Source organism: Streptomyces sp. NPDC058741, from assembly GCF_042746715.1.
Classification (GTDB): Bacteria; Actinomycetota; Actinomycetes; order Streptomycetales; family Streptomycetaceae; genus Streptomyces.
Genome location: NZ_JBHYQH010000048.1, coordinates 1 through 48,040 on the forward strand (window position 1 = coordinate 1; position 48,040 = coordinate 48,040).

Genomic DNA, 48,040 nt, shown 5'->3' on the forward strand with positions numbered 1-48,040 from the left:
GGTGCCGGGGGGTGGGTTGCCCCCCCGCCCCCCGCCGGGTGGGGGGGCGGGGGCGGAGCGGGCGCCGCGGGGGCGCGGCGCCGCCCCCCGCGGGGGGCTGCGCGCGCCCGCACGCCAACCGCCCACGGACGGCGTCGCTACACCTCGGCGGGGCCCCTACCACTTCCCGGGCGCGTAGTCCTTCAGGAACACCCCGTACAGGTCCTCCCCCGCCTCGCCCCGCACGACGGGGTCGTACACCCGGGCCGCGCCGTCGATCAGGTCGAGCGGCGCGTGGAAGCCCTCCTCGGCCAGGCGCAGCTTGTCGTAGTGCGGGCGCTCGTCCGTGATCCAGCCCGTGTCGACCGAGGTCATCAGGATGCCGTCGGTCTGGAACATCTCCTGGGCACTGGTGCGCGTCACCATGTTCATCGCGGCCTTGGCCGCGTTGGTGTTGGGGTGCCCGGCGCCCTTGTAGCCGCGCCCGAACACCCCCTCCATCGCGGAGACGTTCACGACGTAGGCCCGGCCGCTCGCGGCCTTCTTCGCGGCCCCGGCCATCGCGGGCCGCAGCTTGCTGATGAGGATGAAGGGCGCCGTGTAGTTGCACAGCTGAGTCTCCAGCAGCTCCACCGGGGAGATCTGCTCGATGGTCTGCACCCAGGTGTTGGTGTCGACGACGTCGGGGACGAGCCCGCCCGCGTCGATGGCCGTGCCGTCGAGGTGCCGCTCGACACTGGCGTTGCCCGCGACCAGGGCGAGGTCGGCGACCTGCTGTGCGTCCAGGCCGCTGATGCCGGCGGGCAGTGCGGCGAGGCCGTCGACCGCGCCGGAGTTGAAGGCGCCGATGACGCGGTGGGCGGGCAGCTCGCCCGCGGGCAGCGGGGTGCTCTCGCCCTCGACCAGGGCGGCGTACGCGGAAGGCAGCCGGCGCACCGTCTGCGTCGCGTTGTTGACGAGGATGTCGAGCGGGCCCGCCTCGGCGACCTGGTCGGCGAGGGCCACGGCCTGCGCCGGGTCGCGCAGGTCGATGCCGACGACCTCCAGGCGGTGCATCCAGTCAGCGGAGTCGTCCATGGCCTTGAAGCGGCGGATGGCGTCCTTGGGGAAGCGCGTGGTGATGGTGGTGTGCGCGCCGTCGCGCAGGAGCCGCAGCGCGATGTACATGCCGATCTTGGCGCGGCCGCCCGTGAGCAGGGCGCGCTTGCCGGTGAGGTCGGCGCGGGCGTCGCGCTTGGCGCGGTTCACGCGTGCGCAGTCGGGACAGAGCTGGTGGTAGAAGTAGTCGACTTCCACGTAGCGGTTCTTGCAGGTGTAGCAGGAGCGCGGGCGCTGGAGTATCCCCGCGATCGTGCCCTCCTCGGTGCGCGAGGACGGCAGCAGGCCCTCGGTCTCGTCGTCGATGCGCTGGGCGGAACCGGTCGCCGTGGCCTCCGTGACCGCCTTGTCGTGGGCGGTCTTGGCGGCCCGGCGCTCCTGGCGGCGGCGCTGCTTGACCGTGCGGTAGACGCCCGCGGTGGCCCTGCGCACGGCGATCGCGTCCGGGTGGTCGATGTCCAGCCGGTCGAGTTCCTCGAGCACGCCGAGGCAGACGGCCAGCCGCTCGGGGTCGATGCCGGGTCCGTACGAGAGCCCGCTCGCCTCGTCCATGGCCCGCGGGCCGTCCTCTGTCACCGTCATCGCCGCTGTCGTTCCCTGCTCTGCCGTGCGGCGCGCCGGTCGCGCCCGCTGTCGAACGGCGGATTTTACTTCAGCGGCGGGCCGGACCGCCAAACCCGCGTCGATCACGACCGGCAGGCCTTGATCAGCGTCGCCACCTCCCTCGCGAGGGCCGTCGTGAACAGGTCGAGGTCGGGGACCGCCTCACCGTCGGCGACGAGGCCGTAGTGGACGCTCCCCCGGTACGTCGACACGGCCACCGCGAGCGCGTGCCCGGGGGCGAGCGGGGCGAAGGGGAACACGGCGGTGAGCGGACGGCCGCCGAGCTTCAGGCCCAGGCTGGGCAGGGGCACGCTGGTCACGAGGATGTCGAACCAGAGCCGGGCCGCCTGTCCGACCAGCGGGCCGCCGAGCCGGGTGGCGAGGGCGGGAACGTGGTCGGCGAGCAGGGCGACGGCGCCGGCGCCCCGGTTGGGGCCGGCGTCCTTGTTGCGGTCCATGGCGTTGCGGACGGAGGCCAGCCGGGTCAGCGGGTCCGGATCGTCCACCGGAAGCCGTATCAAGTACCCGGAGAGCCGGTTGCCCTGCGGGTACGCGGTGCGCGGGCGGCGCTTGGAGACGGGGATGAGGGCGCGGGGCGCGACGTCCCGGCTGCCGTCGCCGCGCTCGTCGAGCCAGCGGCGCAGGGCTCCCGCGACGACGGCGATGAGGACGTCGTTGACGGTGCCGCCGACGGTCTTGCGCACGCGGTGCACGTCGTCGAGGTCCAGGACCACTCCGGCGGTGCGGCGGGTGCCGCTCGGCTCGCAGGCGAGGGCGGGGGTGGAGCGCACCTCCAGGGAGGAGAGGGCCACGGAGGCGCCGATGTCCAGGGCACGACCCATGTCGGACAGGGCGCCGCGCATGCGTGCGGGCAGGTCGCGCACGTCGGGCATCAGGCCGCGCGGGGGTGCGGCCGGGCGGGGCCTCGGCGCCGGCATGTCCATGGGGTCCATGACGCCCGCGGCCAGGGTCAGGGCCCTCAGTCCGTCGGCCAGGGCGTGGTGGAACTTGAACAGCACCGCGAAGCAGACACCGTCCTGGCCCGGCAGGACGTGGGCCTCCCAGGGCGGCCTGCCGCGTTCCAGCGGGCGCCCCATGAGCCGGCCCGCCTCGGCCTGGAAGTCGGCGGTCGGGGCGTGCAGCCGGACGTGGTGCAGGGGGTCGAAGTCCGGGTCGGGCTCACGGGCGGCACCCCCGAAGGCGAGCGGCCGGCGCAGGGCGTCGGGCAGCGGCTGCCAGACGTCGCGGATCCGCATGCGCAGCCCGGGGACACCCGCGGCGCGGGCGGCGAGGAGGTCCGCCGCGTGGGCGCCCGCGGCGGGCGAGTCCGCGGAGAAGACCCCGAGCGCGCCGAGGTGCATCGGGTGGTCGGCGGACTCGATGTTCCAGAACGCCAGGTCGAGAGGAGCGAGCAGGTCAGCAGTCAAGGGCTTGCCTCGCGTCGACGACGGGTGGGTCAGCAGTCAACCGCCCCCAGCCGATTACGGTCAAGTACGATCAGGCTACGTACAGTTAACACCAGATCAAGCGTCACGCCCCGCGATACGGGGCGGGACTCATGGTGCATGTCCGGTCAGTCCAGCACAGGTTGCGCCGCCGGGCACCCCGTGGGAGTCACCCGGGAGGCGTCACGGAGCAGTTCCTGGTGCGCCGTCTTCAGCCGGGCCGCGTCCGGCCTCAGTACGGCGCGATCCTAGGCGGGGAAGCCGTTCGGCTCACCTTCGACGTCCGCGATCCGGGTGTACACGGCGCCGTGGCACGCCCTTGCGGTCCAGCGCCCGGTCCATGTGCTCGTCGATCATCGTCCCGGCCGCAGCCCGTCAGGTGACCATCTGGCCCTTCCCGAGCGCGATGACCCCGCCCTTGGAGACCGTGTACAGCTCCGCGTCCCTCTCGGGGTTGACGCCGATCGTCGCGCCCGGCGGCACCTCGACGTTCTTGTCGAGGACCGCGCCGCGCACCACCGCGCCCCGCCCCACGTGCACGTTGTCGTGCAGGACCGAGCCCTGCACCACGGCTCCCGGGTCGACCACCACGCCCGGCGACAGCACCGACCGCGTGACCTGCCCGCGGACCAGGCAGCCCGCGCTGATGATGGACTCGCTGGCGATGCCGCCCGCGTTGAAGCGGGCCGGCGAGAGCTGGTACGAGTGCGTGTAGATCGGCCAGCTGCGGTTGTACAGGTTGAAGACGGGGCGTTCGGCGATCAGGTCCATGTGGGCCTCGTAGTAGGCGTCCAGCGTCCCGACGTCCCGCCAGTAGCCCTGGTCGCGGGTGGTCTCGCCGGGCACGTGGTTTTCGCTGAAGTCGTACAGCGCGGCCTCCCCCCGGTCGGTGAGCTGGGGCAGGATCGAGCCGCCCATGTCGTGCACGGAGGACTCGTCCTCGGCGTCCCGCCGGAGCGCCTCGATGAGGGCCTTGGTGGTGAAGAGGTAGTTGCCCATGGAAGCGAAGACGCGGTTGGGGTCGTCCGGCAGGCCGGGCGGAGCCGCCGGCTTCTCCAGGAAGCGCTCCACCGTCCGGCCGTCCGAGCCCGGCGTGATCACGCCGAAGGACGAGGACTCGGTGCGCGGCACCCGGATCCCGGCCACCGTCACGCCCGCCCCGCTCTCGATGTGCTGGGCGAGCATCTGGCGCGGATCCATGCGGTAGACGTGGTCGGCGCCGAAGACGGCGACGTACTCGGGGCGCTCGTCGTAGATCAGGTTCAGCGACTGCAGGATCGCGTCGGCGCTGCCCAGGTACCAGCGAGGGCCGAGGCGCTGCTGGGCGGGTACGGGCGTGACGTAGTTGCCGAGCAGGTTGGACATCCGCCAGGTGGTCGTGATGTGCCGGTCCAGCGAGTGCGACTTGTACTGCGTCAGGACGCAGATGCGCAGCACGTCGGCGTTCACGAGGTTGGACAGGACGAAGTCGACCAGGCGGTACGTGCCGCCGAAGGTCACCGCCGGTTTGGCCCGGTCCGCGGTCAGGGGCATCAGCCGCTTGCCCTCGCCGCCCGCCAGAACGATCCCCAGGACCGAAGGACCACCACCACGCATGGCCGCTCCCCTCACGCCGATTTCCCTCTGCCTGCCCCCGAGCAGTACCCGCTAAGCCTGTTTGACGATCTCCTCGTAGAGACGGACCGTCCGGCGGGCCACCGCGTCCCAGCCGAATTCTCCGACCGCGCGCTGCCGCCCGGCCTCGCCCATCCGCCGTGCGGCCCCCGGATCGCCGAGGACGGTGTCCATGGCCCGGGCGAGCCCCGCCTCGAAGCCGTCACCGGCCGGGACGAGCAGACCGGTGCCGCCGTCGTCCACGACCTCGGGGATGCCGCCGACCGCCGAGGCCACCACGGGCGTGCCGCAGGCCATCGCCTCCAGGTTCACGATGCCGAGCGGCTCGTACACCGAGGGGCAGACGAACAGCGCGGCGTGTGTGAGGAGCTGGATGACCTCCGGGCGCGGCAGCATCCTCGGGATCCAGAACACGCCGTCGCGGACCTCGCTGAGCTCCGCGAACAGCTCCCGGAACTCCCGGTCGATCTCCGGTGTGTCCGGCGCGCCCGCGCACAGCACGACCTGCGCGGCCGGGTCGATGTCGCGCACCGCGCGCAGCAGGTGGGGCACGCCCTTCTGGCGGGTGATGCGGCCGACGAACAGCACGTACGGGCGCGAGCGGTCCAGGCCGATCCGGTCCAGGGCGTCCGTGCCGTGGTCGGGCCGGTACAGGCTCGTGTCGATGCCGTTGTGCACGACGTGGACCTTCGCCGGGTCCAGCGCCGGATAGCAGCCGAGGATGTCCTCGCGCATGGCCGAGGAGACGGCGATCACCGCGTCGGCGGCCTCGATCGCCGTGCGTTCGGCCCACCCGGACAGCTCGTAGCCGCCGCCGAGCTGCTCGGCCTTCCAGGGACGCAGCGGCTCCAGGGAGTGCGCGGTCATCACGTGCGGGATGCCGTACAGCAGCTTGGCCAGGTGACCGCCGAGGTTGGCGTACCAGGTGTGGGAGTGGACCAGCTCGCGGCCCTCCAGGGCGGCGGCCATGGCGAGGTCCACGGAGAAGGTGCGCAGCGCGTCGTTGGCCCCGTCGAGGGTGGACCAGGGGCGGTGGCGCCGGACGCCGTCGACGCGGCCCTCGCCCCAGCAGTGCACGTCGAGGTCGACGAGCGGTCTCAGCTCCCTCGCCAGGAACTCCACGTGGACGCCCGCGCCGCCGTACACGTCCGGCGGGTACTCCCGGGTCAGCAGTCCCACTCGCACCCGCAACTCCCTGCTCTCAGCGGCCGTCCCCCTTCATGGTCACCCAGATGGGGCGCGCGGGGAAGAGCAGGGCGCACTCGGGAAACAGCAGTCGCCGCAGACGCCCCCGCCGGGCACCCGGTAGTACAGGCAGCAGCTGCGGCGCCGGAAGGCCGTGCCGGTGAGGGTTCCGGCACCGTCGAGCAGGGGGTGGGCGAGGAGTCCGGCGGTCAGGGAGCTGGCCCGGGCAGCGAGGCCGGCACGGCCGTTCCGCCGGGCCCAGCGGTCGAGCTCGCGGCCGGCGCCTGCCAGCGCGGAGGCCGCGTTGCCGCGCAGGAGACCCGGGGCGACGCGGTGGTGGACCCGCAACGCCTTCTCCAGGGGCAGGAGGTGCCCGTGCAGCACCGCGTCCGCGAGCCGGTCCGGGTCCGCGGGCGAGGGGCGTACGCCGGACAGCCACAGGTCGTCCGGCGCGCTGCCGTCCGGGTCCCAGCGCAGCAGCCGGGCGTCGAGGTCGGGGACGGCGCCGTACAGCGCGGCGCACCCCAGCGCGATCGACCAGAGCCGGGCCGCCAGGCCCTGGTGGGCCACCGACGCCGCGACGCGCGGCTCCGGGACACGCAGGGCCTTCGCGACCTTGCGGACACGGAGAAGCAGGGGATTATGGGCCACATCGGGTGATGCGTGTGCGTAGGCCTGTGCGAGAGTGGGAAGGGAGGCGGCCGGCGTTCCCTCCGTGCGCAGCACGAAGAAGCCGCCGAGCGGGCGGAGCGCGGCAAGGTCGGGGTCGAGGTCCACGACGAGCAGTAGTACCAAGACCCCTAGGGGACGCGTTCGGGCGACCCCCGATCCGCGGCGCCCACCCTGGGGATGACGGGGCTTCCCCCGTACTCCATCGGCAGTAGGACCCAATGAGTGCTCAGGGACGACGACGGGAAGACCTGGACACGGCAGGGTGTTGGTCATGAAAGCCCACCTTTCGCCGCGCCGGGCCGAACGCCCCCGCCTGACGCAGAGGAGCAGCCGATGAGCGCCCTCGCGTTGTCCGTCCTGCTGTCCCTCGTCTCCGCGTTCGCCTACGCGGGCGGGGCGATCGTGCAGGAGCGGGTGGCGGAGTCCTCGCCGGGCGAGCAGTACGCCCCGCTGCGCCGGCCGGGCTGGTGGGCGGCGGTCGCGCTGAACGGCCTCGGCGGGCTGCTGCACGTGGTGGCGCTGGCCTACGGTCCGCTGAGCCTGGTGCAGCCGCTCGGCGCGCTGACCATCGTGGTGGCCCTGCCGATGGCGGCCCTGTTCGTCGGCCGCAGGGCCGGCGGCACGGCCTGGCGGGGGGCGATCATGGCGACGGTGGGACTCGCCGGTCTGCTGTCCCTGGTCGCCGCGGCCGACACGCAGTCGCTGAACACGGCGGAGCGGGCGGCGGTGGCCCTGGTCACCGCGGGCGTGGTCGTGTCGCTGATGATCGCCGCCCGGGCCGCGCACCGGCACCCGGCGGTCCGCAGCATGCTGCTGGCCACGGCCTCGGGCATCGCGTTCGGCATGTCCTCGGTGTTCACCAAGACCGTCGCCGTGGACTGGACGGGCGGGGTGGCGATGACGGACCTGCCCTCCCTCGCCGTGATCGGCGTCCTCGCCACGGCCGGCATGACGCTGTCGCAGGCCTCCTACCGGGGCGCCGGCCTCGCGGCCCCGCTGGCCACGCTGACGGTGGTGAATCCGGTGGTGGCCGCCGCGGTCGGCATCACCATGTTCGGCGAGACGTTCCGCTACGGCACGACCGGCACGGTGCTGGCACTGAGCTGCGGTGTGGTGGCGGCGGGCGGTCTGATCCTGCTGACCACGGAGCGGCTCACCGCGTCCCGGCCGGAGCACGAGACGGCACGACCGAAGGCCGCCGAGAGGCAGCCGGTCGCGGCCCTGGCGGGTCCCGGGGCGGGCGCGGTCGCGGCCCAGACTGGTTGCGGCGCCGGCCCGGTAGCGGCCCAGGCGGGTCACGGGGCCGGCCTGGACGCGGGTCTCGGCTCGGATGCGGAGGTGGGCGTCCTGGGCCCCGGCACGGGCCTCGGGCCGACCGGCCCCGGAGGCGTTGCGGTGGGCGCGGACGGTCTGCGCGCAGAGGTGCCTGCGGCGGCCGGGGCGCTGTGCGCGACGGGTGCGTCATGTGAAGCGGGCGGGCCGCACGGCCCCGGGGACGCCGCGCCGGACATCGCGCCCCTCGACAACGGGCCGCTGCTCGTCGAGGACGTGCTCGTGCCGGGAGCGGCCGCCGTACCGGACGCCGTGCACGGGAGCGCAGTGGCGCCGGTGCCCCCCGACGACCGGCGCCCGCTCTCCTACCTGCCCTTCTACGGCGTCCCGTACGTGCCACTGCCCCCGGTGAACCGGCACCGGGTGCGCGTCAGATCCTGACGCCGCCGGCCCTGAGGTACGCCACCGGGTCGACGTCCGAGCCGAAGCCGGGCCCCGTCCGCACCTCGAAGTGCAGATGCGGGCCCGAACTGTTGCTCGTGGAGCCGGACCGGCCGATGCGCTGCCCTGCGCTCACCGACTGCCCGTCCCGTACGGAGATCGCCGACAGGTGGGCGTACTGGCTGTAGCGGCCGTCGGCGTGCCGGATCACGACCTGGTACCCGAACGAGCCGCCCCAGCCCGCGCTGACGACATGGCCCGAGGCGACCGACTTCACGGACGTGCCGGTGGGCACGGGAAAGTCGATACCGGTGTGGTAGCCCTTGGACCAGGAGGAACCCGCCTTGCGGTAGGGCGTGCCCAGGGAGGCGCCGACCGGGGCGACGAGCCCGTGCCGGGTGGCCGTGGACCGTGACGCGCGTTCCCTGCTCTCGGTCTCGCTCTTGGACGGCTTCTTGACCCGCTCCTTCTCGCGCTCCTTGGAGGGCTTGTGCGGAACGGGCCTGGCCGACTCGGACGGCTTGGGTGCGGGGCGCGTCTTCGTGGCGGCCTCACCGCGCAGTGCGAGCCGCTGCCCGGGCACGATCAGGTCGGGGTCGCTCCCGATGGTCGAGCGGTTGGCCGCGTACAGACCCCACCAGCCGCCCCGGACGTCCTGGTCCGACGCGATGCCGGAGAGCGTGTCGCCGCGGACGACGGTGTACATCTCGGCCCTGCCCGCCCGGGACTGCGGGGTGGAGTGCGGCCGTACGTCCTCGACGGAGGTCCTGGCCGTCCTCCTCGCCTCCCGTTCGGTGCCCCTCTTCGTGCGGTCGGAGGCCGGGCGGACATCGGGCCCGTCATCGTCCCGGGTCAGTCCGGCCCGTGCCGAGCACACCGGCCAGGCGCCCGGGCCCTGCCCGTCCAGCACCTTCTCGGCCACGACGATCTGCTGGCCCTTGGTGGCGAGGTCGGCGCGTGCCGCGTAGGCCCGGCCGCCGTAGGCCTCCCAGGTGGACTGGGTGAACTGCAGCCCGCCGTGGAAGCCGTTCCCGCTGTTGATGTCCCAGTCTTTGCTCGACTCGCAGGCGGCGACCTTGGTCCAGGTGTCCACGTCCGCCGCCTGGGCGGTGCCCGCGCTCATGAACGGGAGCGCCATCCCCGCGCCGCCCGCCGTGACGGTGAGCGAGGCGCGGTTGATCCTGTTCGGCTGATACCGGCGGTGCCGGCCGCGTACGGCCATCGGGTGCCCCCCTAGACATGCGTCAGGAGGGGCAAAAGTAAGCGCGGCGGACCGGCCGGAACAAGGCGGCTATCAGCCGCCCGGGAGTCGCATATGGCCGGAACGAGGCCCCTGTCGCGCGACGTGCGCCACGGCGGTGCACCGCGTACGCCTGGCGGTGCACGGAGGCGGCGCGCGCGGGGACGCGTGCCTCGGCTGAGTGCGACGGCGCTCCCGTGCGTATCGTCGTGCGCCACGCCGTCCCGTCCTGCGCCATGCCGTCCCGTCCTGCGCCACGGGCCCGTCCCGCGCCACGCCGCCCGACCCGCGCGTGCACACGGAGGGGCGACACGACAGGATGGTCGCCGGAGGTCCTGCCGGCGGGCATGTGCCGGCAGCACCGATACCGAGGTCTTTAGGAGCGAACCGAATGAGCAGTACAGCGCAGATCGGCGTCACGGGTCTCGCGGTCATGGGCCGTAACCTCGCCCGCAACTTCGCCCGCAACGGCTACACGGTGGCGGCGCACAACCGGACGCCCTCGCGCACGCACGCCCTGGTCGAGGAGTTCGGCGGAGAGGGCGAGTTCATCGCGTGCGAGAGCGCGAAGGACTTCGTGGCCGCGCTGGAGCGTCCGCGCCGGCTGGTCGTGATGGTGAAGGCCGGTGACCCGACGGACGCGGTGATCCAGGAGTTCGCGCCGCTGCTGGAACCCGGCGACATGATCATCGACGGCGGCAACGCGCACTTCGCCGACACCCGGCGCCGCGAGCGCGAGCTGCGCGAGCAGGGCATCCACTTCGTCGGCATGGGCGTCTCCGGCGGTGAGGAGGGCGCGCTGAACGGGCCGAGCATCATGCCCGGCGGCCCGAAGGAGTCCTACGACTCACTGGGCCCGATGCTGGAGAAGATCTCGGCGAAGGCCGCCGACGGCTCGCCCTGCGTCTCGCACGTCGGCCCGGACGGCGCCGGGCACTTCGTGAAGATGGTGCACAACGGCATCGAGTACGCGGACATGCAGCTCATCGGCGAGGCGTACCAGCTGCTGCGGGACGTCGCCGGGTACTCCCCCGCCGAGATCGCGGAGATCTTCCGGAGCTGGAACCGGGGGCGTCTCGACTCGTACCTGATCGAGATCACGGCCGAGGTGCTGTCACACGTCGACGCGGAGACGGGCAAGCCGTTCGTGGACGTGGTGGTGGACCAGGCCGAGCAGAAGGGTACCGGCCGCTGGACGGTCCAGATCGCCCTCGACCTGGGCGTTCCGGTGTCCGGCATCGCGGAGGCCGTCTTCGCCCGCTCCCTGTCCGGCCACGCGGCGCTGCGGGAGGCCTCGCGCGGCCTGGCCGGTCCGCGGGCGAAGACGCTGGGCGAGGCGGACGCCCGGGTCTTCGCCGAACGGGTGGAGCAGGCACTGTACGCGTCGAAGATCGTGTCGTACACGCAGGGCTTCCACGAGATCGACGCCGCGCGCGGCGAGTACGGCTGGGACATCGACCTGGGCGCGGTGTCGGCGTTGTGGCGCGGCGGCTGCATCATCCGCGCGGCGTTCCTGGACAGGATCCGCGCGGCCTACGACGCCCGGCCGGACCTGCCGAGCCTGCTGTCGGACGCGACGTTCGCGCAGGAGATCGCGGACGCCCAGGACGACTGGCGCGAGGTGCTGGTCGCCGCGACCCGCCAGGGCGTGCCGACGCCCGGCTTCGCGGCGGCCCTCGCCTACTACGACGCCCTGCGCGCGGAGCGTCTGCCGGCGGCGCTGACGCAGGGGCAGCGGGACTACTTCGGTGCGCACACCTACCGGAGGGTGGACCGGGACGGGTCGTTCCACACGCTGTGGGGCGGGGACCGCTCGGAGGTCTCCGCGTAGGCGCTGCTTAGGCCCCGTAGAGGCGCTCCACGCCGGGATGACGGTGAACGGGCCGGGGGACGGCCGTGGATCGGCTGTCCCCCGGCCCGTTCCGTCGGTCGGTGCGGTGGTGCGGTGCCGTCGTTCAGGACAGCGGGGGTCCGGGCTCGGGGTTCGGTACGGGTTCCGGTCCCGGGGGGATCGGGGAGGGGTCGGGGCCCGGCACGGGGCCGGGGCCCGGGGGTGTGGGTCCCGGGGGCGTCGGACCGGGTGGGGGCGGGGTGGGGCCCGGCGGCGGGGTGGGCGACGGCGGGGGCGGCGTCGGCTCGGGCCCCGGCGGGGGCTGCGGGTTCGGCACCGGATCGGGGCCCGGGGGCTCCGGGTGCTGGGGATCCGGCCCCGGTGTCGGTGCCGGCGACACGGGGTCGGGATACGGGTCGTTCATCAGGTCCTCCAGCCAGTGGGTCGACTCCGGCTCTGGACTACTCCCCCGCCTACCCGGCAGCGGCTTCGGCAGTCACCCCGTGGCGGGACGGGGTGGGGCCGGGTGGGGTAGCGGGGGCGGCCGAGGTCGGGGCCGGGGCGGAGACCCGTGGTCAGAACCCGCCCGGATGGGCGGCCAGCCAGGCCTTCGCCGCCGTCAGCAGGCCCTCGCCGGCCGACGGGGCCTCGTCGGGGTGGCGTTCGGCCCACTGGGCGACGTAGGGACAGAGCGGGGCGACCGCGCGGTCCTCCCGGGCGGCGACGCCGTAGAACTCGCGCGCGAGGGAGCCCGCGATGCCCTGGCCCTCGTGGGCCGGCTCGACGATCGTGTGGACGGGGACGAGGGCGCGCTCGGGGCTGTCCAGAACGAAGTACTCGATGCGGCCGACGACTTCACCGTCCGCCACGGCCTCCAGACGGCCGGCCGCCCGGTCGTCGCGGATCTCCTGGTCGCTCATGCGCACGCTCCTCCGTGTCGGTCGGTCAGGCGCTGACGGCCTGCGGGCTGCGCCGCTGGTCCGACCCCGGCACGGGCTCGGACGGGTCGGCGCCCAGGGCCACGATGCGGTTGTCGCGGTCCACGTGCACGACCCGGGGCTCGAGCGCCCGGGCCTCGGCGTCCGTCACCTGGGCGTAGCTGATGATGATGACGAGGTCGCCCGGGTGCACGAGGTGCGCGGCGGCACCGTTGATCCCGATCACGCCGGAGCCGCGCTCGCCCTCGATGACGTACGTCTCCAGCCGGGCGCCGTTGGTGATGTCCACGATGTGCACGAGCTCGCCGGGCAGCAGGTCGGCGGCGTCGAGCAGATCGGCGTCGATGGTCACGGATCCCACGTAGTGCAGGTCGGCCTGGGTGACGGTGGCGCGGTGGATCTTGGACTTGAACATGGTGCGCAGCACTTTGGACTCCTAGAAGACGGCTCCCCGCCTGCTTTCTGCAGGTCAGGGGCTTCGCTCACTGTACATCGACGTGCCTTCGGCTCGAAGACTCTTCACACGATCGAGCATCGCGGCAAGCAGGCTTCCCACCTGCGCGATCTGCGCGGAGAGGCTACCGCGAAGCCGTCAAGGGGGGCACGCCCAGAAGGCCGTCCCGGTCCCGTGCTGATGGGACGCCGACTTACCTGACGAGGCGTCACGAGGTGAACCGTTCGGAGTGAGCAGAGGGCAGCGTCGGCGAGCGGTGGCCCCACATCACTGCCGCTGCACCCCAGGCCACTCTCCGGCGAGTATCTGGCAACCCACTCGCCGATCGAGCGCTCCCCGTCGATCCGAGGCAGCGCCGTGGGGCCGCCCCGAGGGGACGCCAATCGGGGTCGACACAGACGGACGACTGCACCAATCGCAATGAAAGGAGCTCGTGTTCACCGGCACCCACCTGAACCTCGTGTTCACCGGCACCCACCTGAACCTCGTGTTCACCGGCACCCACCTGAACACCGAGTCCCTGGGAGTTTCCCCTGCTGCGCGGCACCCGGGCCGAGGAGATCGTCGCCGCGTCGAGATCTCGAACGTCAGCCACCCCTTCTACACCGGAACCGCCCGCGTCCTGGACACCGCGGGGCGGGTCGAGCGGTTCGAGCGCCGCTACGGCCGGCGCGGAGCGAACTGATGCGGGACGCGCCCCCGCTGCCGGTGCTGATCGTGGGCGGACTCCACTCCGAGGGATCACCTACGTCGACCACAAGGACACGAACCTGCTGCGGAAGTTCGTCGGCCGGTGACGCGGACCGGGCCGGTCCAGGCGAGCGGTGTGCCCCCGCCGGCGCGTCCGGAAGGCCGGGGCGGCGAGGGCACGACGGCGTGGCAGGACACGAGGCGGTCAGTGACCGGCGACGACGCCCGACAGCTCGTTGGTGCTCTTCGGCAGGGTGACTGAGGCGATCTTCTTCCCCGTCTCCAGGTCGATGGCGTGCAGGGCCTTCCTGCCGGGCTCGGACACGAACGCGGTGCGGTCGCGGACGAACAGGGTCGGCCGGGCCTGCTGCCAGTCCAGCGGCTCCTGCCACTCGCCCACGGCGGGGATCTTCTTCTCGACCTTGCCGGTGTTCTGGTCGATGACGTGGAGGGCGCCGTCGGTGCCGAGGACCACGGCCTCCCCGTGCGGTCCACGAGCCAGTGAGCGGAAGGAGTAGCTGGTGCCCAGGTTCACCAGGCGCAGCTTCTTCTTCTCCGTGTCGATGAGGGAGATGCGGGTGGGCCGCTCCAACTCGGCCTCCGGGTCGGTCTTGTAGTCGCCCAGGAGGATCGGCGAGGTGTCGCTGCCGGCCTGGTTGCCGATACGGCCGTAGTCGTCGGGGGCGTCGATCTTCGTGAACTTCCCGTCCTCGTAGATCAGGATGCCGTCCTCGCAGCCGATGCCGATGGCTTCGTTCCTGGCGGCCGCCTCGCCGTGGACACCGGGGCAGTCCTCGTTGCGCGCGATCTCCTTGTTGTCCTTGTCCAGCACCAGCGCGCCGGTGCGCTTCTCCTCGGTGCCCAGGGTGCTGAGGAGTGTGCCGTCGGCCAGTTCGATGGCGACACCGTGGTGCGGCTCGGCGGAGGTGTAGGTGCGTCCTTCCGGCTTCTTGTCGCTGCTCAGGTCTGCGGGGTCGAAGACGTTGACCTCTCCGGTGCCGTCGGTGAAGAGCACGGTCTTCCCGGCGTGACGTACGACGTGGCCGGGCTTGGCACCCTTGTACACGATGTCGGTGAGGGTCTGCCCGGTGGCGTTCAGGATGCGGAAGCCGGTGTCGGTGGAGACGACGACGTGGTCCTCGTCACCCGCCGGGTTGACCCGGTTGAAGCCGGGCAGCTCGATGGTCTTGGCCGTCTTGAGGCTCTCGCCGTCCAGGATGTAGAGGCCGCCGTCGAAGGTGGCGACCAGCGGGTCCTTGACCGCGGTGGCCTTGGCGCCCGGGGCGTTCTTCGCCTTCGTGTCGGAAGAGGAGGAAGAGTCCTCCCCTCCGCAGGCAGTCAGAACCGTGGACACCGCCAGGGCGAGTGCCGTGCCCGTGAGAGCTCTGTTGCGTATCGACTTGTTCATCGGTGTGTTCCTTTCCGCGCCGCTCTGTGGCGGCAGTGAGGTGGAGGGACGGCTCGTCAGCCGGTGGTGCACGTGAGGCCCGTGGGGTCAGCCGCCGGTCAGGCCGTCGACCATGGCGGTGGTGTTGGCCCGCATCATCCGCAGATAGGTGTCGGCGCCCTCGCCCTTGGCGGTCAGCGACTCCGAGTAGAGCTCGACGACCTGGATCCGGCCGCCCGTTTCCGCACGCAGCACCTCGGCGAGCCGTCGGGGCTGGGAGGAGTCGGCGAATACGGTGCCTACGCCCGCCCGTTCCATCGCCTCGGTGAGGGAGCGGAGATCCGAGGAGCTGGGCGAGGCCAGCGTGGTGCCGCTGGGGATGACCGCGCCGATCACCCTCAGGCCGAAGCGGTCGGCGAGGTATCCGAAGACGTGGTGGTTGGTGATCAGGGACCGCTTGCCCTCGGGAACGCGGTCGAAGGACTTCTCCATCCAGGCGGTGAGGCCGGTGAGTTCCTCGGCGTAGCGGTCGGCGTTGGCGCGTGTCGTGCCGGCGTCCACACCGTCGACGTGCTCGATGACCTGGTCGGCGATCAGACCGGTGGCCTTGCGTACCCGGTCGGGGTCGGTCCAGAAGTGCGGATCGGGTTGCCCCTCCTCACTGCGGGGGCCGCCGTCGTCGGCCGTGCGGAAGGTGAGCGGGTCGGCCGCCTCGCCGGCCGCGAAGGTGGCGACACCGGACTCGCGGGCGGCCTCCACATGCCGGAGTACGTTCTCCTCCAGCCCCAGGCCGTTGTAGACGACGAGATCGGCCCGTTCCAGTTCGGCGGCCTGCACCGCCGACAGACCGAAGGAGTGCGGGTCGGCGTTGGGCTTCATCAGAACGGTGACGTCGGCCTGGTCACCGACGATCTCCCGGGTGACGTCACCGAGGATGTTGGTCGTGACGACGACGCGGGGCCGGTCGTCGTCGGTGGTGCACGCCGTCGCGGTCGCGGCGGTGACGAGGGCGAGCAGGCCGACGATCAGACTGCGCAGACGCGCGATGCCCGCCCTCGCGCGCTGCTTCGCCTCGGTCCGGCTCATCGGCCGGTCTCCGCCATGAGGACCGGCTTGACGTCCAGTTCGAAGGAGCGGGCGATGCGCAGACCGTCGTTGTAGTCGATCTCGAACACCTTCTTGCCGTCGGGGTCGTTGACGTAGGCGCGGCTGCGGTCCACCTCGATCACGGGGGCGATGCCGTCGGCGCCTGCTCCCTTCCCTCCGGTCAGCAGAGGCTTGGTCCGCGCGGTCCGCTTTCCGGTGGTGATGTCGTAGCCGTGCAGTGCGCCGTCGGACTGCAGGACGAGCAGGGGAGATCCTTCTCCGGCCGTGTTGGCCGCGACGACCGGACCGGTGTCGACCCGGGTCCAGGTCCGCTCGGTGACGTCGAGGACCCAGACGGCGTCGCTTCCAGCCGGGGCGGTGAGGGTGTCGCTGCCGGGCCGCTGGCGGAAGGAGGTCGCCCGCTCCAGCGCCGGGACGTCCCTTCCGTAGGGGATCTCCTCGGCGGTGAAGGCACCGCCCTCGGTCCGGACGAGCAGGGCGCCACCGGCGCAGCCCAGGATCACGCCCCGTCGGGTGACGGCGTCTCCTCGGGGCTGCTCGCACTCCACGTCCGGGGAGGCGACGCGTTCGCCCTTGCGGTCGAGGACGACGAGCCTGGTGGCTCCGTCCTCGTCCGCGAAGGCGAGCAGGTGCTCCTCGTACGGCACGACGGCGCCGGTGTAGATGCCCGGCAGCGTCCGGAGGGATGTGATCCTTCCTGTTTCCAGCTTGCCGCGGTCGTAGAGGAGGGCGCGCCCGTCCTCGTCGGTCACCGCCGTCACGGCGGCATCGCTGCGTGCCTGCGCCCGGCTTCGCGCGGGGAGTTCCCCCACGTCGCGTACCGCCGCGCTGTAGTAGTGGACGTGGTCACCGTGGTCCACCATCCAGGCGCCACTGTCGACGACATGGGTACCGCCGGGCGCGTGGAGGTAGCCGAACCGCCCGTCCGTTCCGAGCCGGACGGCGCCTTTCACCCGGTCGGTCCGGTGCACCTTGCCGGTGATGAGGTCGAGAGCCCTGCTGCTGCCGCTGCGGGGATCGTTCAGCAGGAGCCGGGACTGCTGCTCGGCGGCTTCCTGCGCCCCCTCGACGTACCCGTGCGGAGTGGCGGAGGGGGAACTCGCCACAGGGCGGGAGTCGTCGCCCTTGTTCGCCGCGCAGCCCGTGGCGAGCAGCGCGGTGAGTGCCAGTGTGGCCGAAGTCCACGAAGTGACGTTTCTGCGGACGGTCATGACGAGCGCCTCAAGCTTCTTTCAGTTGACTTCGAGTACGGCAGCAGCGGCGGGGGCGTGGGGCGCACGGCGGTGCAGCAGACCGGACGCCGCGTGGGAGAGGAAGAACAGGCTCACCGCGAGTGCCGCGACGGTCGCGCCGGCGGCGGTGCTCAGGTGCCAGGACAGCAGCAGGCCGCCGAACGTGGCGGTGGCTCCGAGGACGGCGGCGAGCGCCATGACCCCGCGCACACTGCGCGCCCAGGGCAGCGCGGCCGCAGGCGGCGCGATGAGCAGTCCGAGGACGAGCAGCGTTCCCACGATGTGGAAGGAGGCGACGATCGCCAGGCCGAGCAGGCCGAGCAACACCGCGTGGGCCAGACGCGGCCGCAGCCCCAGAGTCTGGGCCTTGCGCGCGTCGAACGTCAGGGCCAGGAAGGCGCGGTGGCCCAGGACCGACACCGCCAGCGCCGCGAGCAGCGCCGCCGCGAGCACGAGGAGGTCCTGCTCCCGGACGGCGAGCACGTCACCGAAGAGGAAGCCAGTCAGGTCGACCGCGAAGGACTGCGAATGCGAGACGATGATCACGCCGAGCGAGAGCATGCCCACGAACAGCAGTCCGATGCCGGTGTCCTGGGACAGCCTCGGTGTACGGCCCAGCGCGGTGACACCGGCCGTCATGACGGCGGCGCTGACCACCGCGCCCACCATCAGGTTCCCGCCGAGCAGCGCGGCCAGCGCAACACCCGGCAGCAGTCCGTGCGACATGGCGTCCCCCAGGAAGGCCATCCCCCTCAGCACCACCCAGGTGCCCGCCAGTGCACAGATCGCGGACACGAGAATCCCGCCCCACAGGGCCCGCTGCACAAAGGTGACCTCGAAGGGGGCCGTCAACCATTCCATGACCAAGACACTACAATGAAAACCATGTTCAACAAACCCGCCCCCTCATCCGCCCCACTCTTGGAGCGCACGGCCCGCATTCGCTTCCAGGGGCTGTGCGCCGGCTATCCAGGGCGCCCAGTGCTCCATCAAGTCAGCGCGGACATACCCGCGTTGGCCACGACCGCGCTCGTCGGCCCGAACGGCAGCGGCAAGTCGACCCTGCTCGGTGTGCTCGCCGGTGTGATCCGTCCGACATCCGGCGATCTCCACCACAACGGAGACCGGCCGCCCGCCTTCGTGCCGCAGCGCGGAGCCCTCGGCGACACCCTGCCGCTCAGCGTCCGGGAGACCGTGGAGATGGGACGCTGGGGCGAGCGCGGCCCATGGCGCCGGCTGACCCGCCAGGACCACGCGATCGTCGACGCCGCGCTCGACCGGCTCGGCATCCGGGACCTCGCCTCACGCCAACTGGGCGAGCTGTCGGGTGGGCAGCGTCAACGCGCGCTCATCGCCCAGGGGTTGGCGCAGGGATCGGACCTGCTGCTCCTTGACGAACCGACCACGGGCCTGGATCCGGAAGCGCAAGAGCGCATCGGGGCGCTGCTGAAGGGCCTCGTCGCCGACGGGGTGACGGTCGTCCAGGCCACGCACGACCTGGAGGCTGCGCGTACGGCGGACGCATGCCTCCTGCTCCGGGACGGCCGTCTCGTCGGGCACGGACATCCGGACCAGGTCCTCACCATGTCGGCACTGGCCCGCATCTGGCGATCCCTCTGAGGAGCGGCGGCACACACCGCTTCGGGACGACCGGGGGCTTGGGCCGCCGGCCAACCCCCGGGGCCGAGGCGTCGGCCCGGCGTGCCCACACCGACCGTGACTCAGGTCACTGGAGCCTGTCCGACGGATCTTGCCCACGGCAGGTGAGCCTCAGAGCATGACCGCCGGACGCGGTCGGCGTCAGGCCATGCCGCGCGGTAAGCCGGCGCCGCGCCAACCGCTCAGCTGGATGGCGGTGAGTTCCTTCGCCGCCGCGGCAACGTCGTGCGCCACTCTCGACTCCACAGTCCCCTTACCCCTATGAGTGCATGACGGGCGTAAAGATCATTCCGGAGAACGGTGACAAGCGCCTTCGCGGACCGCGATAGTGGATCTGCCCTCGAAGCCGGAGCCGTATCGTCACGACGGTCACGGTCGGTCGCGGAAGAGCTCTTGCTGATCGTTGGGGAATGACGTGCTCGTCGCGTCTTCGGCTTCCGGAACGGTCGTCGCAGGCGACCCGGTCGTCACTCGGCGGCCAGGGTCGTGAGGAGCTCGGCGGGCGCGTCCATGAAGTCGTAGTGGCCGCCCTCTACGACGCGGATCTCGACCGAGTCGGCGTAGCGGCGCCAGCCCTGGAGGTCCGCCAGACCCACGTCGGTGTCCTCGCTCCAGTGCAGGACGGTGATCGGGCAGTCGATACGGGCGGGTTCGGTGCGCCGGTAGGCTCCGGCGGCGGCGTGGTCGCGGAGCAGCACGGACAGGCCCATGTCGATCATGTCGGGGCGGGGTTCGATGCCCCGGGCGCGCAGGAACGCGACCAGTGCGGCGCGCAGTTGGTCCTCGTCCAGGGTGAGCATCCGGTCGCGGACGGCCTCGTGCGGGGCCGGCTGGCCGGACACGAACAGGCGTCGGGGTACGGGCAGGCCGGCGGCGTCCAGCCTCAGCACGCTCTCGTAGGCGGGCAGGGCGCCGGCGCAGTGCCCGAAGAACGCGAACGGTGTCTTCAGCAGCGGGGTGAGGGCTTCGACGAGCTGTTCGGCAAGGTTCTCGTAACTGCCGTAGTGGGGGTGGGCGAGGCGGTTCTCGCGGCCGGGGAACTGTACCGGGCAGATCTCGGCGTCGCCCGCGGCGGCGGGCCAGGCGCTGAACGCGGAGGCCCCGGAGCCGGAGTAGGGGAAGCAGAACAGGCGGGCGGAGGCACCGGCGGTGGGCGGCCGGACGAACCAGGGCGAGGCGAGGACGGGTCCGGACGTCATGGGGTGTGCCGTTTCCGGGCGGTGACGGGCAGGTGGGTCATGCCGGCGATGAAGTAGGAGCGCAGGTGCTCCGGTTCGCCGGCCAGGTCGAGGGAGTCGAACCGGTGGAGGAGTTCCTCGAAGAAGACGCGCAGCGTCAGGCGGGCCAGCGGGGCGCCGATGCAGAAGTGCGGGCCGAATCCGAAGGCGATCTGCCGTTTGGCGTTGGGGCGGGTGATGTCGAAGGTGTGCGGGGCGGTGAAGAGCGCGGCGTCCCGGTTGGCCGAGCCGATCCACGCGACGACCGCCGCACCGGCCGGGATGACGCCGCCCGCGATGGGGACGTCGCTCACGGCGTAGCGCATGAAGTTGCAGGCGGCCGAGGTCCAGCGCAGCCCTTCCTCGACCAGGTTGGGGATCAGGTCCGGGTCGGCCTGGGCCTTTTGGTACTGCTCGGGCCGTTCGATGAGGGCCTGCACGGTACCGGAAACGGTGTGCGGGGTCGTCACGTTGGCGCCCAGCAGGATGCTGTAGCCGTCGAGGGCGATCTCCTGGTCGCTCAGCGGCGCTCCACCGGGGCGCACGCTCATCAGGTGGTGGAGCAGGCTGTCGTCCTCGGTCCCCGAGCTTCGGCGCTCCTTGACCCACTCGGTGACATATCCGACAAGTTCGTGGTGGGAGATCGCCAGGGTGGCGGCTTCGCTGCCGAGCTGGAAGTGCGGATCGGAGGGGGCCGTCACCATCGCGGTGAGCCGGACCAGTTCCTCCCAGTCCTTCTCGGGGATGCCCAGCAGCGGTCCGGTGACGATCGCCGGGAGGAGCAGCGCCTTGTCGGCCAGGTCGAACACCTCCGCGTCCAGGGCCGGTTCCAGGAAGCGGACCACCGACCGGCGGATGGAGTCCTCCCAGGACCTGACCGCGCGGGCGGTGAGCCTGGAGCCCAGCGGCCTGCGGACCTCGGTGTGCCGGGGCGGGTCGGTGGAGGTGAGAAGCACTCCGGCGGCGACGTCGTCCTGGCCGAGGTGGGTGGGCACGGTGCCGCGCTCCGAGGTGAACGCGCGGTGGTCGCCCAGGACGCGGCAGACGTCCTCGTATCGGGTGACCGACCAGAACGCGCGTCCGTCGGGCAGGACCTGGTGGTGCAGGGGCGCCTCGGCGCGCATCGCGTCCCAGACGGGGTGCGGATCGCCCGTGCCGTAGAGGTCGAGGTCGAAGAGGTCGACGGTGTCGAGGTCGATGTCGCGCGCGGGGCCCGGCGTCAGCCTCATGTGCCGGACCGCCCCCGCTCGATCAGCCCGGCGACGCGAGCCGGGGTCTGCGCCAGGTAGAAGTCGCGGACGGAGAGCCGGACTCCGTGGTCGCGCGCCACCCGTTCGATGATCTCGATGCCGGTCAGGGAGTTGCCGCCGAGGGCGAAGAAGTCGTCCTCCGGCCCGACCCCGGGGCGGTTGAGGAGTGCCCCCCACAGCGCGGCGATCTGGTCCGCCAGCGGCTCCGGGCCGGCCGATGGCGCGTCATGGCGTTGCGGGGTCTCGTCCTGTCCACCTCGCGGGTGGATCGCTTGCGGCGCCGGTTCCATGGTCAGCTTCCTTCCTCCGCCGGACGGGGGTGCCCGCACGGTTTCCGTGCACACGGATGTGATGGAGCGTCAATAACGATGTGGCCGTGGGGGGCGGCTTGTGTCCGGCCCGGGCAGCGGAGCGGAGCACGCCTTCGGCGGGGTGTGCGCTCGCCGTACGGCATCCGCCGGGCGGGAGGCCAGCCCGGCGGCGGCGGGGCGGCGCTCGGTACGGGGGCCGCGCGACCGCCTCTTGTCCGCCGGCTACGGCGTCCCGGCCGCGGCCGCCGCGCTGCCGGAGAGGTCCCGGGGGACGCGGGCTCACATACTTCCCTTTTCCCACCACTGGATTTTCGGACAGATTCGCGTGGCTCATTCTTCACGGAGTCGTCCGGCCTTTCCCTGCCCGATTCCCGCATTCCGACGACGGCCGGACCACGGCATGGGCGACGCGACGGGGGCCGAACGGCCCGTTCCCGCCGGCAGGTCATCCCGCGAAACGGCGGCCCCACCCGCTGTCGCCGTCGGACGCACCGAAGGCCGTCACCACGGTGCCGGCGCGGCCGGTCTCGGCGGCAGCGGCGGCGGTACCGCCGACCGCGCCGATCATCAGCGCGAAGAGAACGGCAGCCACGAAGACGCGGGCAGACTTCATCTTTTCTCCCAGAACTCGGAGTGGGCCATCCGGAAAGGGCTCCGGCCGGCATTGCCCGGCCGTTCCCTTTCCGCTGTTCCAGGATGGCGGCCGCGTGTTCCGGATTCCACGGACGGCACCATTCACCAAGTTCCCCGACACCAAAGCGGGGGGTGAACGAAACGGCCACAGGGCACCAAAGATCACCATACGGACGGCCGGAGCCGTCCGGGACCCTGCCGCCGCGGGCGGCGCGGCAGGGCCGGAGACGTACCCGACCGCGTCCGGCAGCCTCGGCGGTCGCGTCTCAGCCCCGGCTCACCGAGGGCTCCCGGAACATCTCCCGGAGTCTCGCCCGGTCGATCTTCCCGTTCCGCGTCGACGGCAGCTCCTCCAGTTCGACGAAGTGCCGGGGGACCATGAACCGGGGCAGACCGGAGGCACACGCGCGGGCCAGGTCGTCCCGGTCGACCTCCGCGCCGGAGGCCCGCGTGTAGTACGCCGCCAACTGCGTGGACGCGGCGACCTTGACCCCGACGACCGCGGCCCGGCGGACACCGGCGACCTGGGCGATCACCGATTCCACCTCCCCCGGCTCGACCCGGTAGCCGTTCACCTTGAGCTGGTCGTCGAGCCGGGAGACGAAGTGGAAGTCCTCGCCGTCGAACGTGACCAGGTCGCCGCTGAGATAGCAGCGCCGCGGGCGGCCGTCCTGATGCTCGAACTCCCTGAACTTCTTCGCGGTGAGCCCGTCGTCACCGGCGTATCCGACTCCGACGCAGTTCCCGGCGATGACCAGCTCCCGGGTCTCGCCGACCGCGAAGGGGCGCAGCCGTCCGTCCACCACGCACAGCAGCTCCGCGTCGACGACGGCGGTGCCGATGGGCGGCCGGTCGGGCCACGCGCCGGGGTCGCCCGTCAGGCGGTACTGAGTGACCACATGCGTCTCGCTCGGCCCGTACTGGTTCACCAGCGTCAGGCCGCCGTCGGCACAGAACCTCCGCACCTCCTCGTTGATCACCAGCTGTTCGCCGGCCACCGAGATCTCCCGCAGGCTCGGGGTCCCCGCGCCGGCGGCGCACGCGGCGGCGGCGAGTCCGTGCAGTCCGACCACCGGCTGGAAGAGCCGGGCCGCGTCGTGCTCGCGGATGGTGTCGATCAACGTGAAGGGGTCCAGCCGGTCCTGGTCGTTCACCACGATCAGGGTCGCACCGGCCAGCCAGGTGGCCACCGTGTCCTCGTACACCATGTCGAAGCCGATGGACGACATGTGCAGGGTGTGCGGCGGCCGGTCGTGGCTCCACCGCCCGACGTGCCAGCTGCCCAGGTCCGCGAGGACGACCGGCGGCACCGCGACGGCCTTGGGTTCGCCTGTCGACCCCGAGGTGGGGATGACGTAGCAGAGCGGCCCGGTCGCGACCTCGTCCCGTCGCGTTCCCCGAATCGACCGGAAGGTGTGCTCCGCGACACCCGCCCCGACCGGTGCGCACTCCTCCGCCCGGAGGACCATGGCGCAGCCGGCGCTGCTCACCAGCCTGCCGGTCCAGGCGGGCGGCATGGCCGGATCGATGGACAGGACGCCGGCTCCGACGCGCCACACGCCCAGCACCGCCGCGCAACGGGACCACGAACGCGTCGCGTGCACGTCGACGACGTCCCCGGGGCCGATGCCGTGTGCGGCGAGGCCGCCGGCGATCTCGGCCGAGACCTCGTCGAGTTCGGCGTAGGTGTAGGCGATGCCGTCGTCGATGACCGCCACCGCGTCCCGGTGCCGGGCGATGGAGTCCATCAGCATCCGGATCAGGGAGACATCGAGGTCGCTCATGCGATCAGGCCCCCGTCGACGAGCTCCAGCGGCCGGTAGTCACGCGACGCGACGAACTCCGGCCGCGGGCACGGCACTTCGTGCAACTCGTTGTCGACACTGTTGTAGCTGACGAATGCCATGGTCCGGTCGGTCGGCGCCATGTTCGCACCCGACCCGTGCGCGATGCAGGGGTGGAAGAACAGCAGGCTTCCGGCGCGTCCGACCACGGACCGGATCTGCGACTCCGCGGTCACCTCGGCCATCTGCCCGGCGTCCAGCGCGAACTTCAGCTTCGCGGAGAGGTCTGCCTCCCAGCGGGAGGTGCCGCCGGGATCGGGGCTCCACGGGGGTATCGCGCCGTTCCGATGCGAACCGGGGACGACCAGCAGCGGGCCGTTGTGCTCGGTCGCGTCATCCAGCAGCAGCGCGACGTTGACCGCCCGCGGCTCCGGCATGCCGTCCTTGGGCCCCCAGACGCTGTAGTCCTGGTGCCATTGCCACACCTCACCGCGCAGCGCCTTCTTGGCGTTGACCTTGCACTGGAACACATGCACCTTGCTGTCCAGCAGCTGCTCCGCCGCGGTCAGCAGCTCGGGCAGCCGCACCAGCCGGGAGAACAGCGCGCCCGTGGTGTGGCAGCCGTGGATGCCCCGCACCGTGGTCCCGTCCTCCTCGAAGATCCGCCCGGGGTGTTCGGTCCCGTAGAGATCGGTCACCTCACGTCGCAGAGCGGCGACGTCGCCGGCGTCGAAGACGTCTTCGAGGAGCAGGAATCCCTCGGACCGGTATTCCGATATCTGGCTTTCGGTGAGCATAACGCGATGACCTTTCTCCTTGGTTCTCCGGGATGATGCGCATCGGGGACGCGGACCGGATCGGGCAGAGGTCCTGTTCGGGCAGAGGTCCTGTTCGGGCAGGGCCTCTGCCCCGTCGTCCGCTGCGGTGTTACGGGGCGAGGGCGGCCCGGGAGTCGATGTAGGCGGCGATCGACCCCACGGTCGGATGGAGGAAGAGCCGGTCCATGGGGACCTCGGCGCCCAGTTCCTCGATGAACGCGCCCTGAATCCTGACCATGATCAGGGAATCGCCGCCCAGCGCGAAGAAATCGTCGTCCCACGTGATGTCGTCGCGCCGGAGTTCACGGCGCCAGATGGCGCGGACGCGGTCGGCGGTCATCGCATTCCTTTCGTTCGTTCTCACGGCCAGGGGCCTGTTCATGCCGCGGAGCCGGTGTCGGCGCTCCGCGCGCGGCAGAGGTCCGCCAGGGCGGCGCGGTCCACTTTTCCGTGCGAGCTCAGCGGAATGCGCAGAATGTTCGTGAACCGGGACGGCAGCATGGTCCGCGGCAGGGTCCACAGCAGACGGGTGCGCAGGTCGTCCTCGGCGAGGTCCTGTCCCGAGGGGACGACGAAGGCGTGCAGCTCGGCCTCGCCCCCCGCGTCGCGGACGGCCACCACGGCCGCCTCGCGGACGCCGGCCAGCCTGCCCAGAGCCCGTTCGACGTCGGTGGGGTCGATCCGCATGCCCCGCACCTTGACCTGGGCGTCCATCCGCCCGGCGACGACGAGTTCACCGCTGCCGTCGATCCGGCCGCGGTCCCCCGTGCGGTACAGGCGCACCGGCGTCCCGTCCAGGTCGACGGTGGTGAACCTGGCGTTCTCGGGGCCGTCCGCCCCGAGGTAGCCGGCGCCGACGCCGGTCCCGGAGATGCAGATCTCGCCGTACTCCCCCGCCCGGACGCCGCGCAGGTCGGCGTCCAGGACGTGGATGGCGGTGTTGTGGGCGGGCCGGCCGACCGGGGCGATGTCGTGCTCGCCGGGCCGGTAGCGGGACAGGTCGTAGGAGGTGGCGACGTCTGTGCACTCGGCGACGCCGTACTGGTGCAGCAAGGTGCAGGTGGTGTCCGGGCGGCGCGTGAAGTGGGCGAGGCGCTCGCTCTTCAGCGCCTCCCCGCCGAACAGGATGCAGTCGAGCCGGGCGAGGGCGTCGCCGCCGCGCGCGCTCTCCCAGTCGACCAGCAGGTACAGGGTGCTGGAGGCGCAGTGCACGACGCGGATGTCGTACTGGGTGAGCATGCGGTGGGCCAGCATGGCGTCGAAGTTGCGGCTGGCCATCAGGTGCTGGGTGGCACCGCAGAACAGCGGTGTCATCAGGGCCCGCTGGGACAGGTCGAAGCCGAAGGCGGAGACGACCAGGTGGTGGGAACCGCGGTGCAGTCCGTACTCCGACTGGAGCCAGTTCATCAGGTTGAACCAGCCCTCGTGGCGTACCGCGGTCAGTTTGGGCGTGCCGGTCGAGCCGGAGGTGAACACCGCGTAGCAGAGATCGTCGCCGGTGACGTGGACCTCGGGGACGGTCGCCGGGAGGGTCGCGAGGTGGTCTGCGAGTTGTTCGAGGTCGATGACCTCGACGCCCCCGGACTCCACCATCGCGGCCGTCGTCGAGGAGGCCGCGATCAGGGCGAGGCCCGGCACCTGCGCGAGCAGCAGCCGCAGGCGGGCCGCGGGATAGGCGGGGTCGAGGGGTACATAGGCCGCGCCGGCCTTCAGCGTGCCGAGGATGGCGACGATCATGTCGATCGAGTAGTCGAGGCAGACGCCGACCTTCGCGCCCCGGCTGTGGCCGCGCGCCATGAGCAGGTGCGCGAACCGGTTGGCGAGCACGTCGAGTTCGGCGTACGTCACCTGTCGGCCGGAGAACACGACGGCGACGGCGTCGGGCGTGTCCCTTACGTGCTCCTCGAAGCGGCGGTGGACGACGGGCGAGGGCGGGAGGGCCACCCGTTTTCCCTGAAGGATCATCAACTGACTCCGATGTAGGAGGTGTTCGGTGAAGCGGAGCTGCACGCGAGGAGGGGCGCTCCCGGGGCGCCGGTGCGGGAACCCGCCTCGCGCGACGGAGCGTCAGGCCGGTTCGTGAGCGGTGTCGTTCGGCCGCCGCAGCCTCGCGCACGCTCCGTCGCCCGGGTCGGTCCGGGTCGGGCTCGACGTGCTCCGGCCGCCAGAGGGCGTCTTGTCGGTCGGGCCGGATCTGGGAGCGGGTTCGGTGCCGTGCATCGCAGGGCGGAGGCAAGGGTCGGATGGGGTCTCCCCTGCTCGAACGGAGTGGAGGGCTTGGGGGAAGGAGCCGGGCAGACCGACGACAACGCGGCGGGGGTGCGGTGCCAGGCCCCGCGAGCCCGGCTTGATCGGCACGACACCCCCTGAGCGGTCTCAGATGTGCTGCCGCATCGGGGTGAAGTCGACCAGGACCACCGCACGCTCGCCCGTCTCCGGGCCGTCCCCGCGCCGGATCGGGGACACGTAGTGGCTGACCTTCTCGTCGGTGACGCCGTAGGACTCCAGCGGCTTGGTCAGCTCGAACGCGGCCAGCGTCTCGCCCTCGGGGACGTCCTCGGGCAGCTTGCCCCGGTACTTCGGCGGGGCGATCACGTTCGAGCCGCCGACCACGTTGGTGCGATAGACCAGGTGCGCGAAGACGAACGGCTCGCCGTCCTGATGGAGCTCGTTCGGCGAGGAGATGGCCTCGCTCACGGAGTCGTCCACCGCCAGCTTGATCAGATGCACCCCGACGTGCAGCGGGAAGGCCGCGTCGCTCCGTGACCAGCGCGTCTGGGCGAAGTCGAAGGACAGGATCTGGTGGATGATCGGGTTGTCCCGGGCCGTCTCGCTCATGGCGGGCAGCTTGCGGAGCACGCCCACGTAGTCGGGGTTGTGGTCGGCCTGCCAGTAGCCGTTCATCCAGCCGCCCTCGCCGAGGTGCGTGTCCGGAATCCAGCTGAACTCCTGCGACCAGGGCAGGAAGATTCCACGGGCGTAGCGGCGGTTGCGCCCTTCCTCCGTCGCGTAGGGGTCCGGTGGCAGGTCGGCGAACTCGGCGCGCAGGCTCCGGTAGGACGCGTCGGTCTCGGTTATCCGGAACTCCTCGGCGAGGTCCCAGCGGGCGTATCCGTGCTCCACGAGGGCGGGTGTCTCGGTCAGTGTCTGCATGGCTGTCCCCAAGAGGTGGTCGTGATGGGCGGGTGGTGGCGGCTGCCGGGTCGGACCGTCAGACCACGGCGGGCCGGAGCGCCGGGCGGCGGACCACCCGGCGGCGGCGTCCGCGCCGGGTGGAGAGCTCCACGCGCGGGTCGTCGTCGAAGAGGTCGAGGCGGAGCAGGCGTTCCTCGCTCCAGCCGAGCAGCCGGAACTCGCCGGCGCCCAGGTGCAGCAGCTCCACGGGCGGGCGTCCTTCGACACGCAGGACCAGCCCGCCGTCCTCGGCGCCCACTTCGGCGGCGAGGTCGCTCTCCTGGTCGTCGACCACGGGCTCCCCCCACTCCATGAAGGAGAACGGGACCGCGAAGCGGCAGCCGAACTCGGCGAGTTCACGCGAGGTGAGCGGGAGTACGGGGCGGTAGTAGGCGATGTCGCTGGTGGGCAGGTCCGCTCGGAAGCTGTCCGGGAACAGGGCGAGCAGCCTGTCGTTGGTGGCGCAGTCCGCGACCAGGTGGATTCGGGTGCGGTCGCCGGCGTTCCGCAGGGCATGCGGCCGCTCGAAGTCGGCGTACCAGAGCGTGCCGGGCTGCCAGCGCTGCTCGACCCCGTCCAGCACCATGACCGCTCCGGGGTTGGTGACCAGCGGGATGTGCAGCCGTACGTAGCCGTAGGGCAGCCCGAGCGGGGTGTCGGAGTGCTCCTGGACGGACGCACCGGGGGCCAGGGCCATCAGGCGGACGCTGCGCAGTTCGGTGCCGAGTTCGGACAGGATCCGGCTGAGGTAGGGCGCCTTCGCCATCAGGGGCGTGTCGGCGAACCCGTCGCGTCCCGGGCCGCCGGGGTCGGTCCGCTGGAGGTCTCCGCCCGGTGCCCGCAACGGGAGGACCTTCCAGTCCACATCGGATTCCTCTCCGACGGCACCGTCCTCGAAGGACCGCTGCAGGGCCCAGAATTCGGATCCGCTGAGCGCCGCGAGATCCGCGTCCAGCCGGTCGATATCGAGGTCGTCCCGTAGCATCACCGTGGCCGGAAGGTTTTTCAAGGAGCTTATCTCTTGCATGGATTCCTCGCTTGGATGAGCTTGGATGAGCTTTTCTTCGCTTTCCCTTGCCAGGGAGATGCTACTTCTCCAACGCGTCGGAAAAAGCGTCTGCGGATGGCCAGGAGCGGCCAGGACGCTTTAGGGCACAGCCTTTTCGGTATAGGCCGCGAGAAGGGGGCGATCCGATTCGGGGAATTCGCGCAGTTTCCGTATCGGGCTGCACAGCAGAACGGCCGTTGCCAGTATGTACAGGCCGGTCATCATCCACATGGTTTGCCGGACACCCGACAACTCGCCGAGTATGCCGCCGAGCAGTCCTCCCACCGCGATGGCGCCGAAGCTGATCACGGCCGCGCTGGCGCTGATGCGCCCGATCAGGTCGGGCGGGCAGTACCGCTGGCGGAAGGTGTCGGTGATGACGTTCGCCGCGACCACTCCCGCGCCGACACCGACACCGCCGACCACGAAGAACGCGAGGCCGGCCCCCGGACCGGTGAGCGGGAAGAGCAGAGTGAAGGGGGCGGCAGCGCCGAGGCAGACCAGCACGGCGCGCGCGCTGCCGTACCTCCGGGACGCCTGGTGGGAAACCAGCACGCCGAGGAAGCCGCCGAGGCCGCACAGGGTCAGCACCGCGCCGACCACGGCCTCGCCGGCCCCGACCGTCCGCACCAGGAACGCCACTTCGATCGAACTCATTCCGGTCAACGCGATATTGGACACCGCGCTGAATACCGCGAGGGTGCGCAGGATGCGGTCCCGGAAAAGGAATGCCAGGCCGTCGCGGACTTCCGTGCGCAAGCGGCGCCGCCGGATCTCCGGGGGCGGCGAAGGCGGCGGCTCGGCGATCCGGACCGCCCGCAGGCTGACCCAGGACACCAGGAAACTCAGTGCGTTGGCCAGCAGTCCGGCGACCGCCCCGAAAGCCTGGACCAGCATTCCGGCCAGGCCGGGGCCGATGACCTCGGCGGTCGACTCGCTGCCCTGCAACCGCGCGTTGCCGGCCAACAGTTCCGCGTCGGAGAGCAGTGTCGGCAGATAGGCGCGTTGCGCGGTGGTGAAGAAGACGCTGGCGCAGCCGCAGACGAAGGCGGCCGCGAGCAGATGCGGAATCGTGAGTACGTCCGCCCAGGCGGCGATCGGAACACTGACGAAGGCCAGGAAGGAGACGGCGTCCGAGACCAGCATCACCGGACGGCGGGGCAGGCGGTCCACCCAGGCCCCCGCGGGCAGTCCGAGCAGCAGCCAGGGCAGATAGGCGACGGATGTCAGCAGTCCGACGACCAAGGTACCCGCGTGCAGGGTGAGGACGGCGACGAACGGCAGCGCCACCACGGCGATCCCGTTGCCGAGCAGGCTCACGGTCTCCCCGAACCAGAACAGCCGGAAATCGCGCCCTCGCACCGTGCCCTGTCCGGCCTTGCCGCTCACCGCTCCACCGCCGCGGGCCGGGGGGCGTCCAGCAGGGCGAGCTTGCGAGCGAGGACCGCGCCGATCCGCGCCATCGGCTCCGCCTGGGCGATCTCGCCGTGGGCGCAGTCGATGGGGTGCACCTCGAGGTTTCCGGTCAGGTGGTCGCGCCAAGATTCCGGTGCGGGGGCGTCCGCCGGCCTCCCCCGGGTGGCGGACACGAACACCATGTCCCCCCGGTACGTCCGGGGCCGGAGCTCCCGGTAGATCCGGTCGTTGTCCACGAACACCCGCGCCAGCGCGGCGGCTTCCGCACGCGTCAGCCATTCGAGCGTGCTGCCGGGCCCGCGGACCGTCCGCTCGTAGGCGTCGAAGCCGAGCGGTTCCACGCCGTGTGCGGGAAGGTCGTGTCCCAGGGATTCGAGGAGTTCGGCGAACGCCTCCGCGCTGCCGTCCTCCAGCGGGCGGTGGCCGGGCACCGAGTCGGGCGGGTAGCCGTCCAGCAGTACGAGCAGGTCGACCTCGTCCCCGTCGGCCTGGAGGCGGGTGGCCACGAGGTGGGCGAGCACCGCGCCGAAGGACCAGCCGATCAGCCGGTAGGGACCCTGGGGCTGGACGGACCGGATCTGCTCCACGTGCTCCTCGACCGTCCCGTGCCAGGTTCCACCGCATGCATCGGCGTCGGTGAGGCCCCTGGACTGGAGGCCGTAGACCGGATAGCCGCCGTCGACGTGGCCGAGCAGGCCCGCGTAGCCCCAGCTGATCCCGGCGGCCGGGTGCAGGCAGAACAGTGCGGGCCGGTCGCCTCCCGTCCGCAGGGGGATCAGGGGTGCCAGCGGGTCGTGCCGCGCGCCCGCGCCCAGCCGGTCCGCCAGGTCGGCGGCGGTGGGCGCCTGGAACAGGTCCACGAGGGTGAGCCGGCCGCCGAGCACCGCCCGTACCCGGGAGAGCAGCCGAACGGCCAGCAGGGAGTGCCCGCCCAGTTCGAAGAAGTTCTCCTCGGCTCCGACCCGGCGGAGCCCGAGGATCTGGGCGAACAGCTCGCAGAGCACCTCCTCGTAGGGTCCGCGCGGGCCGCGCGAGGCAGGACGGTGCGCGAAGTCCGGGGGCGGCAGCGCGTCCCGGTCGAGCTTCCCGTTGGGCGTCATCGGCAGCCGGTCCACCGGCTGGAGGAACGACGGGATCATGTGGTCGGGCAGGACCGAGGCCAGCCGGTTGCGCAGGTCGCGCCGGTCGAACCCGTGGTCCGCGGCCGTCTGTACGTAGCCCACGAGCCGCTTGCCGCCCCCCGCGTCCTCGCGCACGGCCACGGCGGCCTGCACCACCCCGGGGCAGCCGGCCAGCGCGGCCTCCACCTCGCCGGGCTCGATCCGGAAGCCCCTCACCTTGACCTGGTCGTCGACGCGGCCCAGATAGTCCAGCCTGCCCCGGCGGTCCCAGCGGACCAGGTCACCGGTGCGGTACATGCGGCTGCCCGTCTCGCCCTCCGCCGCGAAGGGGCACGCCACGAACCGTTCGGCGGTCGCGGCCGGGCGGTTCAGGTAGCCGCGGGCCACACCGGGGCCGGTCACGTACAGCTCACCCGGCACACCCGGCGCGACGGGTCGCAGCCGCTCGTCGAGCACGAAGACCCGGGTGTTGCCGATCGGCCTGCCGATCAGCGGGTGCGGGCTGTCTGCGACGTCCCACCACAGCGCGTCCAGGGTGCACTCCGTGGGACCGTAGAGGTTGTGGCAGGTCGTACCGGAGGCCTCCCGGACACGCGTCCACAGCGACTGCCCGGCGGCCTCCCCACCGAGCAGCAGCACCAGCGGCGCCCGGGGCCCGGACAGCAGGCCCTCGTCGAGCAGGTGCTCCGCGTAGGTGGGGGTGACGTCGAGGACGTCGACCTGCTCGGCCCTGACGTAGGCGGTCAGCGCGACGGCGTCGCGCCGGACGTCGTCGCGGACGACATGGAGTTCATGCCCCGCCAGCATCCAGAACAGCGCCTCCCAGGAGGTGTCGAACGAGAGCGAGGCGGTGACGGCCGACCTCAGCCGCCGGCCCGCGGCGGCCTCGGTGCTCGCGATCAGGCCCGCGCGGTGGAAGGCGTACAGATTGCTCAGGGCCGAGTGCGGCGTCACCACGCCCTTGGGCCGCCCGGTGGACCCGGAGGTGTAGATGACGTACGCGGCGCTGTCCGGCAGCACCGGGCACCCCAGGTCGGCCACCGGGCCGGACGGGGTCCCGATCCGGTCGGCGAACACCGCGGGCAGCCCGCCGAACCCGTGCGCCGCCGCGGTCGCGGTGTCCGTGACGACGACAACCGGTGCGGCGTCGTGCAGCATGTGCCCGATGCGGTCCCGGGGGTATTCGAGGTCGACGTGGAGGTAGGCCGCACCCGTCTTGAGGACCGCCAGCATCGCGACGACGGACTCGGCCGACCGGGGCAGCGCGAGTGCGACCAGCCGCTCGACCCCGGCCCCCCGATCGCGCAGCCGGAGGGCGAGCGCGTTGGCGCGGTCGTTGAGTTCGGCGAACGTGAGCCTGGTGCTCCCGCACACCACCGCGGTCGCTCGCGGTGTTCGCGCGGCCTGCGCCTCGAACAGTTCCGGCACGGTGGCCCGCGGGACGGTCAGGGTGGTGTCGTTCCACGCGACGAGGGATTGGTGCCGGTGCTCGGCGGAGAGCGGGTCGGCGTCGCCGACGGGGCGTCGCGGGGCCGAGACGAGTTGCCGCATCAGCCGGGGCAGGGCGTCGGCGATGTGGTCGACCGTGGCCCGGTCGAACAGGGCGGTCGCGTACTCGAGGGAACCCTCGATGCCGGCCGCCTCCCCGTCCGGCGTGCGGTGCTCCCTGAAGTCGAAGGACAGGTCGAACTTGGCGACCTCCCAGTCCAACGGCTCCTCGGTGCAGGTCAGACCCGGCAACGAGAGCGTCTCCGCCTCACCCGCGGACAGGGTGAGCATGACCTGGAAGAGTGGATGGCGTGCGAGTGACCGTTCCGGGTTCAGGTCCTCGACCAGCCGCTCGAACGGTACGTCCTGGTGGTCCAGGGCGGTGACATCGGCGTCCCGCACCCGGTGCAGCAGCTCGCCGAAGGTCGGATCACCGGACACGTCGCTGCGCAGGACCAGCGTGTTCACGAAGAAGCCGACCACCCCTTCCAGCGCGTCGTCCAGACGCCCCGCCACCGCGGTGCCGAGGGGAATGTCCGTACCTGCCCCCAGCCGGGAGAGCAGCACCGCGAGCCCGGCCTGGAGCACCATGAAGGTGGTGCACCCGTGGTCGGCGGCGACCGCGAGCAGGCTCCGGTGCAGATCGCCGTCGAGCTTCAGCGGTACGCAGTCGCCGCGGTGGTCGGCGACCGCGGGGCGCGACCGGTCGAACGGCAGGTCCAGCTCGGCGGGCAGCCCGGCCAGCCGCTCCCGCCAGAAGGACAGCTGTGCCGTGAGCAGGCTCTCCGGGTCGTCCTCCTCCCCCAGCAGGTCACGCTGCCATACGGCGTAGTCCCGGTAGTTCACCGCGATCGGCGGCCACGGGGGTGTCCCGCCCGCGGCCCTGGCACGGTACGCCGTGGCCAGGTCGGTGAGCAGGGGTTGCCAGGACCCCTCGTCGCAGGCGATGTGGTGGAGCACCAGCGCCAGCACGTGCTCCCGCGGCGCCGGTGCGAACAGGGTCGCCCGGAGCGGGAGATCGGCCGTGAGGTCGAAGCCGCGGTCGACGGCGGCGGACAGCAGGGCGGTGAGCCCGTCCTCCGGGCACGCGACCACCTCCAGCTCCGGCGGGCGGACGGACAGGCGCTGCTCGGGTTCGCCCTCGACGGCGGGGTACACCGTGCGCAGCACTTCGTGCCGGTCCGCCAGGTCGACGAGTGCCGCCGCCAGGGCGGCGCGGTCCAGGTCGCCTCTCATCCGGACGACGAGCGGGCAGTTGTAGACCCCCGAACCGCCGTTCACGCGGTTCAGGAACCACAGCCTTCGCTGGGCGTAGGACACGGGGGCCACGGAAACTCCTCAGAAAGCGGTGCCGGTTGGGGCGAGAACGGTCGAAGCGATCTTGCTCGGGAGGGACCGCCAGATCTCCGGGGTGTAGAAGTGGCCGCCGCCGAGCACGTCGTACCCGTACGCGCCGGAGGTCAGGGCGCTCCATCGAGCGGCCGCGTCGGTTCTGATCAGCGGATCGTCGGCGCCGAAGAACACCTGAAGCGGCACGCTGACCTCGGCTCCGCCGTAGACGAACGTGTTGCGGACGCCGACATCGGCCCGTACGAGTTCCAGCGCCACCTCGGTCAGGCCCGCGTGCTCCCGCACGTGCCGGGGCAGCAGGCCGTGGGTCTCCAGCCACTCCAGCAGCCGCTCGTCCGGGTCCTGGGGCGTGGGCAGGAGTTCGCCGGCGGTCAGGCCGCGGTCCGGGGCGTTGCAGGAGGACAGTGCCAGCGCCCGGGGCCGCACCGCCTCGTCGCCGTCGAGCCGGGCGGCCACGTCGAAGGCCATCCAGCCGCTCATGCTGTGCCCGAAGAGGACGTACGGGCCGAGATCGGCCTCGCGCAGTGATCGTGTGACGTCGGTGGCCAGTTCGTCCCAGTCGCGGGCGAAATCCTCGGCGAACCGCCCCTCCCGGCCGGGGTAGCAGACCACGACGAGGTCCGTCTCCGGGGGCATGTGGGCGGTCCAGGGCTGGTACGCGGCCGTGCCACCGCCGAAGAAGCTCAGGCCGACCAGGGTCCGCCGGGCGCGCGGCGTCCGGTGCAGGGTCACCAGCCTGGTGTCGTGGGGGGCGCTCACCGCGACGCCCCGGCGGCCGTCGGCGCGCCGCCGGCGGCCTCGTCCGCGGTCGGCTTCCGGCCCTGGTCCATCGCGGCGGCCAGACCGGCCGGCCGCATGTCCGTCCAGTTCTCCTCGACATACGCCAGGCACGCGGTCCGCGTGTCCGGTCCGAAGACGGCGGACCAGCCGGCGGGTACGTCGATGGCCGCGGGCCACAGGGAGTGCTGTCGCTCCGCGTTGGCCAGGACGAGGTAGGAGCCGTCTTCGTCGTCGAACGGGTTGTTCACGGAAGTGTCCTTTCGGGGTGGTCAGGTCAGGGCGGTTCGGGCCGGGCCCCGGGAGATCGGCCGGGCCGGGGTGGAGGGGTGTCGGATACGGGTGCGCAGCGCGCCCGCCGGTGGTCAGATCCAGCCGCGCCGGGCGGCCTTGACTCCGGCCTCGAAGCGGCTGCGGGCGCCGAGGCGCTCCATGAGGAGCGCCATCATGCGTCGCGCGGTCCGTTGCGAGACGTGCAGCTGTCCCGCGGCGGCCGCGTCGGTGCACCCCTCGGCGACCAGCCTGAGCAGCGCCCGCTCCTTGCCGTTCGGGGCGTCGTTTGCCGGCGGCAGCCCGGCGTCCAGCGGGGTGGCCGACGACCAGGTCTGTTCGAACAGGAGGACCAGCGGGGCGACGAGGCCGGGGTCGGTGAGCTGGAGGGCGCCGGCCGCCGTGTCGCGCGGATCGAGGGGCACGAGCGCGACCGATCCGTCGAAGACGATCATCCACGACAGTGGCGTCCCGCAGCCCCGGAACCCGCCGCCGTTGCCGGTCAGCCACCGCACGTGCGCGAGGGTCGCCGCGTCGTAGGCGTCGGTCTCCGTGCCGACGGCCCGGATCGACACAGAGCGGCTCAGCAGCGCCGCGTCGTTGCGACGCGCCGCCGCGAGTTCCGGTGCCGACCGCGCGCCGCCGGGCACGAACGCCAGCACCTCACCGACGGCCTCTCCCGCCAGCCGGTCGACCCGGCGCTGCACCTCGTCCGCCCCCAGGAGCCGCTCGACCTGCTCGGCCCTGCCAGGCCGACCGGAGGCGTCGGACATCAGCAGCCGGACGACCTCGGCGTGGGTCTCGGCGACGCGCCGCTGCCGCCGCATCAGTTCCTCGTGCTGGCCGGCCAGCGACTCCTGCAGGCTCACGAGCGGGTCGACGGCCGCGAATCCGCCGGGTTCCTCGAAGGAGGGCCGGACCAGGCCGAGTTCGAGCAGCCGGTCGAGGCAGCCGCGGACCAGGTCCGGGGCAGCGGCCAGCCGGTCGGCGATCTGCTCGGCGGCCGGCGGCGGCGATGCGCTCAGCTCCCGGTACACCGCTTCCTCCATCAGGTCCAGTCCGAACGTGCTGAGCATCAGGTCCGTCTCCCAGGTGTGTCGGTGAACGCCCCACGGTCAGCGGGAATCGGCGGGCCGCAGCGCCGGCCGGGCGGGCCGGGCCTTCGCCAGGTACGCGGCGACCCCGGCGGCGGTCGGGGCCCGGAAGAGTTCGCGGACCGGCAGCTCCAGCCCGAGGGCCGAACGCACCCGGGAGATCAGCCGGACAGCCAGCAGCGAATGGCCGCCCAGGGCGAAGAAGTTGTCGTCGAGGCCGACCGACTCGCGGCCGAGCACCTGGGCGAACAGCTCGGTGAGCAGCTGCTCGTTCGCCGTGCGCGGGGCAGCGGCGGCCGGGGCCGCGCCGGGCCCCGGAGCCGGGTCCCCGGCGGCGTCGTCGGACCGCAGGTCCCGGACGGGGGGTACGTCGAGGTCGGCGACCGGCCGTTCCGGGTGCCGGGCCGCCTGCGTCAGCACCCGGCGCAGGCCTTCGGCGAGCCTTTCACCCGTCGAGGCGTCGAACAGCGCCGTGGCGTACGTCAGGGCCCCGGTCAGTCCGGCCGGTGCTCCGTCCCGGTCGAGCCGCTCCTCCACATCGAGGACCAGGTCGAACTTCGCGGTGTCCGACGGGACGTGGTGCTCGGCCGCCCGCAGGCCGGGGAACCGCGGTCCGGCGACGGCGTGCTGGAGCTGGACCATGACCTGGAAGAGCGGGTGGCGGCCGAGCGTGCGCGGTGGGTTGACCTCTTCGACGAGCCGCTCGAACGGAAGGTCCTGGTGCTCGTAGGCCGCGAGGTCGGTGGACCGGACGCGACGCAGCAGCTCCGCGAAGGTGGGCTCCGCCGAGACGTCGGTCCGCAGGACCACCGTGTTGACGAAGAATCCGACGACGTCGTCGACCGCGTCGTCCGTCCGGCCGGCGACTGTGGTGCCGATCGGGATGTCCGTGCCCGCGCCCAGCCTGCTGAGCAGGGCGGCGAATCCGGCCTGGAGCACCATGAACAACGTGCAGCCGTGCTCCTTGGCGACCGCGAGCAGGCTCCGGTGGAGTTCGGGACCCCACTCCACGTCCGCCGATCCCCCCGCGTGGTCGCCGTCCGCGGGCCGGGGCCGGTCCGCCGGCAGGGCCAGTTCCACCGGGAGTCCGTCCAGCTGGTGTCGCCAGTGCCGCAACTGACGGGACAGCAGGCTGCCGTCGTCCTCCTCGGAGCCCAGCAGTTCCCGCTGCCACAGCGCGTAGTCGGCGTACTGCACCGGCAGTTCGTCCCACTGCGGGGCGTCGCCCCGTACGCGGGCGGCGTAGGCGGTGGAGAGGTCGCGCAGGAGCGGTCCGAGTGACCAGCCGTCGCAGACGATGTGGTGGAACACCAGCAGCAGGACGTGGTCCTCCCGGCCCGTCGTGAACAGGCGGGCGATCGCGGGAGGCTGTGCGGCCAGGTCGAAGGGATGGTCCGCGGCCGCGCGGATCGCCGCCTCCGCTTCGGCCTCGGGCACATCCCGGTGGACCAGGTCCGGCCGGACCTCTCCCTTCGCCCACACCGACTGCACCGGCCGGCCGTCACGGTCGGCGAAGACCGTCCGCAGGCTCTCGTGCCGGTCCGTGACATCGGACCACGCCCGTTCGAGGGCGTCGGGGTCCAGCGGGCCGGTCAGGCGCAGGGCGAGGGGGAGGTTGTAGCTGGTGCCGGTCTCCTCCCACTGGTTCAGGAACCAGAGCCGCTGCTGGGCGTAGGACAGCGGCAACACGTCCGGGCGCAGCCCCGCGCGGAGCGGCGGTCTGCCGGTAAGCACGTCGCCGAGGCTGTCCGCCAGCCCGGCCACGGTCGGCGTGCTGAACAGCAGTCGGGCGGGCAGTTCCACGCCCAGTACGGAGCGTGCCCTGCTGCTCAGCCGCACGGCCAGCAGGGAGTGGCCGCCGAGATCGAAGAAGCTGTCGTCGATGCCCACGGTGTCACGGCCGAGCACGCTCGCGAACAGCCCGCACAGAAGCTCCTCGCGGAGGTTGCGCGGTGCGCGCCGGGCGTCGGTGGGGTGGACGGGTCGGGGCAGCGCGGCACTGTCGAGTTTTCCGTTGGGCGTCAGCGGCAGTTCGTCGATCACCACGATCGCGGCGGGCACCATGTAGTCCGGCAGGCTCTGCCGGACGGTCTCGCGCAGCCCTCGCACGTCGAGCTCCGTGTTCCGGGCGAGCACGTATCCGACGAGCCGGCTGTCGCCCGGCCGGTCCTCGCGCAGGACCGCCACCGCGTGCGCGACGCCCTCGTGGCGGGCCAGTGCCGCCTCGACCTCGCCGAGTTCGACACGGAAACCCCGGATCTTCACCTGGTCGTCGGCGCGCCCGAGGAACTCCAGCGCGCCGCCGTCGGTCCACCGCACCAGGTCGCCGGTGCGGTACATGCGCTGTCCCGCCCTGAACGGGTTCGCCGTGAACCGCTCCGCGGTCAGGCCGGGGCGGTTCACATAGCCCCGGGCCAACTGGGCTCCCGCGACGTACAGTTCGCCGATCACCTTCGGCGGGACGGGACGCAGGTCCTGGTCGAGGACGAAGACGTCCACTCCGGGGATCGGACGGCCGACGAGGGGGCGGTCGCTGTCCTCGGAGGACCAGAAGAGGGAGTCGACCGTGGTCTCGGTCTGCCCGTAGATGTTGTAGACGGTGATCCCCTCGGTCTCCCGGATCCGCGTCCACAGCTTCTCGCCCACCGTTTCCGCACCGGTCATCAGCACCGCCGGCGGCGTTCCGGCCGGGTCGAGCATGCCCTGCTCGACCAGCTCCTCGGCGTAGCTGGGCATCACGTCGAGGGCGTCGATGCCGCACCGCTCCATGTAGCGGGCCATGGCGGCGGGGTCGCGGCGGGTGTCGTCGCCGATCAGGTGGAGTTCGTGGCCGACGGCCTGCCACAGCAGGCCGACGACCGAGGTGTCGAAGGAGAGGGAGGCGGTCAGCGCCATCCGGCAGCGCCGGCCCCGGGTCCGCTCGGCGGTGGCGATGACCTCACCGCGGTAGAAGGCCAGCAGGTTGGCCAGCCCGCCGTGCGTCACCATCACCCCCTTGGGCACGCCGGTCGACCCCGAGGTGTACACGACGTACGCCGGGTGGTGCGGGGCGAGCGCGACCTCAGGGTCCACCGGCGACGCGTCGTCGGGGGCGGGGTCGACGACGAGAACCGGTTCGCTCACGGGCAGCGACCCGGCGGATTCTCCGTCGGTGACGACGAGGGCGGCGGCGGAGTCCTCCAGCAGGTGGGCGATCCGCCGAGCCGGGTACGCCATGTCGACGAACAGGAACGCGGCGCCCGCCTTCAGCACCGCCAGGAGCGCGACCACCAGGTCCGCGGACCTGGGCAGGGCCACCGCCACCACGCGGTCCGGGCCGGCTCCCCGGCGCACGAGGCGGCGGGCGAGCCGGGTGGCGCGGGCGTCCAGCTCGGCGTAGCTCAGCTCGGTGTCCTCGAAGACCAGCGCCCTCGCGTCGGGTGTGCGGGCGGCCTGCTCCCGGAACGCGTCGGGCAGGAAGACCGGTCGCGGCGCGGGCACGGGTGCCGGACGCGCGTCGAGGAAGCGCCGGCGCTCGCCGTCCGAGAGGACGTCGACGGTGCCGATCGGTCGTTCCGGGTCGGCGAGCACCTGTTCCAGCAGCCGTCGCAGACGCGTCACCAGCTGTTCGGCGGTGGTCCGGTCGAACAGTTCCTCGGCGAACTCCAGATAGCCGGTCAGTCCGGCCGGCGCACCCCGGTCGTCGCGCTCGTCCACCAGTTCAAGACTGAGGTCGAACTTGGCGACGTCCCAGCCGACCGGTGCCCGTTCGGCCTTGAGCCCGGCGAAGTCCGGGGCGGCGGTGTCCGCGGGCTGGATCTGGATCATGACCTGGAACAGGGGGTTCTGGGACAGCGACCGCTCGGGCCGCAGGACTTCGACGATCCGCTCGAAGGGGACGTCCTGGTGGGCGAAGGCGTCCAGGTCGGTGTCCCGGACGCGTCGCAGCAGTTCGGCGAAGCCGGGATCGCCGGCGGTGTCGGTGCGCAGCACCAGCGTGTTCACGAAGAACCCGACCAGGTCGTCGAGCGCGCTGTCCGAGCGGCCGGCCACCGGGGTGCCGAGCGGGATGTCGGTGCCCGCGCCCATCCGGGTCAGCAGCGCCGCGAACCCCGCCTGCAGCACCATGAACAGCGTGCAGCCGGCGGACCTGGCGAGATCGAGCAGCCTGCGGTGCAGCTCCGGCTCCCAGTGGACCGCCACGGTCCCGCCGGACTGGGCCGCCACCGCCGGGCGCGGCCGGTCGGCCGGCAGAGTCAGCTCCGCCGGCAGATCGGCCAACCGTGCCTGCCAGTAGGCCATCTGCCGCGCCATCCGGCTGTCGGCGTCCTCGGCGTCGCCGAGCAGCTCCCGCTGCCACAGGGTGTAGTCGGCGTAGCGCACGGGCTGCGGCGGCCACTCCGGTGCGCTCCCGGCGCGTCGGGCGGTGTACGCCAGGCCGAGGTCCCTCAACAGCGGCCGCAGGGACCAGCCGTCGGCCGCGATGTGCTGGACGACCAGCAGCAGCACGTGCTCCTGTGGGGCGGTGGTGAAGAGGGTGACCCGGACGGGGGCGTCCCCGGTGAGGTCGAACCGGTGGCGCACCCGCTCCGCCATGGCGTCGGCGAGGTCGGGCGGCGCCACCTCGACGGCCTCGACCCCGGGAACGGTGTCCAGGGTGACCGGGTGCGGCTCACCGCCTTCCTCGGGGAAGACCGTGCGCAGGCTCTCGTGCCGCCGCGCCAGGTCGGCAAGCGCCTCCGCCAGGGCGTCCCGGTCCAGGGTCCCGGTGAGACGGACCGCGACGGGCACGTTGTACGTGCCCTCGCCGCGCTCCATCCGGTTCAGGAACCACAGACGGCGCTGGGCGTACGACAGCGGTACGGGCTCCTCCCCGGTCCGGGCGGTCAGCGCGGGGCGCGCGGCTCCGGTCAGCCGGGCCAGTCCCGCCACCGTGGGTTCGGCGAACAGGTCCCGGATCTCGAACCCCTCCCCCAGGACGGACCGGATGCGGGAGAGCAGCCGCAGCGCCAGGAGGGAGTGCCCGCCCAGGTCGAAGAAGTGGTCGTCGATCCCCACACGGGGCAGCCCGAGGACTTCCGCGAAGAGTTCGCACAGGATCTCCTCACGCGGGCTCCTCGGCTCCCGCACGGCGTGCGGGGCCCGGTCCGGCTCCGGCAGCGCCGCCCGGTCGAGCTTCCCGTTCATCGTGGTCGGCATGGCCTCGACCAGGACCACGGCGGCGGGGACCATGTAGTCGGGCAGGCTCCGCGAGGCGAACCGGCGCAGTTCCCGGTCCGTGAGGCCGGGCTCCCGGGGCACCGCGTACGCCACCAGGCGCTGGTCGCCCGGCCGGTCCTCCCTGAGCACGACCGCCGCCTGCGCCACCGCGGGGTGGCCGGCCAGCACCGCCTCGATCTCGCCGGGTTCCACCCGGAAGCCGCGGATCTTCACCTGCGCGTCCGCGCGGCCGACGTACTCCAGTTCCCCGTCCGCGGTCCACCGGGCCAGGTCGCCCGTCCGGTACATGCGCTCCCCCGCCGAGAACGGGCAGGCCACGAACCTCTCGGCGGTCAGGGCGGGACGCCCGGTGTAGCCCCGAGCGAGCTGGACCCCGCCCAGGTACAGCTCGCCCACCACACCCGGCGGCACCGGCCGCAGCCCGGCGTCCAGCACGTACGCCGCCACATTGGCCAGCGGACGGCCGATAGGCACCGTACTTTCCTCGTCGCTACGGCGGCACTGCCGGAAGGTCACGTCGACGGCGGCCTCGGTCGGTCCGTAGAGGTTGTGCAGTTCGCAGGAGCCGAGTGTGTCGAACAGCTCGCGCCGGGTCTCCGCGGTCAAGGCCTCACCGCTGGAGATGATCCGGCGCAGGCCCGTGCAGCGGGCCGCGGCGGGCTCCCGGAGGAACGCCTGGAGCATCGAGGGCACGAAGTGCGTGACGGTCACCGACTCGCGCTGGATCAGCTCGGCGAGGTAGGCGGCGTCGCGGTGTCCGCCGGGCTTCGCCAGCACCAGGGCCGCCCCGGAGATCAGCGGCCAGAAGAACTCCCACACCGACACGTCGAAGCCGGCCGGGGTCTTCTGCAGGACCCGGTCGGCGGCGGTGAGCCGGTACTCGGACTGCATCCACAGCAGACGGTTGACGACGGCGGCGTGCGGGACCACGACCCCCTTGGGCCGCCCGGTCGACCCGGAGGTGAAGATGACGTAGGCGGAGTGCGCCGGGAGCGGTTGCTCCGGCCGGGCGGAGACCGGGGCGACCGGTTCGTCGAGCAACAGCTTCGGCGTGGGGCCGGGGAGGGCTCCGGCGTTCTCGGAGTCGGTCAGGACGAGGATCGGCCCGGCGTCCTCGACCATCGCGGCGATCCGCCCGGCGGGGTGGTCCAGATCCACCGGAAGGTAGGCCGCGCCCGCTCTGACGACCGCGAGGATCGCGACCACCAGTTCGACCGAGCGGGGCAGCGCGACGGCCACGACCCGGTCGGGGCCCGCGCCCCGGTGGGCGAGCTGTGCCGCCAGCAGTTCCACGCGCCGGTCCAGCTCGGCGTAGCTCAGCCGCTCGTCGGACGCCACCAGGGCCGTCGCCTCCGGTGTGCGCCGGACCTGCTCCGCCCACAGCTCGGCGAGCGTCGTCTCGGGCAGCTCGACGGCGGTGTCGTTCCATGTGCGGACGACCCGGTCGCGCTGCTCGGGCGACAGCATGGTCAGCGTGCCCAGTGGTCGGTCGGGGTTCTCCGCCACCTGTTCGAGGAGCAGCACCAGCCGGTCGGCGAGCTCGGCCGCCCGTTCGGCGGTGAACAGGTCCGGGCGGTAGTGCAGGCGCAGCGCCAGCCGCTCGCCCGGTTCGACGGCGAGGGTCAGCGGATAGTGCGCGCTGTCCCGGAAGGTGACGCCCACCTCCAGTGCACCGTCGGGCGAGTCGACCTGGTAGTCGTGCATCGGGAAGTTGTCGAAGACCACGTTGGTGTCGAAGATCGCGCCGGGGAGCCCGGTCACGCGCTGGATCTCGGTCAGGCCGAGGTGGTCGTGGTCGAGCGAGGCGGCGCGTCCCGCCTGGATCTGCTCGAACAGCGCGCTCACCGAGGCCGCCGGGTCCAGCCGTACCCGTACCGGAACGGTGTTGATGAGCATGCCGATCATCGAGTCCGCGCCGGTCAGCTCCGCCGGACGGCCGCTGACCGTCGAGCCGAACACCACGTCGTCCCGTCCGGTGAGCGAGCCGACCAGCACGGCCCAGACCCCTTGGCACACCGTGTTGAGCAGCACGCCGTTCCCGCGGGCGTACCCGGTCAGCAGCGCCGTCGTCTCCGACGGGAGCAGCACCGCGACCTCCTCGGGCGGCGGACCGCTCCGGGAGTCGGCGGACGCGACGGACGTGGGCTCGGCGACCCCCTCCAGGGCCTCCGCCCAGTGCCGCTCCGCGCCGGCCCGGTCCTGTCGCGCCAGCCAGGCCAGATAGTCCCGGTACGGACGCACCGGCGGCAGGCCGGCGGTGTCGCCCGCCCGGGAGTACACCGCGAACAGCTCCTGGAACAGCAGGGCGAAGGACCAGCCGTCCAGCAGGAGGTGGTGGGCCGTCACGAGCAGCCGGTGGCGGCGGTCGGTCCGCCGGACGAGGGTGAACCTGATCAAGGACGACCCGCCGACGTCGATGCCCCGGGCCCAGTCCTGCTCGGTGAGTTCGGCGATCCGTTCCGGTGCGTCGTCCTGACCGGTCTCGATCTCCCGCCAGTCCAGCGGGATGTCGCGGCGGACCACCCGGATCGGTTCGCCCGTCTTCCGGTACCGGAATCCGGACCGCAAGGTGGCGTGGCGCCGTATCACGGTCTCCGCGGACGCCCTCAGGAGCGCGGAATCCACCGGCCCGTCGAGATCGACGGCGAATTGCGCGAGGTAGGGGCTGTGCTTTTCCGGGTCGAACAGCGCGTGAAAGAGAAGGCCTTCCTGCAGGGGTGACAGGGGAAGGATGTCCTCGACCGCCGATTGGTTCATCTTCAGTGTCAACTTCCTCAGAAGGCCCGCAGATCGGATTCGATCTCTTCGATTTCGTGCTGGCTGAGCGAGCTCAGGGTCAGGTCGGACGGGGTCAGCCCGCCCGCTCCGGGTTCGCGGGCGTGCGCGGCCAGGGCCCGGAGCATCCCGAACCACCCGTCCGCCAGCTCGCGGGTGTCCGCCTCGGACACGACGCTGTCGGCCCAGGTCCAGGTGGCCCGCAGCTCCGGGCCGTCCGGCCGGTCCACGGTGGCCGCGTTGAGCTCGATGCTGTGGGCCATGGGCATGCCCGATCCCGTGTCGTCCAGACCGGTTCCGTACTCCGCCACGACCGACCAGTCGGCGTCGTTCGAGTCCTCGAACCGGCCCAGGTAGTTGAAGACGAACTCCGGCTGGGCCGTCTTCTCCAGCGGCTCGGCCGTCTCCGGATTCAGGTAGCGCAGGAGGCCGTACCGGACTCCCTTGCCGGGAACGCCGCGCACCTGCTCCTTGACGCGCTTCACCGCGTTCCCCACCGCCGCCCCGGTGGTGTGCGCCTCCGTCCGGTCCGGTTCGCCCAGGTCGAGCCTGATCGGGAACAGGCTGGTGAACCAGCCGACGGTCCGGGAGAGGTCCACCTCGGCGAGTGCGTCCTCCCTGCCGTGTCCCTCCAGGTGCAGCAGCGCGGTGCCGTCGCCGACCGTGCCGCGTGCGCGGTGCCAGTCGCCCAGCGCCAGCGCGAGGCCGGCGAGGAGCACGTCGTTGACGCCGGCGTTGTACAGCGACGGGACCGTGGTCAGCAACGCCTCCGTGAACTCGGCCGGCAGGGTCTGGGTGAAGCTCCGTTCCCGGCTCTCCACGTCCCGCCCCGGCACCCTCGCCCGGTCGCCGAAGCGGCCGGCGCCGGGACGCGACCGGTGCAGCCAGCCGGGGAGTTCGGCGGTGGCGGCCGGTGTGCGCGCCTGCTCGGCGAGGAGGCGGGACCAGCGGCGGAACGAGGTCGGCACCGGATCGAGAGCGATCGGGGCGCCCCGTTCGACCGCCTGCCAGGCGCTCGCGAGATCGTCGGCCAGGATGCGCCAGGAGAGCGAGTCGACGGCCAGATGGTGAACGACGAGGGCGAGCAGGCCCCGGCGCTCCGGTCCGGCGTCGAACCACACGGCCTGCAGGACGTTGGCCTCGCGGGGGCGCAGCCTGTCGCGCGCCGCGTCCGACTCCTGACGCACCAGTGCGGCCCAGTCCTGTTCGGGGCGGCCCGCCACGTCGATCCGCCGGACGGCCGGGGCCACGTCCACGGCGCCCGCCCGCAGGGTCTCCAGCGCCCAGTCCGCCCCGTCGCCCGGCACCGTCAGCCGCAGGCGCAGGATGTCGTGGTGGTCGAGCAGGGCCCGCACCATCGACGCCAGACGGGGTTCCGTCAGTCCTCGGGGCGTGCGCAGGACCGCGAACTGGTTGTAGGTGTCGACGACGCCGCCGCGTTCACGGAGCCAGTGCATGATCGGGGTGGTGACGACCGGTCCCACGCCGCTGTCCGCGACGGGTGGGACCGGCTCCTGTTCCAGGGGAACGGCCGTCTGCGCCAGCGCTTCCATGTCCCGCCGTGTCAGCACATCGCCGACGGTGATCCGCAGACCGGCTTTGCGTGCCCGGGCGACGAGTTGCATGGCGATGATGCTGTCTCCGCCGAGCGCCACGAACCCGTCGTCGATGCCGACGCCGCCGACTGCGAGGAGGTCCGCGGTGAGTTGGCACAGGACGCGCTCGTTCAGGGTGACCGGAGTTCTTCCGGCCACACGCGGATTCGGCTCTTCTCCACGGCTGTTCACGCATTCCCTCATTCCGGTCCCGGTCTGGAAGCAGGAACGAAGCTAGCCAGCGGCGCTCGCCGCCTGCGGCAGTCGGAGCGGCAATTCGAAGGAGGCACGCGAGCGGGCCCACCGCAATTGCCGGTGTGATTGCCGCCGGTCTGCACGGCGCGCGCGGACGATGGCATGCACGACGTTCGGACGGCATCACAGGGAGAAGAGGTTCAGCGGTGACAATCCAGCAACCGACGCGGTCGGCGGTCGACCTGGCGATGTTCGGTGGTGGCCGGGCCGTTCCACGGGAACTCGGGATCAGGCCCTGGCCGATGGTGACCGACCAGGACGAACAGGCGGTCCAGCGGGTCCTGGGGTCAGGCCGTTTCACCTCCGCCTCGTCGGGAGAGCAGGAGATCACCGGCCTGGAGCGGGAGTGGGCGCGGTATGTCGGCACGGAGCACTGCGTGGCGGTGAGCAACGGGACCGCTGCGCTGTCGGTCGCGCTGGGCGCCGCCGGCGTGGAGCCCGGCGACGAGGTCATCGTGCCCGCCCTGAGCTTCATCGGCAGCGCCACCGCTCCGCTCCACCTGATGGCCGTACCGGTGTTCGTGGACATCGACCCGGTCACCTTCAACCTGGACCCCGCGGCGCTGGAGGCGGCGATCACCAGCAGGACCAAGGCGATCGTCGTGGTCCATCTGCACGGCCTGCCCGCCGATCTGGACCGGATCACCGAGATCGCCGCCCGGCACGGGATCACCGTGGTGGAGGACGCCGCGCAGGCGCACGGCGCCCGGTACCGGGGCCGCTCCGTGGGCTCGATCGGCTCGGTGAACACCTTCAGCCTCAACGTCAGCAAGAATCTCGCCGCCTGCGGTGAGGGCGGACTGATCACCACGGACGACGCGGACGTGGCGACGAGGGCGACCATGCTGCGCCAGTTCGGTGAACTGATTCCGGCACGGGGCGAGCGCAGCTACGTGGCGCATCTGCTGGGCTGGAACTGCAAGCCGAACGCGATACAGGCGGCCTTCACCCGCAGCCGGCTCACCCGGCTCCCCGCCGAGATGGCCGTCCGCGAGGAGAACGTCGGCCGACTGCTGGGGCGGCTGGCCGCGTATCCCGGCTTCCTGGCACCCGAGGTCCCCGAGGACCGCACGCATGCCTGGCACATCCTGCGCATCCGGGTGAACCCCGCCGCCTTCGGCCTCGCCGACGAGTTGGCCGGCCCGCTGCGCTCCGTCCTGCAGCGGGCCCTGCGTGCCGAAGGGGTGCCCGCCGTGCCCTACCAGCTGCAACCGCTGCCCGCGCAGCGGGTGTTCACCGCGCGGCGCGGGTTCGGCGCCTATCCGTGGGCGCTGCCCGGCGTCGTGGACCGCCCTTACCGTCCCGGCGACTTCCCGGCGACCCTGCGGGTCCTCGACGGCTCCTTCACGATCCAGAAGGCGCATCTGCACCCGGAGTCGGGACCGTTGCTCGACCGGTACGCCGACGCGTTCGAGAAGGTCTGGCTGAACCGCGAAGCGCTCGCCGCGGTGGCCGCGACGACGGACTACACGCCGCACTGGGAGCACGCTTCGACGATCGCCGACACCGAGTGGGCGGGAGCGTTCGGCGCCCGATGACCCGCGTCCCTGCGACTGGCTGCGGGGCCCCAAGAGGCGCCGGGGGGGGGGGCGGGGAGCGGCGCCGGGGGCCGCCGGGG

Annotated in this window: 34 protein-coding genes; 5 read left to right on the forward strand and 29 right to left on the reverse strand. The window is 72.1% G+C overall.

The annotated features are described in order from the left end of the window. Nucleotides 1-156 precede the first annotated feature (156 nt). From ACFW6P_RS27875 to ACFW6P_RS27895, 5 genes are all read right to left on the reverse strand, one after another. The gene (locus ACFW6P_RS27875; RefSeq protein WP_386359252.1) at nucleotides 157-1,659 is read right to left on the reverse strand and encodes an SDR family NAD(P)-dependent oxidoreductase; all 1,503 of its coding nucleotides are present in this window, start codon (nucleotides 1,657-1,659) and stop codon (nucleotides 157-159) included. Nucleotides 1,660-1,763: 104 nt separating this feature from the next. Beyond that, complete coding sequence (locus ACFW6P_RS27880; RefSeq protein WP_386359251.1) at nucleotides 1,764-3,107, reverse strand: wax ester/triacylglycerol synthase family O-acyltransferase; 1,344 nt, start codon at nucleotides 3,105-3,107, stop codon at nucleotides 1,764-1,766. A 393-nt stretch (nucleotides 3,108-3,500) separates the two neighbouring features. Next, a complete protein-coding gene (gene glgC / locus ACFW6P_RS27885; protein WP_386359253.1) occupies nucleotides 3,501-4,721 on the reverse strand; it encodes a glucose-1-phosphate adenylyltransferase in 1,221 nt (406 codons plus the stop codon). Nucleotides 4,722-4,772: 51 nt separating this feature from the next. Next, nucleotides 4,773-5,924 (reverse strand): glycogen synthase, encoded by a 1,152-nt coding sequence (gene glgA / locus ACFW6P_RS27890; protein WP_386359250.1) that lies wholly within the window; start codon nucleotides 5,922-5,924, stop codon nucleotides 4,773-4,775. Nucleotides 5,925-5,963: 39 nt separating this feature from the next. Further along, the gene (locus tag ACFW6P_RS27895; protein ID WP_386359249.1) at nucleotides 5,964-6,719 is read right to left on the reverse strand and encodes a (2Fe-2S)-binding protein; all 756 of its coding nucleotides are present in this window, start codon (nucleotides 6,717-6,719) and stop codon (nucleotides 5,964-5,966) included. Nucleotides 6,720-6,929: 210 nt separating this feature from the next. Here ACFW6P_RS27895 and ACFW6P_RS27900 point away from each other — a divergent pair, with 210 nt between their 5' ends. Beyond that, nucleotides 6,930-8,309, forward strand: a complete 1,380-nt coding sequence (locus tag ACFW6P_RS27900; protein WP_386359248.1) for a DMT family transporter — start codon at nucleotides 6,930-6,932, stop codon at nucleotides 8,307-8,309. Here the strand turns inward: ACFW6P_RS27900 and ACFW6P_RS27905 are convergent. Next, a complete protein-coding gene (locus tag ACFW6P_RS27905; protein WP_386359247.1) occupies nucleotides 8,299-9,531 on the reverse strand; it encodes a peptidoglycan DD-metalloendopeptidase family protein in 1,233 nt (410 codons plus the stop codon). The two genes, ACFW6P_RS27900 and ACFW6P_RS27905, sit on opposite strands and share 11 nt — an antisense overlap. A gap of 409 nt (nucleotides 9,532-9,940) precedes the next feature. Between ACFW6P_RS27905 and gndA the strand changes: the two genes are divergently transcribed. Continuing rightward, nucleotides 9,941-11,380, forward strand: a complete 1,440-nt coding sequence (gene gndA, locus ACFW6P_RS27910) for an NADP-dependent phosphogluconate dehydrogenase (RefSeq protein WP_386359246.1) — start codon at nucleotides 9,941-9,943, stop codon at nucleotides 11,378-11,380. 575 nt (nucleotides 11,381-11,955) lie between these two features. Here the strand turns inward: gndA and ACFW6P_RS27915 are convergent. After that, nucleotides 11,956-12,300 (reverse strand): GNAT family N-acetyltransferase, encoded by a 345-nt coding sequence (locus tag ACFW6P_RS27915; protein ID WP_386359245.1) that lies wholly within the window; start codon nucleotides 12,298-12,300, stop codon nucleotides 11,956-11,958. Nucleotides 12,301-12,325: 25 nt separating this feature from the next. After that, a complete protein-coding gene (gene panD, locus ACFW6P_RS27920; RefSeq protein ID WP_386359244.1) occupies nucleotides 12,326-12,745 on the reverse strand; it encodes an aspartate 1-decarboxylase in 420 nt (139 codons plus the stop codon). 460 nt (nucleotides 12,746-13,205) lie between these two features. Between panD and rpmE the strand changes: the two genes are divergently transcribed. Continuing rightward, entirely contained in the window at nucleotides 13,206-13,457 is a 252-nt protein-coding gene (gene rpmE, locus ACFW6P_RS27925; RefSeq protein WP_386359243.1) for a 50S ribosomal protein L31, read from the forward strand. A 210-nt stretch (nucleotides 13,458-13,667) separates the two neighbouring features. Here the strand turns inward: rpmE and aztD are convergent, their stop codons facing one another. The 4 genes from aztD to aztB all read right to left on the reverse strand — a co-directional run bounded on the left by aztD (nucleotide 13,668) and on the right by aztB (nucleotide 18,049). Further along, nucleotides 13,668-14,870 (reverse strand): zinc metallochaperone AztD, encoded by a 1,203-nt coding sequence (gene aztD, locus ACFW6P_RS27930; protein ID WP_386359242.1) that lies wholly within the window; start codon nucleotides 14,868-14,870, stop codon nucleotides 13,668-13,670. 87 nt (nucleotides 14,871-14,957) lie between these two features. Then, entirely contained in the window at nucleotides 14,958-15,935 is a 978-nt protein-coding gene (gene aztC / locus ACFW6P_RS27935; RefSeq protein WP_386359241.1) for a zinc ABC transporter substrate-binding protein AztC, read from the reverse strand. Then, nucleotides 15,932-17,167 (reverse strand): hypothetical protein, encoded by a 1,236-nt coding sequence (locus ACFW6P_RS27940; protein WP_386425219.1) that lies wholly within the window; start codon nucleotides 17,165-17,167, stop codon nucleotides 15,932-15,934. Before ACFW6P_RS27940 ends, aztC begins: the two co-directional genes overlap by 4 nt. 21 nt (nucleotides 17,168-17,188) lie before the next feature. Next, nucleotides 17,189-18,049 (reverse strand): zinc ABC transporter permease AztB, encoded by an 861-nt coding sequence (gene aztB / locus ACFW6P_RS27945; protein ID WP_386425222.1) that lies wholly within the window; start codon nucleotides 18,047-18,049, stop codon nucleotides 17,189-17,191. Between the two features lie 15 nt (nucleotides 18,050-18,064). Between aztB and aztA the strand changes: the two genes are divergently transcribed. Beyond that, on the forward strand, nucleotides 18,065-18,808 hold the full coding sequence (gene aztA, locus ACFW6P_RS27950; RefSeq protein WP_386425225.1) for a zinc ABC transporter ATP-binding protein AztA: 744 nt from the start codon (nucleotides 18,065-18,067) through the stop codon (nucleotides 18,806-18,808). A 506-nt stretch (nucleotides 18,809-19,314) separates the two neighbouring features. Here the strand turns inward: aztA and ACFW6P_RS27955 are convergent. From ACFW6P_RS27955 to ACFW6P_RS28035, 17 genes are all read right to left on the reverse strand, one after another. Then, a complete protein-coding gene (locus tag ACFW6P_RS27955) occupies nucleotides 19,315-20,046 on the reverse strand; it encodes a thioesterase II family protein (protein WP_386425228.1) in 732 nt (243 codons plus the stop codon). Then, the gene (locus tag ACFW6P_RS27960; protein WP_386425231.1) at nucleotides 20,043-21,293 is read right to left on the reverse strand and encodes a cytochrome P450; all 1,251 of its coding nucleotides are present in this window, start codon (nucleotides 21,291-21,293) and stop codon (nucleotides 20,043-20,045) included. The genes ACFW6P_RS27955 and ACFW6P_RS27960 overlap by 4 nt, the downstream gene beginning before the upstream one ends. Then, nucleotides 21,290-21,604, reverse strand: a complete 315-nt coding sequence (locus tag ACFW6P_RS27965; protein ID WP_386425234.1) for an acyl carrier protein — start codon at nucleotides 21,602-21,604, stop codon at nucleotides 21,290-21,292. Before ACFW6P_RS27965 ends, ACFW6P_RS27960 begins: the two co-directional genes overlap by 4 nt. A 466-nt stretch (nucleotides 21,605-22,070) precedes the next feature. Then, a complete protein-coding gene (locus ACFW6P_RS27970; protein ID WP_386425237.1) occupies nucleotides 22,071-22,238 on the reverse strand; it encodes a hypothetical protein in 168 nt (55 codons plus the stop codon). Between the two features lie 286 nt (nucleotides 22,239-22,524). Next, a complete protein-coding gene (locus ACFW6P_RS27975) occupies nucleotides 22,525-24,042 on the reverse strand; it encodes an AMP-binding protein (protein WP_386425240.1) in 1,518 nt (505 codons plus the stop codon). Further along, nucleotides 24,039-24,839 carry a phytanoyl-CoA dioxygenase family protein gene (locus ACFW6P_RS27980; protein ID WP_386425243.1) on the reverse strand — a complete coding sequence of 267 codons (801 nt, stop codon included), beginning with the start codon at nucleotides 24,837-24,839 and terminating at the stop codon, nucleotides 24,039-24,041. Before ACFW6P_RS27980 ends, ACFW6P_RS27975 begins: the two co-directional genes overlap by 4 nt. Nucleotides 24,840-24,969: 130 nt before the next feature. Then, nucleotides 24,970-25,200 (reverse strand): acyl carrier protein, encoded by a 231-nt coding sequence (locus tag ACFW6P_RS27985; RefSeq protein ID WP_386425245.1) that lies wholly within the window; start codon nucleotides 25,198-25,200, stop codon nucleotides 24,970-24,972. Between the two features lie 38 nt (nucleotides 25,201-25,238). Next, the gene (locus ACFW6P_RS27990; protein ID WP_386359240.1) at nucleotides 25,239-26,825 is read right to left on the reverse strand and encodes an amino acid adenylation domain-containing protein; all 1,587 of its coding nucleotides are present in this window, start codon (nucleotides 26,823-26,825) and stop codon (nucleotides 25,239-25,241) included. A 411-nt stretch (nucleotides 26,826-27,236) separates the two neighbouring features. Then, the gene (locus tag ACFW6P_RS27995; protein WP_386359239.1) at nucleotides 27,237-28,013 is read right to left on the reverse strand and encodes a 2OG-Fe dioxygenase family protein; all 777 of its coding nucleotides are present in this window, start codon (nucleotides 28,011-28,013) and stop codon (nucleotides 27,237-27,239) included. A gap of 58 nt (nucleotides 28,014-28,071) precedes the next feature. Then, the gene (locus tag ACFW6P_RS28000; RefSeq protein ID WP_386359238.1) at nucleotides 28,072-29,043 is read right to left on the reverse strand and encodes an aspartyl/asparaginyl beta-hydroxylase domain-containing protein; all 972 of its coding nucleotides are present in this window, start codon (nucleotides 29,041-29,043) and stop codon (nucleotides 28,072-28,074) included. Nucleotides 29,044-29,181: 138 nt separating this feature from the next. Continuing rightward, complete coding sequence (locus ACFW6P_RS28005) at nucleotides 29,182-30,471, reverse strand: MFS transporter (RefSeq protein ID WP_386359237.1); 1,290 nt, start codon at nucleotides 30,469-30,471, stop codon at nucleotides 29,182-29,184. After that, nucleotides 30,468-34,436, reverse strand: a complete 3,969-nt coding sequence (locus tag ACFW6P_RS28010) for an amino acid adenylation domain-containing protein (RefSeq protein ID WP_386359236.1) — start codon at nucleotides 34,434-34,436, stop codon at nucleotides 30,468-30,470. Before ACFW6P_RS28010 ends, ACFW6P_RS28005 begins: the two co-directional genes overlap by 4 nt. A 9-nt stretch (nucleotides 34,437-34,445) precedes the next feature. Next, entirely contained in the window at nucleotides 34,446-35,216 is a 771-nt protein-coding gene (locus tag ACFW6P_RS28015) for a thioesterase II family protein (protein WP_386359235.1), read from the reverse strand. Next, entirely contained in the window at nucleotides 35,213-35,485 is a 273-nt protein-coding gene (locus ACFW6P_RS28020; protein ID WP_386359234.1) for an MbtH family protein, read from the reverse strand. Before ACFW6P_RS28020 ends, ACFW6P_RS28015 begins: the two co-directional genes overlap by 4 nt. Before the next feature lie 114 nt (nucleotides 35,486-35,599). Next, the gene (locus ACFW6P_RS28025) at nucleotides 35,600-36,580 is read right to left on the reverse strand and encodes a LuxR family transcriptional regulator (RefSeq protein ID WP_386359233.1); all 981 of its coding nucleotides are present in this window, start codon (nucleotides 36,578-36,580) and stop codon (nucleotides 35,600-35,602) included. 39 nt (nucleotides 36,581-36,619) lie between these two features. Then, the gene (locus ACFW6P_RS28030) at nucleotides 36,620-44,554 is read right to left on the reverse strand and encodes an amino acid adenylation domain-containing protein (RefSeq protein WP_386359232.1); all 7,935 of its coding nucleotides are present in this window, start codon (nucleotides 44,552-44,554) and stop codon (nucleotides 36,620-36,622) included. Nucleotides 44,555-44,571: 17 nt separating this feature from the next. Next, nucleotides 44,572-46,326, reverse strand: coding sequence for a condensation domain-containing protein (locus tag ACFW6P_RS28035; protein ID WP_386359231.1), 1,755 nt, complete (start codon nucleotides 46,324-46,326; stop codon nucleotides 44,572-44,574). A gap of 242 nt (nucleotides 46,327-46,568) precedes the next feature. Here ACFW6P_RS28035 and ACFW6P_RS28040 point away from each other — a divergent pair, with 242 nt between their 5' ends. After that, nucleotides 46,569-47,960 (forward strand): DegT/DnrJ/EryC1/StrS family aminotransferase, encoded by a 1,392-nt coding sequence (locus ACFW6P_RS28040; RefSeq protein ID WP_386359230.1) that lies wholly within the window; start codon nucleotides 46,569-46,571, stop codon nucleotides 47,958-47,960. Nucleotides 47,961-48,040: the final 80 nt, after the last annotated feature.

What these genes read in the sequence shown, in the direction of transcription:
- ACFW6P_RS27875 (WP_386359252.1), bottom strand. Translation starts at nt 1,659, where the DNA reads ATGACGGTGACAGAGGACGGCCCGCGGGCCATGGACGAGGCGAGCGGG.
- glgC (WP_386359253.1), bottom strand. Translation starts at nt 4,721, where the DNA reads ATGCGTGGTGGTGGTCCTTCGGTCCTGGGGATCGTTCTGGCGGGCGGC.
- ACFW6P_RS27900 (WP_386359248.1), top strand. Translation starts at nt 6,930, where the DNA reads ATGAGCGCCCTCGCGTTGTCCGTCCTGCTGTCCCTCGTCTCCGCGTTC.
- ACFW6P_RS27905 (WP_386359247.1), bottom strand. Translation starts at nt 9,531, where the DNA reads ATGGCCGTACGCGGCCGGCACCGCCGGTATCAGCCGAACAGGATCAAC.
- gndA (WP_386359246.1), top strand. Translation starts at nt 9,941, where the DNA reads ATGAGCAGTACAGCGCAGATCGGCGTCACGGGTCTCGCGGTCATGGGC.
- ACFW6P_RS27915 (WP_386359245.1), bottom strand. Translation starts at nt 12,300, where the DNA reads ATGAGCGACCAGGAGATCCGCGACGACCGGGCGGCCGGCCGTCTGGAG.
- aztD (WP_386359242.1), bottom strand. Translation starts at nt 14,870, where the DNA reads ATGAACAAGTCGATACGCAACAGAGCTCTCACGGGCACGGCACTCGCC.
- aztC (WP_386359241.1), bottom strand. Translation starts at nt 15,935, where the DNA reads ATGAGCCGGACCGAGGCGAAGCAGCGCGCGAGGGCGGGCATCGCGCGT.
- ACFW6P_RS27940 (WP_386425219.1), bottom strand. Translation starts at nt 17,167, where the DNA reads ATGACCGTCCGCAGAAACGTCACTTCGTGGACTTCGGCCACACTGGCA.
- aztB (WP_386425222.1), bottom strand. Translation starts at nt 18,049, where the DNA reads ATGGAATGGTTGACGGCCCCCTTCGAGGTCACCTTTGTGCAGCGGGCC.
- aztA (WP_386425225.1), top strand. Translation starts at nt 18,065, where the DNA reads ATGAAAACCATGTTCAACAAACCCGCCCCCTCATCCGCCCCACTCTTG.
- ACFW6P_RS27955 (WP_386425228.1), bottom strand. Translation starts at nt 20,046, where the DNA reads ATGACGTCCGGACCCGTCCTCGCCTCGCCCTGGTTCGTCCGGCCGCCC.
- ACFW6P_RS27960 (WP_386425231.1), bottom strand. Translation starts at nt 21,293, where the DNA reads ATGAGGCTGACGCCGGGCCCCGCGCGCGACATCGACCTCGACACCGTC.
- ACFW6P_RS27965 (WP_386425234.1), bottom strand. Translation starts at nt 21,604, where the DNA reads ATGGAACCGGCGCCGCAAGCGATCCACCCGCGAGGTGGACAGGACGAG.
- ACFW6P_RS27970 (WP_386425237.1), bottom strand. Translation starts at nt 22,238, where the DNA reads ATGAAGTCTGCCCGCGTCTTCGTGGCTGCCGTTCTCTTCGCGCTGATG.
- ACFW6P_RS27975 (WP_386425240.1), bottom strand. Translation starts at nt 24,042, where the DNA reads ATGAGCGACCTCGATGTCTCCCTGATCCGGATGCTGATGGACTCCATC.
- ACFW6P_RS27980 (WP_386425243.1), bottom strand. Translation starts at nt 24,839, where the DNA reads ATGCTCACCGAAAGCCAGATATCGGAATACCGGTCCGAGGGATTCCTG.
- ACFW6P_RS27985 (WP_386425245.1), bottom strand. Translation starts at nt 25,200, where the DNA reads ATGACCGCCGACCGCGTCCGCGCCATCTGGCGCCGTGAACTCCGGCGC.
- ACFW6P_RS27990 (WP_386359240.1), bottom strand. Translation starts at nt 26,825, where the DNA reads ATGATCCTTCAGGGAAAACGGGTGGCCCTCCCGCCCTCGCCCGTCGTC.
- ACFW6P_RS27995 (WP_386359239.1), bottom strand. Translation starts at nt 28,013, where the DNA reads ATGCAGACACTGACCGAGACACCCGCCCTCGTGGAGCACGGATACGCC.
- ACFW6P_RS28025 (WP_386359233.1), bottom strand. Translation starts at nt 36,580, where the DNA reads ATGCTCAGCACGTTCGGACTGGACCTGATGGAGGAAGCGGTGTACCGG.
- ACFW6P_RS28030 (WP_386359232.1), bottom strand. Translation starts at nt 44,554, where the DNA reads ATGAACCAATCGGCGGTCGAGGACATCCTTCCCCTGTCACCCCTGCAG.